At 70.1% G+C, this 54,423-nt stretch carries 56 protein-coding genes and 5 pseudogenes (1 of these 61 only partly in view); 28 read left to right on the top strand and 33 right to left on the bottom strand.

Going from position 1 to position 54,423, the window contains the following annotated elements; genetic code table 11:
• Positions 1-390: 390 nt before the first annotated feature.
• Positions 391-1,326, bottom strand: a complete 936-nt coding sequence (locus ACFY9I_RS38250; protein ID WP_391011116.1) for an RNA-binding protein — start codon at positions 1,324-1,326, stop codon at positions 391-393.
• Positions 1,327-1,488: 162 nt separating this feature from the next.
• Positions 1,489-1,680, bottom strand: a pseudogene (locus ACFY9I_RS38255) (DUF4240 domain-containing protein); the annotation flags it as partial.
• Between ACFY9I_RS38255 and ACFY9I_RS38260 the strand changes: the two are divergent.
• A complete protein-coding gene (locus ACFY9I_RS38260; protein ID WP_391011138.1) occupies positions 1,597-2,073 on the top strand; it encodes a hypothetical protein in 477 nt (158 codons plus the stop codon). The pseudogene ACFY9I_RS38255 and the gene ACFY9I_RS38260 sit on opposite strands and share 84 nt — an antisense overlap.
• A gap of 288 nt (positions 2,074-2,361) precedes the next feature.
• Here the strand turns inward: ACFY9I_RS38260 and ACFY9I_RS38265 are convergent, their stop codons facing one another.
• Complete coding sequence (locus ACFY9I_RS38265) at positions 2,362-2,577, bottom strand: hypothetical protein (protein ID WP_391010894.1); 216 nt, start codon at positions 2,575-2,577, stop codon at positions 2,362-2,364.
• A 227-nt stretch (positions 2,578-2,804) separates the two neighbouring features.
• Here ACFY9I_RS38265 and ACFY9I_RS38270 point away from each other — a divergent pair, with 227 nt between their 5' ends.
• The gene (locus tag ACFY9I_RS38270) at positions 2,805-3,053 is read left to right on the top strand and encodes a hypothetical protein (protein ID WP_391010897.1); all 249 of its coding nucleotides are present in this window, start codon (positions 2,805-2,807) and stop codon (positions 3,051-3,053) included.
• Between the two features lie 10 nt (positions 3,054-3,063).
• On the opposite strand, the gene ACFY9I_RS38275 is transcribed toward ACFY9I_RS38270, so the two are convergent.
• Both ACFY9I_RS38275 and ACFY9I_RS38280 read right to left on the bottom strand, forming a co-directional pair.
• Positions 3,064-3,897 (bottom strand): NAD(P)H-binding protein, encoded by an 834-nt coding sequence (locus tag ACFY9I_RS38275; protein WP_391010899.1) that lies wholly within the window; start codon positions 3,895-3,897, stop codon positions 3,064-3,066.
• A gap of 263 nt (positions 3,898-4,160) precedes the next feature.
• Positions 4,161-4,886: a methyltransferase domain-containing protein gene (locus ACFY9I_RS38280; RefSeq protein ID WP_391010902.1), complete on the bottom strand. Its 726-nt coding sequence runs from the start codon at positions 4,884-4,886 to the stop codon at positions 4,161-4,163.
• Positions 4,887-5,288: 402 nt separating this feature from the next.
• On the opposite strand from ACFY9I_RS38280, the pseudogene ACFY9I_RS38285 reads away from it, so the two are divergent.
• Positions 5,289-5,336 (top strand): annotated as a pseudogene (locus tag ACFY9I_RS38285) (hypothetical protein); the annotation flags it as partial.
• Positions 5,337-5,414: 78 nt separating this feature from the next.
• Here ACFY9I_RS38285 and ACFY9I_RS38290 read toward each other — a convergent pair.
• Positions 5,415-6,038 (bottom strand): TetR family transcriptional regulator, encoded by a 624-nt coding sequence (locus ACFY9I_RS38290; RefSeq protein WP_391010905.1) that lies wholly within the window; start codon positions 6,036-6,038, stop codon positions 5,415-5,417.
• Between the two features lie 70 nt (positions 6,039-6,108).
• Between ACFY9I_RS38290 and ACFY9I_RS38295 the strand changes: the two are divergent.
• Positions 6,109-6,495: pseudogene (locus tag ACFY9I_RS38295) on the top strand (hypothetical protein); the annotation flags it as partial.
• Between the two features lie 150 nt (positions 6,496-6,645).
• A complete protein-coding gene (locus ACFY9I_RS38300; RefSeq protein ID WP_391011118.1) occupies positions 6,646-7,428 on the top strand; it encodes an alpha/beta fold hydrolase in 783 nt (260 codons plus the stop codon).
• Between the two features lie 8 nt (positions 7,429-7,436).
• On the opposite strand, the pseudogene ACFY9I_RS38305 reads toward ACFY9I_RS38300, so the two are convergent.
• Positions 7,437-7,671: pseudogene (locus ACFY9I_RS38305) on the bottom strand (IS110 family transposase); the annotation flags it as partial.
• 749 nt (positions 7,672-8,420) lie between these two features.
• Positions 8,421-9,644, bottom strand: a complete 1,224-nt coding sequence (locus ACFY9I_RS38310; protein WP_391010908.1) for an MFS transporter — start codon at positions 9,642-9,644, stop codon at positions 8,421-8,423.
• Positions 9,645-9,711: 67 nt separating this feature from the next.
• Here ACFY9I_RS38310 and ACFY9I_RS38315 point away from each other — a divergent pair, with 67 nt between their 5' ends.
• Positions 9,712-10,803, top strand: a complete 1,092-nt coding sequence (locus ACFY9I_RS38315) for an ArsR/SmtB family transcription factor (RefSeq protein ID WP_391010911.1) — start codon at positions 9,712-9,714, stop codon at positions 10,801-10,803.
• A 64-nt stretch (positions 10,804-10,867) separates the two neighbouring features.
• The gene (locus ACFY9I_RS38320) at positions 10,868-11,419 is read left to right on the top strand and encodes a YciI family protein (RefSeq protein WP_391010914.1); all 552 of its coding nucleotides are present in this window, start codon (positions 10,868-10,870) and stop codon (positions 11,417-11,419) included.
• A 67-nt stretch (positions 11,420-11,486) separates the two neighbouring features.
• Here the strand turns inward: ACFY9I_RS38320 and ACFY9I_RS38325 are convergent, their stop codons facing one another.
• Both ACFY9I_RS38325 and ACFY9I_RS38330 read right to left on the bottom strand, forming a co-directional pair.
• Entirely contained in the window at positions 11,487-11,816 is a 330-nt protein-coding gene (locus ACFY9I_RS38325; RefSeq protein WP_391010916.1) for a hypothetical protein, read from the bottom strand.
• Positions 11,817-11,827: 11 nt separating this feature from the next.
• Entirely contained in the window at positions 11,828-12,187 is a 360-nt protein-coding gene (locus tag ACFY9I_RS38330; protein ID WP_391010919.1) for a hypothetical protein, read from the bottom strand.
• A gap of 131 nt (positions 12,188-12,318) precedes the next feature.
• Between ACFY9I_RS38330 and ACFY9I_RS38335 the strand changes: the two genes are divergently transcribed.
• A complete protein-coding gene (locus ACFY9I_RS38335) occupies positions 12,319-12,918 on the top strand; it encodes a DUF664 domain-containing protein (RefSeq protein WP_391010922.1) in 600 nt (199 codons plus the stop codon).
• 424 nt (positions 12,919-13,342) lie between these two features.
• Positions 13,343-14,203 carry a nitroreductase/quinone reductase family protein gene (locus tag ACFY9I_RS38340; RefSeq protein WP_391010925.1) on the top strand — a complete coding sequence of 287 codons (861 nt, stop codon included), beginning with the start codon at positions 13,343-13,345 and terminating at the stop codon, positions 14,201-14,203.
• A 170-nt stretch (positions 14,204-14,373) separates the two neighbouring features.
• Here ACFY9I_RS38340 and ACFY9I_RS38345 read toward each other — a convergent pair whose 3' ends face one another.
• From ACFY9I_RS38345 to ACFY9I_RS38365, 5 genes are all read right to left on the bottom strand, one after another.
• Entirely contained in the window at positions 14,374-16,602 is a 2,229-nt protein-coding gene (locus tag ACFY9I_RS38345; RefSeq protein ID WP_391010928.1) for a HelD family protein, read from the bottom strand.
• Positions 16,603-16,643: 41 nt separating this feature from the next.
• Entirely contained in the window at positions 16,644-17,270 is a 627-nt protein-coding gene (locus ACFY9I_RS38350; RefSeq protein ID WP_391010931.1) for a TetR family transcriptional regulator, read from the bottom strand.
• Between the two features lie 67 nt (positions 17,271-17,337).
• Entirely contained in the window at positions 17,338-19,548 is a 2,211-nt protein-coding gene (locus ACFY9I_RS38355; protein ID WP_391010936.1) for a phosphotransferase, read from the bottom strand.
• A 270-nt stretch (positions 19,549-19,818) separates the two neighbouring features.
• Entirely contained in the window at positions 19,819-20,544 is a 726-nt protein-coding gene (locus ACFY9I_RS38360; protein WP_391010939.1) for an HAD-IA family hydrolase, read from the bottom strand.
• Between the two features lie 26 nt (positions 20,545-20,570).
• Positions 20,571-21,464 (bottom strand): GntR family transcriptional regulator, encoded by an 894-nt coding sequence (locus ACFY9I_RS38365; RefSeq protein WP_391010942.1) that lies wholly within the window; start codon positions 21,462-21,464, stop codon positions 20,571-20,573.
• A 149-nt stretch (positions 21,465-21,613) separates the two neighbouring features.
• Here ACFY9I_RS38365 and ACFY9I_RS38370 point away from each other — a divergent pair, with 149 nt between their 5' ends.
• Positions 21,614-21,802, top strand: coding sequence for a hypothetical protein (locus tag ACFY9I_RS38370; protein ID WP_391010945.1), 189 nt, complete (start codon positions 21,614-21,616; stop codon positions 21,800-21,802).
• Between the two features lie 70 nt (positions 21,803-21,872).
• Here the strand turns inward: ACFY9I_RS38370 and ACFY9I_RS38375 are convergent, their stop codons facing one another.
• The 4 genes from ACFY9I_RS38375 to ACFY9I_RS38390 form a co-directional block, all read right to left on the bottom strand.
• A complete protein-coding gene (locus ACFY9I_RS38375; protein WP_391010948.1) occupies positions 21,873-22,790 on the bottom strand; it encodes a GntR family transcriptional regulator in 918 nt (305 codons plus the stop codon).
• Positions 22,791-23,124: 334 nt separating this feature from the next.
• Positions 23,125-24,414 carry a GNAT family N-acetyltransferase gene (locus tag ACFY9I_RS38380; RefSeq protein WP_391010951.1) on the bottom strand — a complete coding sequence of 430 codons (1,290 nt, stop codon included), beginning with the start codon at positions 24,412-24,414 and terminating at the stop codon, positions 23,125-23,127.
• Between the two features lie 217 nt (positions 24,415-24,631).
• Positions 24,632-25,618 carry an asparaginase gene (locus ACFY9I_RS38385; RefSeq protein ID WP_391010954.1) on the bottom strand — a complete coding sequence of 329 codons (987 nt, stop codon included), beginning with the start codon at positions 25,616-25,618 and terminating at the stop codon, positions 24,632-24,634.
• A gap of 127 nt (positions 25,619-25,745) precedes the next feature.
• On the bottom strand, positions 25,746-26,387 hold the full coding sequence (locus ACFY9I_RS38390) for an AmfC protein (protein ID WP_391010957.1): 642 nt from the start codon (positions 26,385-26,387) through the stop codon (positions 25,746-25,748).
• A gap of 217 nt (positions 26,388-26,604) precedes the next feature.
• Here ACFY9I_RS38390 and dtd point away from each other — a divergent pair, with 217 nt between their 5' ends.
• A complete protein-coding gene (gene dtd, locus ACFY9I_RS38395) occupies positions 26,605-27,030 on the top strand; it encodes a D-aminoacyl-tRNA deacylase (RefSeq protein ID WP_391010959.1) in 426 nt (141 codons plus the stop codon).
• 209 nt (positions 27,031-27,239) lie between these two features.
• On the opposite strand, the gene ACFY9I_RS38400 is transcribed toward dtd, so the two are convergent.
• The 3 genes from ACFY9I_RS38400 to ACFY9I_RS38410 are packed head-to-tail and all read right to left on the bottom strand — an operon-like array spanning position 27,240 to position 29,263.
• Positions 27,240-28,205, bottom strand: a complete 966-nt coding sequence (locus tag ACFY9I_RS38400; protein WP_391010962.1) for a YgfZ/GcvT domain-containing protein — start codon at positions 28,203-28,205, stop codon at positions 27,240-27,242.
• A 10-nt stretch (positions 28,206-28,215) separates the two neighbouring features.
• A complete protein-coding gene (locus ACFY9I_RS38405; RefSeq protein WP_391010965.1) occupies positions 28,216-28,671 on the bottom strand; it encodes a transcriptional repressor in 456 nt (151 codons plus the stop codon).
• A gap of 16 nt (positions 28,672-28,687) precedes the next feature.
• Positions 28,688-29,263 carry a heme-binding beta-barrel domain-containing protein gene (locus ACFY9I_RS38410; RefSeq protein ID WP_391010968.1) on the bottom strand — a complete coding sequence of 192 codons (576 nt, stop codon included), beginning with the start codon at positions 29,261-29,263 and terminating at the stop codon, positions 28,688-28,690.
• Between the two features lie 280 nt (positions 29,264-29,543).
• Here ACFY9I_RS38410 and ACFY9I_RS38415 point away from each other — a divergent pair, with 280 nt between their 5' ends.
• Positions 29,544-29,906 (top strand): DsrE family protein, encoded by a 363-nt coding sequence (locus tag ACFY9I_RS38415; RefSeq protein ID WP_391010971.1) that lies wholly within the window; start codon positions 29,544-29,546, stop codon positions 29,904-29,906.
• A 25-nt stretch (positions 29,907-29,931) separates the two neighbouring features.
• Here the strand turns inward: ACFY9I_RS38415 and ACFY9I_RS38420 are convergent, their stop codons facing one another.
• From ACFY9I_RS38420 to ACFY9I_RS38450, 7 genes are all read right to left on the bottom strand, one after another.
• A complete protein-coding gene (locus ACFY9I_RS38420; protein WP_391010974.1) occupies positions 29,932-30,198 on the bottom strand; it encodes a DUF3099 domain-containing protein in 267 nt (88 codons plus the stop codon).
• 113 nt (positions 30,199-30,311) lie between these two features.
• Positions 30,312-30,599, bottom strand: a complete 288-nt coding sequence (locus tag ACFY9I_RS38425; RefSeq protein ID WP_019755963.1) for a DUF1416 domain-containing protein — start codon at positions 30,597-30,599, stop codon at positions 30,312-30,314.
• Positions 30,600-30,710: 111 nt separating this feature from the next.
• Positions 30,711-31,550 (bottom strand): sulfurtransferase, encoded by an 840-nt coding sequence (locus tag ACFY9I_RS38430; RefSeq protein ID WP_217180399.1) that lies wholly within the window; start codon positions 31,548-31,550, stop codon positions 30,711-30,713.
• 407 nt (positions 31,551-31,957) lie between these two features.
• Positions 31,958-32,692 carry an LmeA family phospholipid-binding protein gene (locus ACFY9I_RS38435; protein WP_391010978.1) on the bottom strand — a complete coding sequence of 245 codons (735 nt, stop codon included), beginning with the start codon at positions 32,690-32,692 and terminating at the stop codon, positions 31,958-31,960.
• A 189-nt stretch (positions 32,693-32,881) separates the two neighbouring features.
• A complete protein-coding gene (locus ACFY9I_RS38440; RefSeq protein ID WP_391010980.1) occupies positions 32,882-34,225 on the bottom strand; it encodes a hypothetical protein in 1,344 nt (447 codons plus the stop codon).
• Between the two features lie 8 nt (positions 34,226-34,233).
• Positions 34,234-34,488 carry a MoaD/ThiS family protein gene (locus ACFY9I_RS38445; RefSeq protein WP_391010983.1) on the bottom strand — a complete coding sequence of 85 codons (255 nt, stop codon included), beginning with the start codon at positions 34,486-34,488 and terminating at the stop codon, positions 34,234-34,236.
• A 36-nt stretch (positions 34,489-34,524) separates the two neighbouring features.
• A complete protein-coding gene (locus tag ACFY9I_RS38450) occupies positions 34,525-35,439 on the bottom strand; it encodes an alpha/beta fold hydrolase (protein WP_391011120.1) in 915 nt (304 codons plus the stop codon).
• A gap of 238 nt (positions 35,440-35,677) precedes the next feature.
• Between ACFY9I_RS38450 and ACFY9I_RS38455 the strand changes: the two genes are divergently transcribed.
• From ACFY9I_RS38455 to ACFY9I_RS38480, 6 genes are all read left to right on the top strand, one after another.
• Positions 35,678-36,457: a winged helix-turn-helix domain-containing protein gene (locus ACFY9I_RS38455; RefSeq protein WP_391010986.1), complete on the top strand. Its 780-nt coding sequence runs from the start codon at positions 35,678-35,680 to the stop codon at positions 36,455-36,457.
• 94 nt (positions 36,458-36,551) lie between these two features.
• The gene (locus tag ACFY9I_RS38460) at positions 36,552-37,574 is read left to right on the top strand and encodes a substrate-binding domain-containing protein (protein ID WP_391010989.1); all 1,023 of its coding nucleotides are present in this window, start codon (positions 36,552-36,554) and stop codon (positions 37,572-37,574) included.
• 357 nt (positions 37,575-37,931) lie between these two features.
• Positions 37,932-38,984, top strand: coding sequence for a trypsin-like peptidase domain-containing protein (locus tag ACFY9I_RS38465; protein ID WP_391010992.1), 1,053 nt, complete (start codon positions 37,932-37,934; stop codon positions 38,982-38,984).
• A 79-nt stretch (positions 38,985-39,063) separates the two neighbouring features.
• Positions 39,064-39,276 (top strand): hypothetical protein, encoded by a 213-nt coding sequence (locus ACFY9I_RS38470; protein WP_391010995.1) that lies wholly within the window; start codon positions 39,064-39,066, stop codon positions 39,274-39,276.
• A 178-nt stretch (positions 39,277-39,454) separates the two neighbouring features.
• Positions 39,455-40,189 (top strand): response regulator, encoded by a 735-nt coding sequence (locus ACFY9I_RS38475; RefSeq protein WP_391010998.1) that lies wholly within the window; start codon positions 39,455-39,457, stop codon positions 40,187-40,189.
• Entirely contained in the window at positions 40,186-41,637 is a 1,452-nt protein-coding gene (locus ACFY9I_RS38480) for an ATP-binding protein (protein ID WP_391011001.1), read from the top strand. The genes ACFY9I_RS38475 and ACFY9I_RS38480 overlap by 4 nt, the downstream gene beginning before the upstream one ends.
• A gap of 155 nt (positions 41,638-41,792) precedes the next feature.
• Here the strand turns inward: ACFY9I_RS38480 and ACFY9I_RS38485 are convergent, their stop codons facing one another.
• Both ACFY9I_RS38485 and ACFY9I_RS38490 read right to left on the bottom strand, forming a co-directional pair.
• Entirely contained in the window at positions 41,793-42,002 is a 210-nt protein-coding gene (locus tag ACFY9I_RS38485) for a DUF397 domain-containing protein (protein WP_391011004.1), read from the bottom strand.
• Positions 41,999-42,217, bottom strand: a pseudogene (locus ACFY9I_RS38490) (Scr1 family TA system antitoxin-like transcriptional regulator); the annotation flags it as partial. The pseudogene ACFY9I_RS38490 and the gene ACFY9I_RS38485, both read right to left, overlap by 4 nt.
• Before the next feature lie 61 nt (positions 42,218-42,278).
• Between ACFY9I_RS38490 and ACFY9I_RS38495 the strand changes: the two are divergent.
• On the top strand, positions 42,279-42,602 hold the full coding sequence (locus tag ACFY9I_RS38495) for a hypothetical protein (protein WP_391011007.1): 324 nt from the start codon (positions 42,279-42,281) through the stop codon (positions 42,600-42,602).
• A gap of 10 nt (positions 42,603-42,612) precedes the next feature.
• Here the strand turns inward: ACFY9I_RS38495 and ACFY9I_RS38500 are convergent, their stop codons facing one another.
• Complete coding sequence (locus tag ACFY9I_RS38500) at positions 42,613-43,275, bottom strand: 1-acyl-sn-glycerol-3-phosphate acyltransferase (protein ID WP_391011010.1); 663 nt, start codon at positions 43,273-43,275, stop codon at positions 42,613-42,615.
• Positions 43,276-43,697: 422 nt separating this feature from the next.
• Between ACFY9I_RS38500 and ACFY9I_RS38505 the strand changes: the two genes are divergently transcribed.
• Positions 43,698-45,176 (top strand): cation:proton antiporter, encoded by a 1,479-nt coding sequence (locus ACFY9I_RS38505; protein WP_391011013.1) that lies wholly within the window; start codon positions 43,698-43,700, stop codon positions 45,174-45,176.
• A 418-nt stretch (positions 45,177-45,594) separates the two neighbouring features.
• The gene (locus tag ACFY9I_RS38510) at positions 45,595-45,987 is read left to right on the top strand and encodes a DUF190 domain-containing protein (RefSeq protein WP_391011016.1); all 393 of its coding nucleotides are present in this window, start codon (positions 45,595-45,597) and stop codon (positions 45,985-45,987) included.
• 221 nt (positions 45,988-46,208) lie between these two features.
• Here ACFY9I_RS38510 and ACFY9I_RS38515 read toward each other — a convergent pair whose 3' ends face one another.
• A complete protein-coding gene (locus ACFY9I_RS38515) occupies positions 46,209-48,020 on the bottom strand; it encodes a 5'-nucleotidase C-terminal domain-containing protein (protein WP_391011019.1) in 1,812 nt (603 codons plus the stop codon).
• Between the two features lie 286 nt (positions 48,021-48,306).
• Here ACFY9I_RS38515 and mshD point away from each other — a divergent pair, with 286 nt between their 5' ends.
• The 7 genes from mshD to ACFY9I_RS38550 all read left to right on the top strand — a co-directional run.
• Positions 48,307-49,248, top strand: coding sequence for a mycothiol synthase (gene mshD / locus ACFY9I_RS38520; protein WP_391011022.1), 942 nt, complete (start codon positions 48,307-48,309; stop codon positions 49,246-49,248).
• Between the two features lie 107 nt (positions 49,249-49,355).
• On the top strand, positions 49,356-49,751 hold the full coding sequence (locus tag ACFY9I_RS38525; RefSeq protein ID WP_391011123.1) for a GntR family transcriptional regulator: 396 nt from the start codon (positions 49,356-49,358) through the stop codon (positions 49,749-49,751).
• Positions 49,748-50,713: an ATP-binding cassette domain-containing protein gene (locus tag ACFY9I_RS38530; RefSeq protein ID WP_391011025.1), complete on the top strand. Its 966-nt coding sequence runs from the start codon at positions 49,748-49,750 to the stop codon at positions 50,711-50,713. The genes ACFY9I_RS38525 and ACFY9I_RS38530 overlap by 4 nt, the downstream gene beginning before the upstream one ends.
• Before the next feature lie 47 nt (positions 50,714-50,760).
• Positions 50,761-51,765: an ABC transporter permease gene (locus ACFY9I_RS38535; RefSeq protein ID WP_391011028.1), complete on the top strand. Its 1,005-nt coding sequence runs from the start codon at positions 50,761-50,763 to the stop codon at positions 51,763-51,765.
• Entirely contained in the window at positions 51,762-52,784 is a 1,023-nt protein-coding gene (locus ACFY9I_RS38540) for an ABC transporter permease (protein WP_391011031.1), read from the top strand. The genes ACFY9I_RS38535 and ACFY9I_RS38540 overlap by 4 nt, the downstream gene beginning before the upstream one ends.
• A complete protein-coding gene (locus ACFY9I_RS38545; RefSeq protein WP_391011034.1) occupies positions 52,781-53,635 on the top strand; it encodes an ABC transporter permease in 855 nt (284 codons plus the stop codon). The genes ACFY9I_RS38540 and ACFY9I_RS38545 overlap by 4 nt, the downstream gene beginning before the upstream one ends.
• Positions 53,636-54,078: 443 nt before the next feature.
• Positions 54,079-54,423: the start of an RNA degradosome polyphosphate kinase gene (locus ACFY9I_RS38550; RefSeq protein WP_391011126.1), read on the top strand. 1,890 nt of this gene lie beyond the right edge of the window; only the first 345 of its 2,235 coding nucleotides appear in the window; the start codon lies at positions 54,079-54,081; the stop codon falls past the right edge of the window.

The following is a 54,423-nucleotide window of genomic DNA, read 5'->3' on the forward strand; positions in this document are numbered from 1 at the left end:
CCGTTCTTTCATGCCCACGGCCGCACCCGTACCTCTGTCCAGATGATCACCTGCGCCGCACACCTCGAACGAAATCCGGTTTGCCACAACGCACTGAGACAGGACACGTGTTGGCGAGGTAATTGTCGTGCGACACCATCGGCGTGACTGAGCACTACAGATGGCGGATGAGCGCTCCACCTGGTGGGAATGGGCCGTGCAGTTGGCGGTCAGCGCGGTTGGCTGTCCCGTCGCATTCCAGCTGGCAGATTCTCAATGCTCTGCAGACCGACCTTGCGGATTCTCATTCGCCGCGGAGGCGGACCAGACGCAGGCCAAGATCCAGAAACAGCTCCGATGCGACGGGACACTGGCATTCGGGTTTCGTTGGGTCAGCCTTCACCGGTCGGGTCACCAGCGTGCGCGCAGCACGCCGTCGCTGTCGGGTAGGGCGGCGTGGAGGAGTGGGTGGCGTTCGTCGAGGTAGAGGGGCAGGGCGCGGGCCGCCCGCGCATCGGCCACCAGGGCGGTGAGCTCCTGGTACTCGGTCTCGTCGGCGATCACGTTTTTGATCGTTCCGTCCCGCGCCTCCCAGACGAACTCCACGTGCCATTCGGATGGCAGTGCGGTCAGGATCGCGTCGATGTCGGGTTGCAGGTCGGGCCAGACGGTCAGCAGGGCTCGCGGACCGAGACCGGCGCGGACCGCATTGAAGTTTTCCGTGGTGAGGCGGTGCCAGCGTGTGGCGACGTGGGTCTCCTCCAGCAGCAGTCCCTGTCGTGCCGCCAGCTCGGTGCGTACGGACGCCCAGAAGTCTTCGTCGGCGGCCTCCGTCACCTCCGGTTCCGCGGCGTAGGGGGAGGCCGTCAGCGGTTCCGGGAAGAGGCCGAGCGCGCGAGTACGGGCCACGGCGTCCGCGCAGGGCCGGTCGCTGCCCACGTACACGTACTGGTCCCAGCCGACGTGCACGCTGAACGCGTCTCCCGCCTCCAGCCGGCACCAGGCGCCCTGCTCCCGGAGCATGACGCGGACCAGTTCCAGGGCCACCGCCAGGGAGACCTCGGCGCCGTCGTGGTAGCCGGTGAGGTCGGCCGGGAAGAGCCCGTCGAGTCCGTGCCCCTCGACCGCGGGCCGGGCGCCGAAGTGGACGTGTCCGGTGACAGAGGGCTCACGGATCTCCAGCCGGTCGATGCCCGCGGCTTGCGCGAAGGCGGAGATCGCGGCCAGGTACGCGGCCTCGACAGGCCCGTGGTCGCTGACCGTGTCCTCCGCGCCCCGGTAGCCGCCGTGTTCATCACGGTCGGCGGGGTCGTACTTGGTGATCCGGTGAACGAAGGCTGGCGGCACGCTACTCCTAGACGGGGTCGAAGGTATCGCCAGCGTAGGACCCGGCCCGAACTCCCACTGAGGTTCCCCCGCTGCGCGGGAGCGAGGGCGACCCACCAGGCACTGAACCTCTGGGGTGTCGGCCAGAGAGTCGGGATCGATCACTGCCCGCACGAAGGCGTCCCGACCGATCCCCACCATCCACAGGCCGAAGTAGCAGAATCCGTCGTCCGAACACCAGCCGCCTAAGATCCGCTCCGCAGCAGCCCAGAGATCCCAGGTGAAGGCTTCGTGCGTCACTTCGTCCAGGCGAACCTGGAACTGCACGATCTCTGTCAGCGGCCTCCGCGACAACTCGTCACGCAACCACGTCAGCCGTTCGTCCCCGCCCCGCGTCTGCCGTCGGCACTCTTCGATGAGCTTCCAGAAGGAATCGATGTCCACGGCGGCACTGTGCCAGGCACCTCTGACACCGCAGGTTCGGCGAACTATGTTCGAGCAGTGGAGAACACGGAGATCATCATCAAGCTCACCTCTGATGAAGCGCTGGTCCTGTCGGACTGGCTGGAGCGAGTGCAGATGACGGACCTCAGCCGTCTCGTCGACGACGAGGCGGTCTGGGCGCCCATTCATAGGCTGGCCGGAACGCTCGACAAGTCCCTGCCTGGGATCTTCGCAGCAGACTATGGCGAACGCCTGGACGCGGCGCGTCGCAGGCTTCGACCCGCCTCAGACGATCTCGCCACTGATCATGAAGACTCTGACTGAGCTGGCTCGCAGCATCACTCACATGAGGGGTTTCAGCCCAAAGGTTCGAACCCGTCGTCTTCCGACCGCTGCCGCGTCCAGTGAAACCCTTCCCGCAGGAGACCGAGGCATCGTTCCTCAACCGGCTCGCAGCAGCGAACGCGACGCCCGTCCGGCGTCTTCAGCAGCCCTCCCTCTGGCTGGCCTCCCGCCTGGACCGACCGACCAGCTCAGCGTCCTCAGCGGACAGCCCCGCACCAGCATCCAGCACGCGATCCCCCGCTGGGAGAAACAGGCGTGGAACCTCCCTCAGGGCCCTCTCGCGGCGACCATCCGGTGGGCCTGCCGCCGCTGCGTCGCCCGCAGGACCGGCAACCCGGACCAGGGCGTCACGGCTGGATGTCGAAACACCACGACCAGGTCTGCGTCCCCCACCGGCTCTGGATCGGCCGGGCCGTCGAGTCCCCCGCCCTCCAGTTCGACCTCGCCGACCTCCCCGAGATCGTCGCCGCCCAACAGCGCCACTACCGGCTCCTTCGCCGCCACGGTCCCCACGTGCTCAACCCGTGCTACGCGAAGTGCTCACTGTTCTGGCACGTCCTCATGCAGTACGGCTACCGGATCAGCGAGCGCTCCCGCCGCCTCGTCCGACTCCAGCCCTGCCCTGCCCTGCCCTGCCCTGCCCTGCCCGCAGCGTCCGGCCCTGGGACCCCAAACGCTATGCCGCGGTCTATCCGGAGATCGTCACGACCATGGTCCTCTACGCCTCTCCGCACTGGCGCTGCCTGGCCATGTCCAGTGACGAGGAAGAGTTCCGGGCCTTCCATTCGGAGTTCACACGGCGGCTCCCCAACGAGAGCCCTCTGCGCACAACGCCCAAGCCCTGGTTCATCCAGCAGCTCCGCACCATCGCGCACGCCATCCAGGACGCCGCTGAGCAGAACGCCCTCGCCGGAGACGACGCACGCCACAACTCCAAGCCTGTTGGCTCAGAGCAGTGACGATGCGGTCTCAGCGGAAGGCGGCACCATTGTCCGACGCCCATTGCTGGAACGATCTGGCCGCGGACCCGGTGACCCGGGGAACGGTGTCGCGCACCTTCAGCAATTCGTCATTGACGTCCCCGCCCATCAAGTCGAGGACGGCATCCGCGGTCTCGCCTCCCATGAAGGAAGCCATCTGCCGGTGGGCTTCCTCCCGGCTGATCTCGATGAAGGCCACCTCCCGCCCCGACGCTGCAGCGATGGCCGCGACCTGCCGTCGGACCGTGATGCACTCCGGCCCGGTCAATGCATACGTCTGCCCCTGGTGGCCCGGCTCGGTCAGCGCTGCACGGGCCACCGCCGCGATGTCCGCAGGGTGGATGGTCGGGAGACCGATGTCCGCATACGGCGCTCGGACCACGCCCTGATCGCGAATCGACTGCGCCCACCACAGGGTGTTCGAGGCGAACTGCGTCGGCCGCAGTATGGTCCAGGCCATGCCGCTGTCCTTGAGTAACCGCTCAACAGCCAGGTTCTCGCCGGCCGCGGGCAGATGCGGATGAGTCTGCACGGTGATCGACGACACGAGCACCACATGCTCCACGCCTGCCTGCCGGGCAGCCGCCAGGACCTCCGCTTCCGCACCCATACCCGACAACAGGAACAGAGAGCGCACTCCCTCCAGCGCGGCTTTCAGAGAATCCGCCTGCGCGAGATCGCCCTCAACGGCTTCGATCCCTTCAGCGAACGAGGCCCGTCCCGCATCACGAGTCAGACCTCGCACAGGTGCGGCACCAGCCAGGTGCAACTCCCCCAGCAGAGCACTTCCAATGTTCCCAGTCGCGCCGGTCACAAGGATCATCGCCATCTCTTCCTGTCGTCAGCCGGTGATCACATCCACAGCACGTTAAAATCTCAACCTCACTTGGGGTCAAGGAATCAGTCCCGCTGCCTCAGGTTGATTGAGACGAGCTCGGCACCGGTGTCTCAGTCGACCTGAGCCACCGCAGGCCACCGCCTCGCGATAGCTCAGGTCAACTGAGACAGGACAGTTGCCCGCTGGATCTGCTCGGCGAAGTGATCGAGTCCCGATCAATCTGCGCGGCAAGGCTTCTGTGAGTCGGCCTACGGGCGTCGCGCGACGAAGACGAACTCCTTGCCCGGTCTGTCGGGCGCGTCGCGAACGTCCTCCACCTCATAGCCCTGTGCGATCAGCTCCGTCTCGACCTCCTGCCGCTCACGGAAGCGCAACGTGGAGTCCGACGTCAGCACCTGCCCGTCAGCAGCGAACACGTAGGTCCAGCGGAACGTCACCAGCGGCTCGCTCACCTCGATCACCTGGACCCAGCTTTCGACGGCGCCGGCATCCGGGATCTCCGTCACGCGATATGAGGCCTCGCGGTTCCACTCCTCCCAGGCGCGTCTGGCTGGATCCCTGGTCTCGAACACCAGACAGCCGCCGGGCTGTAGTGCTTGGTATGCGCCGCGCAGGGTCTCGCGCCATGCCCGCGGATTGAGGATCTGCTGGGCGGCGTTCGCGGTCATGGTTGCCAGGTCGACCCGCAACGGCGGGAGTGCCGTGGCATCGCCACAGATCCAGCGCACTCGCTCGCTGCCCGGCTTGGCTCGGGCCACGTCGATGGACGCCCGGGCGGGATCGACGCCGACGACGTCGATCCCGCGTTCAGCCAACAGAAGCGCGAACACACCTGTCCCACAGCCGATGTCCAGCACCTGACGTGCCCCGAACTCCTCCGCCATCTGGACGTACGCGTCGAGATCACTGCGATCGGGGTCGAGTGGGTCATAGATCGCGGCGAGCCGTGGATGCCCGAAACACTCGTCAGCCATGCGACCGAACGTATGGGGAAGCCGATTCACCTACCCAGCCAATTTCCGCGGCTGCCAGCGGTCGACTGTTCTTGAGTTCGCTCGGGGCGCAGTTGACCAGATCCCGCCGATCTTCATGACCGGTCGGGATCTTCGCCTCATCTGCGCATCGGTGCCGCCGGCTCGGCCTGGGTGGGTGCCGAGGCGGGGATCCGGTGTACTCACGCGTCCACGACGGCCGAGGATGCTAGAGAGCATATATATCCGCGGCGGGCTGCATGCCTGTCCCGGACCACCGGTGCGTTCCATCCCGAGACCTCCTGTCGTGGTTCGCAGGACGTCGGCCGTCATACGGGGCAGGGTCCGGCGTGCCTGCGTTGCTTCCCCGCCCTCGAACCGTTCCTCGACTCGCTGCGCTGCCCGGTGTGCCGCGCCAGTCTCCGACCCAACCGTGGCTCACTGCGCTGCCCGTCGGGCCACACCTTCGACATCGCCCGTCAGGGCTACGTCAGCCTCCTGACGGGCATCCGCGCCACCAGCGACTGCCCATCACGAAGCATCCCCATCGTGATCGATGAGGGACATCCCGGACGCCAGAGCGCGGGCAACGTCGGCGAAGTACTGCTCGTCGGCACCAGGGGCAAGGCCGAGCGGGACACCCTGGCTGAGACCGACGAACAGTGCCCTGAGCGCGGTGGTCAGGCGTTTCGCCTGTTGCGACGTCACGACGGTTCCGTTGTGCGACCTTCCGGTGAACAGCGCGATCAGATGGTTCTCCTGCGCCCGGATGGACGTGGCGAGCTGGGACCCCAGCTCTGGGTCATGCAGGACCATGTCCAGGAAGGTGATCTGGAGCGACAGACGAGACAGCGCGTCCGGGGCGTCACAACTGCGCCGGTAGTACCGCGCGAAGGCGTCGACCGCTTCCAGGAGATCAAGTCCCGCGGGAACCGCCTGCTCGATCTCCTCGTAGTACGGCCGCAGGTAGTCAGCGACCAGGGCGACCACCAGGCCGTTCTTGCTCCCGAAGAGTGAGTAGATGGCGCCGGTGGTCAGGTCGGCGCGTTCGGCGATCTCATCAAGCTTGGCCCGGTACCCGTCCCGGGCAACGACCAGGAACGCGGCGTCCAGCAAGGCCCGGCGGTTGCGTTCCTTGGCCTCCGCTCTCGTCATTCTCATAGTTTGATTATTACCGTAATCTCGTTACGGAACCAGTCGGGACGAGCTTTTGAGGAGGACGCTCATGGCCCAGGTCGTGGCACCGCGGGTGACCCGCCAGACGGTGGGTGCCATCGCCGATGGCACCTTCAAGGTGTTGCTCGCCGCTGTCTATATCGCCGGCGCTGCCCCGCTCGGCCGGTTACTCGGCACGCCGGCCTGGCTGATGGTCGTCTCAGGCGTGGCCCTGCTGATCGGCGGCGGAATCGAGATCAGATACACGCGCAGCCGGTCGATGCGCACCTACACGCAGCTCATGATTGCCTACGACAGTGGCTGGGTGTTGGCGGCGTTGATCGGCCTCCTGATGGCGCGACAGGGCAGCGCCGGGGGTGAACTCTGGATGGGGTACCAGACAGCCGCCCCCATCGTGTTCGCCGCGCTGCTGGTCGCCGCTTCCCCCCTGCAGGCAGGCCACACGGATCTCGGCACCCGGGCCATATCTCTCACTACAACGATCTATCAAGACCTGTGCGACCGAGCCAGCAGCAGTGCCTTGCCCGAGATCGAGTTGAGCGCAGGGACGATCGACTACGAGGACACGGGCGGTGACGGCCCCGTCGTGGTCCTGGCTCACGGCCTCGGCTTCGACGAGTCGGTGTGGAGCGAGGTCGTCTCCGACCTCCGGCCCGACTTCCGTGTGCTGGTCCCCGTATTGCCGATCGGGAGCCACCGGCGGCCGATGCGGCCGGACGCCGACCTGTCCGCGCACGGCATCGCGTCACTTCTGGCCGAGTTCATGGACTGCCTGGACCTCCGTGATGTCACCCTCGTCCAGAACGACACCGGAACGGCTCAACTCCTTGTCGGCGTACGAGACCATCGCATCGCCCGGCTCGTCCTCACCTCCTGCGAGGCCCTGGACAACTACCCACCTGGCATTCAGGGCAGAACACTCCACTGGGCCAGCAAGATTCCCGGCGGCCTCTTCCTCCTCCTCCAGTTCTTCCGCTTCCCGGCCCTGGCTCGCATGCAGACGTCACTCGGCGGGATGGCGAAGAAGCGGCTCCCGAAGGAGCTGATCGCCCGTTGGTACGGCCCGCTGCTGAGCAGCCGCGACATCCGGCGCGACTTCGCGAAGTTCTGCCGCAGCGCGGACCCGGACTGCTATCTGAAGGCCGCCGCGAACCTGCCTTCTTTCACTCGCCCCGCACTGGTCGCCTGGGGCGCCGAGGACCGCATGATGCCGCCCGCCACGGGGCGCCGTCTCGCGGAGCTGCTGCCGAACGCCCGCTACGTGGAGATACCCGACGCCCGCACCCTCGTCCAGTTCGACAACCCGGTCGGCCTCACCGCGGAGCTCCGCCGCTTCGTCAAGGAACACCCGCTGCCCGGGGACTCCTAATGGAGATGTCAAGCGGCGGACGTGACGGACGGTATGGGTTCGTAGCACCGTCCGTCACGCAGGCGGGCCCACAGAGCGTCGACCCGTCGGCGGGCGAGCGCGAGCACGGCTTGGACGTGACGTTTGCCTTCGGCGGCGCTTGCGGTCGTAGAAGCGGCGGGACTCGTCGCAGCAGCGGATGCTGATCAGCGCGGAGGTATGGAAAACCCGCTGGAGGCGTCGGCTGTATCGCTTGGGCCGGTGCTAGGGAGAGCTGAGCGGGGGCGTCGAGGCCGAGCCAGCCACATGTCATCCAGCGCGGGGACCTGAGATGAGCAGGTCTGGAGGAACACGGCGAGCGCGAGTGGGGATTTCAAAGAGCGCCAACAGGTTCGAGCGAGACAGCCAATCCGCCCCCGTCTCGCTCAAACTGAGGCACCCCAGGTCAGACACTCACGCTGCCTCACCTTGAGCGGGACCGGACACCCGCACACCCGCGCGGTCCCTGTCCCTGTCCCTGTCCCTGTCCCTGTCCCTGTCCCTTGTCCCTGCCCCTTGTCCCTGCCCCTGCCCCGTCTCGCGCGACCCGCTCCCATCTCACCAAAGCTGATCCGATCCGGGCCCGTGTCTCACTGGACGTCTCCGCGACCAACCACCGTGGGCCGGTTCGAGGTTGGCTTCCCTCTCAGGTCGTTCCACTTCGCCCAGGGGTCGCGGAGTCGTCCGGGTCTGTACTGGTCGGCGACGGTGCACCGGCACGTGGGGTACGAGTCATGGTTGGAGCGGGATCACCTCAGGCTGCTGGACTTCGACCGGCGGATCGGTGCGGTCTCGTCTCGGCCGCTCCGTGTGAGCCGGCTGCGGGAGGGAGTCGTGCGGCGGCACACACCGGACGCCTTCGCCCGTGATTCGACGGCACCGGGATCGTGATCGTTCGTGCGGGCCGATGACCGTATTGCGGAGAGGGACGCCGCTGCCTTCGAGGCGACCGAGCGAGCCTGCTCTGCGGCAGCTCACTGGTCTCTGGCGGATGGTTCCGACTGGAACCCTGTGCGCGTACCAGGGACGGCCGACTGTCGTTCTTCGTGCCTGTCCAGCGCCGCGAGGGTCAGGGTCACGGTGACCGATGCGGCCGCCGTCAGCGTCATCGCCGTGGCCGGGGAGGTCAGTTGGGCGAGCGTGCCCGCGAGGAGGGCGCCGATGCCTTGGAAGGCGGCCATGCCGGTGGCGTGCAGCCCGAGGGCTTGACCGGCGAGGTCGTCGGGGGTGAGCGACATCAGGCGTTCCTGGAGGACCAGGCTCGCGGCGAAGCCGACGGAGGCGACGGTGACCGCGACGGCTGACAGCGCCGCTCCTGGCCGCAGGACGAAGAACAGATAGGGAACCGCGAGCAGCAGGCGCAGCGGCGTCGCGAGGCGAGGGCGCAGGGCGGGCGGTACGAAACGGCCCACGGCCAAGTCGCCCGCGAACATCCCGAGCGCACCGAAGGCGTAGAGCATGCCTGCGGATTCGGGGGCGTAGGGGACGTACAGCGAATCGCTGCCGACGATGAGGCCGTTGGGGACCCACAGGCCCAGATACGTCAGGCGGCGGTGGCGTGAGGACCACAGGAGGGTGTTGGCGCGCCAGGTCGCCGCGAGGGACGGCCGGCCGGCGGAGCGCGGTGGGCGGGCCGTGAGGCCGAGGTGGGTGACGAGGGCGGACAGCACATACAGCGCTGCCGCGAGGAGCAGGCAAGTCCGCGGGGAGAGCAACGCAAGGAGCGCGCCGCCCGTCGCGAAGCCGGCCATCTGCGTCACGCCCCAGAGCATGTTGAACACCGAACGGCCCAGGACATAGCCGTCCTTGGTCAGGATCTCGTTCAGCAGGCCCCCGCGCACTCCACCGCCGAGCGACGCGACCAGGCCTTGCAGAAGCAGGATGGCGAAGACCCCCCAGACCGGCAGACCGGGTAGCGCGAGGACCGCCGTGGCGGCCGCGAAGGACAGAGCCAGGGCGGACAGGACCGCGCGCGGCGGCAGTCGGTCGGCGCCCGAGAGCAGGAACGCGCCGCCCAGCAACTGCGCCAGTTGCGGTCCGAACATGCTCACCGCCGCCAGGAAGGGGGAACCTGTGGTCCGGAAGACCAGCGTGGCGAGGGCCAGTCCGCCGATCGTCTGCGCCGCGGCGAAAGCGGCGAAGGAAAGCAGGAACGGGGTGAACTCCGCCGTACGGAACAGGGATCCATAGCTGCGCATGATCCGGAGTCTCCGAGCCGCCCGGCGCCGTGTGTACTGTTTCGGCGACACGCGAAAGGTCGTACGGATGGGCTTGTGGCAGATCGGTACCGACACCCTCGCCCGCAGCCGGTTCGTGCTCTCACCGTTCGCCGAGGCCTTCGCGAGCCTGAGACTGCTGCACGCGGGGACCGGCGCCCATCCGGGCGAGGATGCCTGGTTGCGCGCGCATCTGCCTGGCTACCGTGCGCGCCTCGCGGCCGACCCGACTGCCGCGCCGCTCGTACAGGCGGCCATCGGCACCTCCTGGATCGCCGACTTCTTCTGCCCCACCTCCTGTGTCGGGGAGAGCTTCGAGGACACCGTGGCCCGGGTGCGGGCGACCGATGCCGGGGAGGCACGGGCCGACCTCCGGGTGTCCCTGCAGGGGCCGCTCCCCTCCGCCTTGGAGCGGGACGACCTGCCCGAGCGGGCTACCGCACTCCTGACGTACGTCTGGGAGGAGACCGTCCGGCCGGACTGGGAGCGTCGGCGGCGTGTCATGGAGGCCGACATGGCCGCGCGGACCGCGCGGGTCAACCAGGGCGGCTGGGCGGCCGTCCTCGACTCGCTGAAGCCGGGGACACGGTGGCTCGGGGAGAGCCGCTTCCAGGTCAACCGCAACGCCTACCCACCGCGGGAACTAGCCGCCGGAGCGCAGCTGCTGTTCATGCCGGTCACGCCGAGGACCAGTTGGGTGTCGTGGGAGGGGCAGGAGCGGTACGCGGTCGTCTACCCGTGTCTCGGGGTGCTCTCCGAGGACCATGACCGGCGACCCGTCCCGGACGGGCTCGGGGCGCTCATCGGGACCGCGCGGGCCGGGTTGCTGACACTGCTCGGGACGCCCATGAGCACGACCCAGCTGGTCGCCGTGACCGGGTGGGCGCTGGGTTCGGTGGGCGGGCATCTGCGGGTGCTGCTGCAGGCGGGGATGGTGGAACGGCGGCGGGCGGGGCGGTCGGTGCTGTACGTCCGGACGGCGGCAGGGGAGGTGCTCATGGACGCATCCGGATCCGGATCCGGTACCGGTACCGGTACCGGTGTCAGGAAGCCGGAACCGGGGATCCCGGCCAGGGGGCGGACGGACCACGAACTCAGGGCGGAGAGCGCCTCGGGCCCGACGCCGGAGCAGCCTCGATGAGACGCGACGGCCCGCTCGGCTATCCGGTTGAGGCGCCGCTCCGCCATGGGGAAAGGTCTGGGCCATGGAGTTCTTCTGTTACCACCGCGATCGGCCCGGTTCTCTCGCGTTACGTGAGGAACTGCTGGAAGCCCACTGGTCCTATATGGACGGGTACGAGAAGGAGCTGATCGCTCGCGGTCCGTGCTTCGCCGCCGCGGACGGCGAGACACCCGTCGGCAGCGTGCACATCGTCGACCTGCCGGGCCCGGCCGCCGCCCGCGCGTTCGCCTTCGACGAACCCAATCATCAGGCCGGCGTGTACCGGGACGTGCTGCTGCGTCGGTGGCGCAACATGCTGGGCCGCACGATGTGGGAGTTCCCCGGCGGGCTGACCGGCGGCGACAGGTATCTGGTGCTCGGCCTCGCCCCGGACCGGGCCGCCGATCTCACGGTACCGCTCGACCAGGACGAGCTGATCGTGTTCGGGCCGCTGCTGTCCGACGACGGCGCGACCTGGCTGGGGACGGCGGCTCTGGTCCGTGCCCCGGACGCGGACGCGGCACGAGCCGTCCTCGCCCCGCACCGGTACGCCGATGTCGAGGTCCACCCCTGGGAGTGCGGAGGGCGGCGATGAGCCGAGGAGGGACCGGTGCTGGACAAGCACGTGAGGGGCAGGGGCAGCAACAGGGGCGTGGTGGTGGTCAGGGCTGGAGCGGGGGCGGGGGTGGGGGTGGGTCCTGGGCCTCCGGTTCGGCTGGCCGGCGTATGCGGACCGTGCCCCTGTCCAGGTCCACCTGGAAGGGCGGGTCCTCGGCCGGCCTGACGTTCTTGCGTACGCGCTCCTGTTCCATCCCGCGTTTGACGGCCTGGGCTCCCGGGTCGACCTCCTGGACGAGGTCGGCACCGAGGGAGGACAGCGTCTTGGTCCTGCGCCAGTAGATCCAGCCCCGGGCCTCGAGCACCAGCAGGATCCGGTCCGCGAGCAACCCCAGGACGCCCAGTGCGACGAGACCCCCCGCGATCAACAGCACGGTGTCCACGGTCAGCGCCCCGCCCGGGACCGCGAACGGTCGGCCCAGCGGCGAAGGCCTCGACGTGAGCGACGGGCACGGGACTGGGACGGGCGAGCCGCCTCCGCGTCGCGCGGCCCCGTCCCGCCGGGGCCGCGGCCCCAGTGGTCGTCGGGCGACAGAAGCGGCGCCCTGCGTTCGGCCTGGGCTCGGATCTCGACGTGGGATTCATGAGCCGTGACGCGGAACGCCTCCTCGTACGAGGCCAGCGCCGCGCTGATCGCCCCACCGGCCAGACCCCTACGGCGGATGCGCACCGCCAGCCACACGAAGAACCCCAGGACCGCGGCGAAGCCGCCCATCGACATCAGGAACGGTAAGAACGCATCCATGCCACAAGGCTACGGTCGTCGGCGCGGGGCACCGGATGCGCCGCCCTCGTGGCACAGGGCCCGGGCGAGGGCGGAGGGACGGCTTCGGGGAACGCGGTGGACGGAGATCGTGCGCACGGCAGACTTGGCGCATGAACCTCGCCGCTTCGGACGCCAAGGCCGACCTGCTCTTCTATCTGCAGTCCGCTCGCGATGCCCTGTTGTGGAAGCTCGAAGGGCTCTCGGAGTACGACGCACGCCGCCCGCTGACGCCGACCGGTACCAACCTCCTGGGGCTGGTGAAGCACGCGGCCGGCGTGGAGTCGGGGTATCTCGGGGACACGTTCGGACGGCCCTCGGGCGAGCCGTTGGCCCTGCTCGACTTCGACGCCGACCCCAACGCGGACATGTGGGCCACCGCCGACGAGTCCCGCGAGGACATCGTCGGGTACTACCGCCGGGCCTGGGCGCACTCGGACGCCACGATCGACGCGCTGGAGCTGGACACGGTGGGCAGGGTGCCTTGGTGGCCCGACGGGAAGGACGAGGTGACGCTGCGTCACGCCGTCGTACGTGTGATCGCCGACACCCACCGGCACGCCGGGCACGCCGACATCCTCCGGGAACTCATCGACGGCACGGTCGGGATGGCCAACGGCAACACCAGCCTGCCGTCCAGCGACCCGTCCTGGTGGGAGGGATACCGTGACCGCCTGGAGCGTGTGGCCAAGGAGGCCGGCGGGAGGGAGTGACCGGGCGCGACCCGGCACGGCCATCGACGTGATGTCGACGGAACTCCGTCCGAATTCGCATTGCTCATACCCGCGTTCTCCCCTTACCGTTGCCGTCATGACTGCCGGGTCGGCCTTGAGCCGTGAGCGGATTGGTTGCCCGGCCTCCGAGTGAGGCCGTGGCGGGCCAGGAGTCCGCCTGTTGAAGTTCCACGCGCCGAACACCGCTCTTCTCTTACGCGTTGCCGCGCGTTCTCGCCGTGTTCCTGTCGCGCCCCCTCTCGCACCCTGAGCTGCGGTTGAGCCGCGCCGAGCCGCGCCACGCCTTGCCGAGCACACCACAACGCACCGCATTCCTTCGAACAACGCGCTGCGGCGATCACCCCTGCCCGAATTCCGCGACGAACCCTTACCGGCCCTTGTCGCCCTCCACGGAAAGCAGAGAATGCCCAACCCCTTCAATCAGCAAGTCATCGACGAGTTCCGCGCCAACCACGGAAAGGTGGGCGGTTATTTCGAGGGCGCTCGTCTGATCCTCCTGACGACGACCGGCGCCCGCACCGGCACCCGGCACACCACTCCTCTCGGCTATCTCCCGGACGGCGACGGCACGATCCTCGTCATCGCGTCGGCCGGCGGTTCGCCCAAGCACCCCGACTGGTACCGGAACATCACGGCGGACCCCCGGGTCACGGTGGAGAGCGGGGCGTTCACGTACGACGCCGAGGCCGTCGTACTGGAGGGTGAGGAGCGGGAGCGGGCGTTCGCGCGGGCGGTGGAGTCCGAACCGGGATGGGCCGAGTACCAGGCGAAGACGGACCGTACGATCCCGGTCGTCGCCCTGCGCGAGCTGCCCGTGGCCGGGCCACCGAACATCAACGCCGGGTCCATGGGCGAGGCCATCAAGGTCGTCCATGACGCCTTTCGACGCGAACTCGCCCTGATCAAGAGCGAGTTGATCCAAAGCAACGGGAAGGCCGGTCTCGGCGCGCAGCTCCGCGTCAACTGCCTCACCTTCTGCCAGGGGCTCCACAACCACCACACCGGCGAGGACATCGGCCTGTTCCCCTTCCTCGCCGACCGCCACCCCGAGCTGGGCCCGGCCCTCACCCGCCTCCACGAGGAGCACGGGCGGATCGCCGCCCTGGTCGAGGAGCTGCGCCGGGTCGTGACGGCCGAGAACGCCGACCCCGTCGCCGTACTCCCCGAGGTGGAGCGCCTCATCAGTGAGCTGGAGGCTCATCTCGCCTACGAGGAGGATCAGTTGATCCCGGCGCTGGACGGTGTGGGCTACACCGGGGCATGAGTGGCGGGCCCGGCGGGCCGACGTGACGGTGGCGATGCCGGTGCCGGTGCCGGTGCCGGTGAGCGACGGGGCGAGCCCCCGGGGGGAGGGGGATCGGGCTCGTGTGTTCCGCCGCTCACCGGCATCCGATCACGGTAGCCGCGGGCCTGGACGGCGACGCCCGCGCCCCGTCACCACGGCAGGGCCCGCGCGTGCACCACGTCCAGCCGGGACACCGCTCGGGTGAGGACGACATACAGCCGGTGCAGTCCCCGCCCCTCCGCCGCCACGATCGCGGCCGGCTCGACGACCACGACATGGTCGTACTCAAGGCCCTTCGCCACCCCCGCACCCAACACCGCGACCCGCGCCCCGAGTTCGTCCGGGCCGCCCGTGGTGACACCGGCCTCGCCGAGAGCCTGCCGCAGCCTTACGACGTCGGGGCCGTCGGCCGTGATGACCCCGATGGAGCCCTCACGGGCGAGCGCGTCGCGCACGGCGGCGACGGTCTCGGCGATGACCCCTCCCCCCCGATCCCCGTCCCCGCCTTCGCCCCCGTCCCCGTCCCCGGTGCCGTCCCCCGCCGCGGTCCCGCCCGGCACCCGTCTGATCCGCAGCTCCCCGTCCCTCCGCAGGGATCGGGCGGCGGGCACGTCCACGCCCAGGCGCCCCAACAGTCCGTTGGCCAGCCCCATGACGGCCTGGGGCACCCGGAAACCGGTGGTCAGGGGTACGACGTGGGCGTCCGGCTTGCCCAAGTGGGTGAGGAGGCCAGGCCAGTCGCGGGCGGCCCAGGGGGTCGTGCCCTGAGCCAGGTCGCCGAGGACGGTCACCGAACCGTAGGCCGCCCGGCGGGCGATCGCCCGGCACTGCATCGGAGAGAGGTCCTGGGCCTCGTCGACGACGACATGGCCGTAGCCCTCGGGATGCGCGAGGAGTCCCGCGACCTCGTCGAGGAGGACGAGGTCGGCGGCCGACCAGCGCGCCGACCGCCACGTCCGCGGGGGCTTCGCCCAGAGGACGGCCTTCTGCTCGTCCGCGTCGAGAAGCCCCTCCGTCGCGGCGGCGAGCGCGTCCGGCTCCCCGAGGAGCCGCGCCACCACCTCCTCCGGCCGGACCCTCGGCCATACGGAGTCGACGTACGCGCCGACCGGCCGCGAGCGCGAGAGCCGGTACAGCCAAGCGTCAGGGCGCGGCCCTGCCCGTCGCTCCGCCTGTCCCTGCAGCAGCCGTACGACACGCGCCCGGACCCGCTCACGGCCGATGTCGTACGGCGGTTCCGGTTCCTCCGCCCGTACGTCCGCGACGATCCGCCGCAGCTCGTCACCGGACACCCGCCAGCGGTACGAACCGTCCGCGATGACGAGGGAGTCGCGGTACGCCTCGGAGCCGTCGCCCGCGACACCCGTGTACAGGGTTCGGCGGAGCACCTCCGCCATCCGGGCGTCGTGCTTCACGACCGCCGCGCGCTCGTCGTCCTGGGCCGTGACCGGGTGCCGGGCAATCTCGTCCGTGACCGTCGACTGCCGTACGCCCGTCTCGCCCAGCGTCGGCAGCACCTCCGCGATGTAGGAGAGGAACGTGCGGTTCGGGCCGAGGATCAGCAGGCCGCCGCGGCGGATGCGCTGGGGGTGGGTGTAGAGGAGGTACGCGGCGCGGTGCAGGCCGACGGCCGTCTTGCCGGTCCCGGGGGCGCCCTGGACACAGACGGACGTGGTGAGGTCCGCGCGGACAAGGTCGTCCTGCTCCGGCTGGATGGTGGCGGCGATGTCCCGCATGGGGCCGAGGCGGGGGCGCTCGATCTCGGCGACGAGGAGGCTGCCCGGGGAGGCGTGCCCCTGGGCGGCCGAGGGCCGGCCCTCAGGACCGGGCGTGGCGGGACGGCCGGGGGGTCCGGGGTGTCCGAGGTGTTCGTCCTCCAGTCCGGTGAGGTCGGCCGAGTCACCACGGCTGCCCGGCGCCCACCCGAAACGGCGGCGGACGGCCACGCCCCTCGGATCGCGGGGGCTCGCCTGGTAGAAGGCCCGGGACACCGGCGCCCGCCAGTCCACGACGAGCGGTGGCGCGGCCGGATCCTCGGTGATTCGCAACCGCCCGATGTGATAACTCTGCCCGGCGTGATCGGCCACGCCCTCGGCGCCGTCATCCACCCGGCCGTCATCCGTCCGCCCCGCGAAGTCGAGGCGCCCGAAGAACAAGGGTCCCTCCGGCAGTTCGCGCATCTCCTTGGCGCGGCTGCGTAGCCGGTACCCGAGAACCTCCGCGTCGGCCCCCGACGCGGAGACGTCCTCACCGACGACGACCTGCTCCCCCGCTCCCTCGACCATCGCGGCGAGGGCGGCGCGGCAGGCGTCGTGGTAGGTGCGCTCATCGGTGAGGGCGGAGTGGAGGAGGGCGGGGGCACGCTCGGGAGACGTCATTCCGCCAAGCGTACCTACATAATGTTACTGAGTTAAATTTTTTACCGAGTCTCGTCAAGGTCGAGTGGCAGAGCCTCCTCCAGCCGTCCGAACACACGCTCGGCGGCGGCCACGGCATCCCCCTCGACCTCCTCGACCTGCTCCCCCCGCTCCACCCGCCGCCAGTTCTCCTCCGCCAGCACACGCCGTACGGCCACGATCTGGCCGGCGGCGACCCGTGCGTCGAGTCCTCCCCCGAGCACCTCGGCGAGCGCGGCCTCGGCCCGCTCCAAATGGCCGTACAGGCGGGCGACCAGCGAGGGCGTGCCATAGAGCAGCCGGTGGAAGGCGAGCACCTGCGGGTGGTCGTTCAGCCCGGTCACCGGGTCGCGGCGGGCCAGCCCGTCCAGGAAGTGGGCCCGCACCGCGCCGACCACCGACTGCCCCTCGGCCCGTCCCGCGACCACCCGTGCCGTCTCGTCCTCGTGATCGGCGATCCGGTGCAGCACGAGGTCCTCCTTCGCCGGGAAGTACCGGAAGAGCGTCGGCTTCGAGATCTCGGCCGCGGCGGCCACCTCGGCCACGGACACCGCGTCGAACCCCTTCTCCAGGAACAGCCGGATCGCGACGTCCGACACCGTCTCGTACATCCGCCGCTTCTTGCGCTCCCGCAGCCCGGTCTCACTCATGGGGCGAGCCTACGCAGGGCGGGGCAAGGGCAAGGGCAAGGGCCGGGCGCGAGACGTGCGCGCGAACCTACGCGGGGGCGAGCACCACGCCCGCTCCCCGTTCGCCCCGGGGCAGGGCGCGGGCCAGGTAGGGGTTCTCCGTGGAGCGGGTGGGCAGGCCCAGCGCGGCCAGGGCGGCGGCGAGGGTCATGGCGTACGAGTCCACGGCCCGGCGCACGTTGGGCGCGTCGAGGCCCGCTCCGGTGACCAGGCGGTCGAGGTCGACGTAGGCGGAACGGACGATCTCGACGCGCCGGTAGACGAGCCAGTCGCGTTCCCAGTCCTTGGTGTGGTCGGCGGAGAGGCCGCTCACCCAGCGGCGGAACATACGGTCGCGGATCTCCGGCCGGGTCGGGGTGAGGTGCATGTGCCGGACCAGGTCGTACAGCGGATCGCCGACCATCGCCATCTCCCAGTCGATGACGGTGAGGGCGAACCGGTCGGCACGGCGTACGAGGTTCCAGGGGTTCAGGTCACCGTGGAGCAGGGACAGCCGCCGCTCGGTCAGCCGGATCCTGCCGAGGATCTGGCGCAGCCGGTCGGCGTCGGGCAGACCCAGCACGCGGGCGAGCTCCTGGGACTTCTGCGGCAACTCCGCGACGAGGTGGACCAGTTGGCGGCTGAGCCAGCTGTAGAAGTCGGGCTCGGGCGGCTGGCCCAGCGACTCGTGGTCGACGTGGGTCAGGGCGCAGAGCTGGTCCACCAGGCCGTCCGCCTCGTGCGGGCGCAGGCCGTTCACCGGGTGGCTGGGGGGCTGGTCGCCGTCCGGCGGGCCGGCGTAGGTGTGGATGGTGAAGGCGTCGTCGAGATAGCTCTCGCCGAGCGCCAGGACCCTTGGCGCCGCCACCTCCGCCCCGGACCGCTCGATGGCGCCGAGGACGGCGTGCTCGTTGAGGAAGCTGGGCTCGCGGCGGCAGAAGGAGCGCGCTCTGCGGCGTACGACCACGGGGTGGTCGACGCCGGGGACCCGCACGACCGTGTTGAGGTGGGCCGTGCCCTTGAAGACGCGGCCGGCGGGTGCCGTGCCCTCCGCGGCGAGGGCCGCGAGCACGGCCGTGTGCGGGAAGTCGGGGTGTTCGTCGAACCTCTTGTCCGGCCGCCAGCTCATCACGGGGCCTTCGCCCTCGTGCCGTCCGCGCCAGGATGCCTGCCAGCGGTAGAGGACGCGTTCGACCTCGGCCGTGTCGGGGACGTCGGCCAGACCGAGCGGCCGCGCGGCCGCCTCCAGGGCGCGGTGCACCCGGGCCGTCGCGTCGTCCAGGCTCTTCTGGTCCCGGGAGGTCTCCAGGGTTCGCGCGGCGCGCATGACGTCCGGGAACACCGACTGGGCACGCTCGAAGTCGAGGTAGTGCCGCAGGTCCTTGCCCAGGCCGTTGAGCGCGGCCGGCCGGGCCTTCTGCATGGCGTGCGCCCAGGCGTCGACCACCTCGTCCCACTGGTGCTCGGGGTAGCGCATACGGACGAGGTGGGTGGCCAGGTCGTGCAGCGGGTCGCCGTAGGTCGCCAGTTCCCAGTCGACGCACATCAGCGGTGGGTCGCCGAGGTAGCTGACGATCACGTTGTCCCGGTGGAGGTCGGTGTGGAGCAGGCTGTACGGGCGCCGGGCCATGGCCGGTACGCGTTCGGCCAGCCGGGTCAGCGCGTCCTCGGGGATGCCGAGGGCGGCGAACAGCCCGCCGAACGCCTCCCAGTTGCGCCGCCGGATCCGGTCGTCCGCCAACCGGACGAGCGTGCGCAGGAACCCCCGGCTGTCCTTGTCGTCGCGGGGCCAGTGTGCGGGCAGCGGTGGCAGGGCTTCCCGGCGTACGTGCGTCATCCGGGCCAGCAGGTCCGCCAGGCCCTGGACGACCAGGCTGTCCACAGGCTTGCCGTTCCCGCAGATACTGGAGAGCGTCACCCCTTCCACATAGCTGTGGATGGCGAAACCCGGGCGGGAGACCAGGCATTCGGGGACGTGGGGCAGGGTCCCTCGCAGGGCTCTCAGCAGCTCGGCCTCGTCGTCCCAGGTCCGGATGACGACCGGCAGCGCGTCGGCCCGCCGGATCCGCACGATCACCGAGGTGTTGGGCGCCAGGGAGGTGCCGGTCTCACGGCCGATGAAGCGGGCCATGTCCCGGGTCAGCGAGTGGACGTAGTTCTGGTTGTGGTGGCCGCAGTTCGCCTGACCGTGCTCTCTCGCACTGCTGACGAAGCGGTGGAGCAGGTCGCCCGGAGGACGGGGAACAGGAGGTGTGCCCACTGGTCGCTCCTGGGGCTTGCGCGAGGGCTGGGAAAAGTGAGGTAAAGGTAAATCCGCGAGGCACGCCCTGGAGGGCGGAGGCCGAAATCCACAGGCCATTCGGAGCGGTTTGCCACTCTTTCTGCCGTCTTCGGCCGCCGGGGATCACGGCCGGTTCGCCGTCACTCGCAACACCGGAAGCGGTGGCTCCCATAGGCGGTTCGCGCATGCTACCCGAGTTTCACCCCCTTGAAAGTCACTGGCATATTCAATTGGCAAGTCGAGTGGCCATCATGGCGAAGTGGACGATCGCCGCAGCTCCCTCACCAATTCCAGAACCGGCTCCAGAGAACTCACTATCCGGTGAGGCGCGACGCCCGCGCTCTCCAGTTGGCTCCGTTTGTCCTCGTGACGCGCGTAGCCCAGGAACGCGACGCCCGCCCCCCGGGCCGCCTCGAAGTCCGTCGGGGCGTCGCCGATCATCAGGGTGAGCGAGGGGTCGGCACCCATCGCGCTCAGCGCCTGGCGCAGGGTGTGGGGATGCGGCTTCATCAGGTCGAGGTTCCGGGTGCGGCCGTACACGAAGGGGAAGCAGTCGGTGAGGCCGCGGTCGGCGAGGTAACGGGCGGCGGCCGCCGCGGAGTTGTTGGTGGTGACGGCGAAGCGGGCCCGCCCCGCCCAGGTTCTGATGAGCGGGTCGGCGTACGCGGTGGGCCATGCGCTGGGGGCTACCGCGAGTTCCTGCTGGGTGAGCCATTCCTCGAGGTCGGCTATCAGATCGCTGCTGGGGTGCCGGGCGCCGAGGCTGCGCAGTACGGCGAGCGGGTCCGGGTCCCGGCGCTCCTCGTCGGTGAGCATCCCGAGCAGCCCGCGCCTCTCGATCTGCTCCACCAGCTCCACCGCGACCTGGTGCGCCGGATGCCCCGCGAACAGCCGGCAGACGGGACCGTCCAGATCCCAGAGCACGAAGCGGACAGGGTCGATCAGTTCTCGCAGGGTCTTTGTCTCTGCCGTCACCGGTTCAGTCTGCGCCGAAGAAGTCACTAGGTGAGTGTGAGGTCAGTGGTGATTGTTTCCCAGAGGGCGTCGAACCACTGCTGGGACTGCTCGACGAAAGCGGCGTCACGAGGACCGGTCTCCTTCTCGAAGGAGAAGAGGAGCGACTGGGTGCCGAAGGCGTCGTACATCTGCAGGGGGCCGTCCTCCATCTGCTCCTCGCGCTGCATCAGCATGTAGTACGCGATGAGGGCTTCCCGGCCGTTGAGGAGGTAGAGCTTGACGGGCGGGGTGAAGGGGAGCGCGCGGAAGGTCACGCGGACGTCGAGCTTGTGGGAGGTGCGCAGGGCCAGGAGGTTGTGGCGCAGTACGCGGATCTGGGCGTTGCGCTGGTCGAGCCAGCGCTTGTGGACGGGGTCCTCCTCGTCGTCCTCGCCCCGCGCCTCCACCGGGACCGGGAACGCCAGGTTGATCTTCCGGGAGGGCAGGAGGATGCGGACGTCCACGGACTCGGGGCGGATCGTTTTCTCATGGATGAGGCGGACCGGTTCGCCGAGCGCCAGCATCAGGGTCTCAGCGGTGAGGCAGGCCGCGTCGATACGGACGTGCGGCGCGGAGAACGCCTCGGCCAGACGAGGTGCGAGGCCCACCATCGTCGGCTGCGGCTCCTCGCCCCGCGGGGCCTGGGGGGCCTCGGCGACCCGGGGCGGGCTGCCCTTGCTCACGTTGCTCAGCAGCCCGGCCTCCTGCAGCACACGCAGGGCCTGACGGACCGTGCCGCGCTCCACGCCGAACTCCTCCGCGAGCTCGGCCTGGGTGGGCAGGCGCTCGCCGCGTCTGAGGACGCCGCTGTGGATGCGCTCCCTCAGGGTGTCGGCGATCTCCTGGGACGAGAGCTTTCTGCTGCCGTTCACTGCAACGTTCTCCTGGGTCACGACCAAACGCTACAACTCTCATCCATCTTTGGGGAGTTCAAGGCAAGGTGGTTATGAACATCGACCAAGTGGGAACCATTTAAACAAAGTTGGTTGCCAACTTGGTCGAGTTGGCAGACTTTTTACCCCTCGCCCGCCCCGAAGGAGGTACTACCATGCCCGCCATCGCCCTCATCTCCGCCATCGCCGTCGTCGCCTTCCAGCGCTTCGTCGAGTGGCGCTTCGGCACGATGGGAATCGTCGGCCTGCTGTTCCTCACGATCGGGCTGAAGGCGAGGAACCACACGTGCAGCTCGATCGGTGCGGTCATCCTGACACTGGTGTTCGCCGGGCCCGCCCTGTGACGGCGGAGGGCGACCCCTGCGCGCCGGCGCCCCCTGCGCACCGGCGGCCATCAACTCGCCCTGTCGGCCATCAGCTCGTGAGCAGCAGGTCCGAGCTGATGGTCTGCCACAGGGCGTCGAACCAGAGGCGTGACTGTTCGACGAAGCTCGTGTCCCGCTGGGCGGCGGCCGGGCCCCGCTCGAAGGCGAAGAGCGTGGACTGGATGCCCTCGGCGTCGTACATCTCCAGGTGTTCGCTGTCCACTTCGGCCTCCTTCCGCTGGACCGTGTAGTACGCGAAGAGCGCCTCCCGGCCGTTCAGGAGGTACAGCTTCACGGGCGGGGTGAAGGGCAGCGCGCGGAAGGAGACATGGACGTCCACACCGTGCGTGGACCGTAACGCCAGCAGGTTGTGCTTGAGGACCTGACCCTGGGCGTTGCGCTGGGCGAGCCAGCGGCGCTGGAGCCGGCCGTCGACCGAGGCGTCGACCGGGGTCGGGAAGGCGAGCGGAATGTCCCGGCTGGGCAGCATCACCCGGACGTCGACCCTGGCCGGTTTTGTGCGTCCCGCGTGAATCTCGCGCAACGGCTCACCCACGGCGAGCGTGAGGGACACGGAGGTCAGACAGAGGGCGTCGATCCTCACGTGCGGGGCCGCGAAGGCGGCGGATATGCGGGGGGCGAGCTCCACCATCGTCGGCCTCGGCGCCGCTCCCGGTCCGCCGAGCGCGTCCGGCCCCCGGCGTGGGGCGACCGTCGCGGGGCTGCCCTTGGAAACGTTGGTGAGCAGGTGCTCCGACTGCAGGATGCGCAAGGCCTGCCGTACGGCCCCGCGCTCCACGCCGAACTCGTCGGCCAGCTTCGCCTGTGTGGGCATGCGCTGTCCCGGTCGCAGCTCGCCGGACCTGATCCGGCCGCGCAACACGTCGGCCACCTCGTGATGTGACCTCTGGGGCCGCTGTGACGACTTCCGCCCATCGACGGCCGTGCGTTCCCGCTCCACGCACAAACACTACAACTTCGCGCCATCTTTAGGCAGTTCATGGGAAGGTGGTTATGAGACGACTCCAAGCGGAGATAAGTAAGATGGAGTTGGTCGCCAACTTTCACAACATGGTCAAACTTTCCGATGGTTGGTGACACTGGCAACTGCCACACAGACCGACCGATCGACCTCCCTTCCGGAGGGGAGCCGGGAGTTCGACCGGTCCGCACAGCCACAACTGAATGGTTCAGCCACAACTGAATGCGCAGCCACAACCACAACCGAACAGCTACGGATACCGGCACCGTCGAAGGAAAGGCCCCAGCACACCCGTACAGGTCAGAAGCAGAACACCACGTCAGAAGAGGTCCGGGCACCATGGGCGCCTGGACGTCCGCAGCAGGGCGTCGGCCACGGAGGCGGCGCCCTTCCGCTGTTCCCGCACCCGGCCGAGCGCGGCGAGCCGTACGGCCGACTCGTCGCCCAGCCACAGCGCCGCCAGGTCCGCGGCCTCCAGGACGAGGTCCCCGTCCTCGCTCGTCGGCACACAACTCGCCCCGTCCGGGCCCGCGTCCAGCCGATAGCGCCCGTCCGCGAAGCCTCCCGGGTCGACGATCTCCAGCACCAGGGTCCCGGTCCCCGCGTACGTCCGCACCTCCAGCGCCCGTACGACATCCAGGATCCGTACCCAGAGCCAGTCCGCGTGGGTGGTGACGCTCACGGCGCGCGGGTCGGGGAAGAAGTGCGGCAGGAGGTCGTCGGGGGCCCGCCAGCCACACTTGACCTTGGTGATCCAGTCGATCGAGCAGAGGTAGTGCCACAGGGCGCGCTCGGCGGCCGGAGTCGTCGCGATCAGCCAGTTGACGTCGGCGGTGTTCTGCGGCTGCTTCATCTGCCAGGAGTCGTCCGCCTCGTACGAGACCAGGCCCTCGACCTCGCCGGCCGCCGAGCGGTACACCGCGTAGAACGGTTCGGTCCAGCTGCCGTGGACCCGCAGGTCGCCCGTGTTGATCCGCCACCAGCGCTCGTCGCGGCTCACCGCGCCGTGCTGGGCGGGGCGCAGCCGGTCGTGGAGGGCGGGGCCGAGGACGCGTACGGCCGCGCCGTCGACGAGGTCGACCCGGCCGCCGTCCGCCGGGCCGGACCAGCGGGGGTCCAGGCCGGTGCGGGGGACGTCGACGGTCCACTCGGTGGTCCAGGTGGCGGGGCCGAAGCCATAGCGGCCGTAGATGGGGTACTCGGCGGCGATCAGGGTGGCGACGACGTCGCCGCGGTCCTTCGCGGCGGTGAGGTCGTGGGCCATCATCCGGGTGAGGATCCCCCGGCGGCGGTGGGTGGGACTGACCGTGACGTTCGAGATGGCGTCGGCGGGGACGGTCCGGCCGCCGACCGCCGTCAGCTCCTGGGGAAAGGAGCGGAAGGTCGCCACGGGACGCGGAGTCTCGCCGGTGCGCAGGTCGGTGCGGGCGGGGGACTCGTCGAACGCGGCGAGGGTGCGGGAGGGGTCGATGTGGGACGAGCGGTCCTTGAGCTCCTGGTCGGAGACGGAGGTCGGGGCTCGGAGGAAGCCGGTGTCCAAGGCGTGCAGCCAGGCCGGGATCTCATCATCGGTTATCGGGCGTACGGCGATGTCCTGGGAGGAGCTCATGGGGTCACGCTAGGGCGGGGCCTGAATCGTGTCGCGGGGTTTTTCGCCCCGCCACCCCTACCCGCTCCGTCCCGCTCCGTGCCGTCTCATCCCGTCCCGTCCCGTCCCCGGGCGCTCCCCTTCGACCCCGGCCTGCTTCCAGGGGCTGCCACCCCCAAACCCCCGCTGGAGGCGGGAAGGCCCGGTGGCAGGCAGGGGCCCCTCTCGCACGCCGGGCCTAGAACGTCGGGCGGACCTCCCCCACTTCCCTTCCCCCTCCCAGCAGCGGGGTGCGGCCGATGCCGTGCGCGACCTTCTCCTCCACTCCCGCGAGGGCCAGCGCTCGGCCCAGGACGGGGGCCAGGGCCCTGGCGGCACCGTCGTCGATCTTGAAGGCCAGGGCTCGGCCGTCGGGGAGGGCGACCGCCTGGACGGACTCGGCGCCCATCTTGGCGAGGGCGCCGGGGAGGGCGCGCATGAGGCGGGTGTCGTGGCGGCGGGTGCCGGCGACGTACTCGGGGTGGGCGCGCATGGCGTCGGCGACCCGGCGTTCGGCGGAGCCGGACGGGGCCAGGACGAAGGAGCGGAAGGCGCGGGCCAGGCCGGTGAGGCTGATCGCCATCAGCGGGGCTCCGCAGCCGTCCACACCCACCGCCGCGACCGGCTCGCCCGCTGCCTCCTCGACCACGTCGTGGACGAGGCGCTGCAGGGGGTGGTCCGGCTCCAGGTACCGCTCCGTCGGCCATCCCCGCAGGGCCGTGGCCGCGAGCATCGCCGTGTGCTTGCCGGAGCAGTTCATGGCCACCCGGTCGCGTACGCCACCGGCCGCGAGATACGCCTCCGCCTCCACCCGGTCCAGCGGCAGGTCCGGCGGGCACTGCAGCTGTCCGGCACTCAGCCCGTGCTCGGTCAGCATGGTGCGGACGAGGTCCCGGTGGAAGTCCTCTCCCGAGTGACTGGCGGCTGCCAACGCCAGCCGCTCCCCGGTGAGTTGCAGTCCGGCCCGCAGCACGCCCGCCGCCTGCATCGGCTTGTTCGCCGACCGGGGGAAGACGGGAGTCGTCACGTCGCCCAACGTCCTCTCCGGCGAGCCGTCCGCCGCCAGCAGCACCAGGCTGCCCCGGTGCCGCCCCTCGACGAACCCGGAGCGTACGACCTCGGCCAGCACGGGAGGGGCCGTGGGCGGCCCGGAGGACTCGAGCGGTATGGCGGGGTTCTCGGACATCGGCGGTCGCCTTCCGGTACGGGTACGGGTACGGGTACGCGTCGCGTCGTGGGCACACGCATCGGCTCCGGGGACGCCGGAGCCGATGCGTGTGCTGTGTTGTGGGCTGTGCCGGGTTCCCGGCGGGTCAGGTGAGCAGGTCGTCCACCTGGGCCTCGCCCTCACGGTAACGGCGGGCGATCTCGGCGCTGCAGTCGTCGGCGGTGCGCTGGAGGAGCTGGCGGCGGCCGGAGATCTGTTGCTCGTGGTGGACGAGGCGGGCGAGGCCGGCGGTGAGTTCGTCGTCGGTGCGGGCTTCGAGGTCGGAGAGTTCGACCTCGTCCAGCATCTCGGCGGCGAGCCGGCGGTACTCCTCGCCGTGCGGCGTACCCACGGTGACGTGGCGGGCCGAGGAACGGTGCTGGGCCGGAGCGTCCGTGAGGATCGCCGACAGCCGGTCGACGAGCGCCGAGGGCTCTGCCGAGCCCGCGGTCCCGGGGTCCGCCGCGCCGCCCCTGCGGGCCAGTTCGGCGCGCAGGATGTCGATACGGCCCTGGAGCAGCCGCCGCAGATAGCTGAGGTCGGCCTCGTCCCGCTGGGCGTCCCGGCGCAGGGTGCGCAGTTCGGGCAGCCGCAACCGGGACAGCTCGTGCTCGGCCGGGTCCGGCGGCGGCAGTGGTCCGCTGTCCGTGCGCTGGACCGGTGGCCGACGGATACCGGGGCCGGGCCCCGGGCTCGTACGGGTAAACGTCGCAGTCTCCGGGGGCTGCCCGGTACTCGATGTGCTCATGCGCCTCAACCGTCCCCTCGACCGGTGTGTGTGAGCATGGTGCCACTCCCGGTAGCCGCTTTGTGACCGAGTCCCCGCGATCCTCCCCGGATGGACGGTAATGGATCAATGAGAAAGACCGGGCAAAGTGCTCTTCAAACCGCTGTGAGCACGAACCCCCCGCAAGGGGGACCCCCTGGCGCCACGGCTGGTGGACGCCGGCGGCATGATGGTCGGCATGCGTGCGGTGGTGCAGAGGGTCGACGGTGCGAGTGTCGTCGTGGACGGTGAGACGGTCGGGGCGATCGAGGGTGAGGGGTTGTGCGTCCTCGTGGGGGTGACGCACGACGACACCAAGGAGAAGGCGGCGCAGCTCGCGCGCAAGCTGTGGTCCGTGCGGATGCTGCACGACGAGAGGTCGTGCAGCGATGTGGACGCGCCGTTGCTGGTCATCAGCCAGTTCACGCTGTACGGGGACGCGCGCAAGGGGCGGCGGCCGACCTGGAACGCTGCGGCGCCCGGGGATGTCGCCGAGCCGCTGGTGGAGGAGGTCGTCGCACAGCTCCGGGCGTTGGGGGCGACGGTGGCGACGGGGCGGTTCGGGGCGCGGATGCGGGTGTCACTGACGAACGACGGGCCGTTCACGGTGCTGCTGGAGATGTGAGGCACCGCGAGCTGTCGCGGGCCGGGTCGAGGGGGCGCGACCCGGCGCGGACGGGGTGCCGCCGCGCCCACCCGTGCCGCCCTGGCGGCACGACGGCCGGCCGCCACTGGCGAGGCACTCGGCGGCACGACTGGCGGGAGCCGGGCCACCGGCCCGCACCCGGCGGCACGCTGCGCGGCCGGGTGCTCCGGCGTTCGCGGGCCCCGGTCCTACGGCTGGACCACGACCTCCTGGGCCGCTGCCGTCGTGTCGGCGACCAGTCTCGCGTCGACCGGGATGTTGCGCTTGACCAACGCCAGGGCCACGGGGCCGAGTTCGTGGTGGCGTACGGACGTCGTGATGAAGCCGATCTTGCGGCCGTCGGGGCCGTCGTCCGCCACGCGGATCTCCGCGCCGCGCGGCGGCAGATGGACCTCGCTGCCGTCGAGGTGGAGGAAGACGAGGCGGCGCGGGGGCTTGCCGAGGTTCTGGACGCGGGCGACGGTCTCCTGGCCGCGGTAGCAGCCCTTCTGGAGGTGGACGGCGCTGCCGATCCAGCCCAGCTCGTGCGGGATGGTGCGGTGGTCGGTCTCGAAGCCGAGCCGGGGCCGGTGCTGCTCGACGCGCAGGGCCTCGTACGCGAGGAGACCGGCCGCGGGGCCCGTCTTCTCCGCGTACGACTCCAGGTCCGTTCGGGGGAGGAACAGATCACGGCCGTACGGGGTCTCGCGGGCGACCACGCCCTCCGGGACCTCGGCGATCGAACCGGCCGGCAGGTGCACGACCGCGAACTCGGCCGTGCTGTCGGCGACCTCCACCCGGTAGAAGAACTTCATCGACTCCAGGTACGCGAGCAGCGCCTCCTGGGTGTCCGGCTCGACGTGGGCCCAGACCTTGGTGCCGTCGTCGACCAGGTACAGCGCGTGTTCGATGTGGCCGTTGGCGGAGAGGATCAGCGCCTCGGTGGCCTCGCCGGTGGGGAGTTCGCTGACGTGCTGGGTGAGCAGCAGATGCAGCCAGCTCAGCCGGTCCTGGCCGGAGACGGTGACCACGCCCCGGTGGGAGAGGTCGACGAATCCGGTGCCGTCGGCGAGGGCGCGCTGTTCACGGAACAGGTCGCCGTAGTGCGCGGCGACACCTTCGTCCACACCCTCGGCGGGGACGGCTCCGGGCAGGGACAGCAGAGGGCTTTTCATACGACCAAGCCTACGACTCGGTATTTGAAGCCTTCAGGGCCCGCTGGTCCTTCTGGGAGCAGTCCTCACAACGGCCGAAGATCGCGAAATGCTTCATGTCCGTGTCGAACCCGAACGTCTCGCGCAGCTTGGCCGTGAACTCCGCCGCCACCGACACATCCGCCTCGATCACGTTCGAGCAGTCGCGGCAGACGAGGTGGATGTGGTGGTGCCGGTCGGCGAGGTGGTACGTCGGCGCGCCGTGTCCGAGGTGGGCGTGGCTGACCAGCCCGAGCTCCTCCAGGAGCTCAAGGGTCCGGTAGACCGTGGAGATGTTGACCCCCGACGCGGTCTTCCTCACTTCCACGAGGATGTCGTCGGGAGTCGCGTGTTCAAGGGTGTCCACGGCTTCGAGCACGAGTTGCCGCTGCGGCGTCAGCCGGTAGCCGCGCTGCCTGAGGTCGCTCTTCCAGTCGGTGCTCACCACACCTCAGAGTCTAGGACTACTTGAAGAAGGCGATGCCGTCGTCCGGCATGTCGTCCGGGAGGGCCTTGGCCCAGCGCTCGACGTCCTCGGGGGTGACGACCTTCTTCAGGTGCGCGGACATGTAGGGGCGCAGCTCGACCTCGGGGGTCGCCTTCTCACCGACCCACATCAGGTCGCTGTTCACATAGCCGTAGAGCCGCTTGCCGCCGCTGTAGGGGCCGGAGGCCGCCGTCCGCGCGACCGCGTCCGTGACCAGGTCGATCTGCGGCTTCTGCTTGGCCAGCTCGCCGTACCAGATCTCGACGACGCCGTCGTCGCGGGTCATGACGATCTCGACCTTGCGGTCGGCGTCCACGCGCCAGAACCCGGACTCGGTCTCCAGCGGACGGACCTTGTTGCCGTCCTTGTCCAGCACCCAGGTGTGGGAGCGGTACTCCAGGAAGTCCCGGCCGTCGTGGGTGAAGGTGACCTCCTGGCCGAAGTTGCACTTCTCGGCGCCGGGGAAGTCATGGACGCCCGCGCCGGCCCAGTCGCCGAGCAGGAAGGCGAGGGGGACGAGGTCCTTGTGCAGGTCGGACGGGATCTCGATCATGAGTGGCGGTTCCTGGATGTCTTGACGAGGGTCAGCGCTGGCCCTGGTACAGCTTCTTCACGGCCAGCCCGGTGAAGGCGAGAACGCCGACACAGACCAGGACCAGCAGTGCTTCGAAGAAGAGTTCCACGGGGTGCTCCTCGGATGAGCGGAGGTTCGGTACTACACAAGGCCGGGCCCTAGCTTACGCGGCTGGGGTACGGGGCCGTTCGCCAGGTTCCGGGTACGGCCGCGGGCGGCACCCCGAGCAGCGTCGGACCCGCCGGACTAGCATGCGGGCATGGCGAAGAAGCTCGTGATCAAGGTGACGGCGGGGGCCGACGCCCCCGAACGCTGCTCTCAGGCCTTCACGGTGGCCGCCGTGGCCGTGGCCAGCGGAGTCGACGTCTCCCTCTGGCTGACCGGCGAGTCCGCGTGGTTCGCGCTGCCGGGCCGCGCCGCCGAGTTCGAGCTTCCGCACGCCGCCCCGCTCCCCGACCTGATCGACTCGGTCCTGGCCGGTGGCCGTCTCACCCTGTGCACCCAGTGCGCCGCCCGCCGCGACATCACCGAGCAGGACGTCATCAAGGGCGTACGGATCGCGGGCGCACAGGTGTTCGTACAGGAGGCGCTGGCGGACGACACCCAGGCACTCGTCTACTGATACCGGGAGCCTTCGGGAGAGGGCCCTAGGGGGACCTGGGCCGTTTCTTGCCGTCGAGTTCGTCCCACCACTCGTCCGACGTGGGGTCGCCGGAGGGGTCGTCCCACCAGCGGTCGTCGGGTTCGCGCCGGTTGGCGACCACGGCGGCGAACGGCGGGATGAGCATGGCGACCACGCACATGCCGACCGCGACCGGGACCGACCAGAGGCGGACGACGCCCCAGGCCAGGACGAAGAGCACGAGGCACGTGCCCATCAGGACGAAGTAGCGGTGGCGCCGTCGGGCGTACATACCTCCAGCGTAGGTCCGTGCGCCCCCCAAGGCCGTGCGTCCGACGACCGAGGGCCGCACGCCACGGGTCGGACACCCGGGTCGTGCGGCCCTCAGCCGTTTCGACGACTGCCTCAGACGGCGATCGCGACCTCCGCGAGGCCGCCCTTCTCGGCGACGACCGTGCGGTCGGCGGTGCCGCCGGGGACCAGGGCGCGGACGGTCCAGGTGCCCTCGGCCGCGTAGAAGCGGAACTGGCCCGTCGCGGAGGTCGGGACCTCCGCCGTGAACTCGCCGGTCGAGTCCAGCAGACGGACGTAGCCCGTCACCGGCTCGCCGTCGCGGGTCACCTGACCCTGGATCGTGGTCTCACCGGGCTTGATCGTCGAGGCGTCCGGGCCGCCGGCCTTCGCTCCACACATGTCTTTCTCCAAGAGGGGTCTGACCGGAAGGAAGGCCGGTCGGGATTGAACGGAGTGTTCGCTTACCGCTGGTACCGCTCGTACAACTCGTACCGCTGGTACCGCTGGTGCTTACTTGTTGGCGCCGAGCTCGATCGGGACGCCGACCAGGGAGCCGTACTCGGTCCAGGAGCCGTCGTAGTTCTTGACGTTCTCCACGCCCAGCAGCTCGTGCAGGACGAACCAGGTCAGCGCGGAGCGCTCACCGATGCGGCAGTAGGCGATGGTGTCCTTGGCCAGGTCCACCTGCTCCTCGGCGTAGAGCTCCTTGAGCTCGTCGTCCGACTTGAAGGTGCCGTCGTCGTTGGCGTTCTTCGACCACGGGATGTTGCGCGCGGACGGGACGTGGCCCGGACGCTGCGACTGCTCCTGCGGCAGGTGGGCCGGGGCGAGCAGCTTGCCGGAGAACTCGTCGGGCGAGCGCACGTCGACCAGGTTCTGCGAGCCGATCGCGGCGACCACGTCGTCACGGAAGGCGCGGATCGCGGTGTTCTGCGGCTTGGCCTTGTACTCGGTGGCGGGGCGCACCGGCACCTCGTCGACCAGCTCGCGGGCGTCCAGCTCCCACTTCTTGCGACCACCGTCGAGAAGCTTGACGTTCTCGTGGCCGTACAGCTTGAAGTACCAGTAGGCGTACGACGCGAACCAGTTGTTGTTGCCGCCGTAGAGGACGACGAGGGTGTCGTTGCCGATGCCCTTCTCCGACAGGAGCTTCTCGAAGCCCTCCTGGTCGACGAAGTCACGGCGGACCGGGTCCTGAAGGTCCTTCGTCCAGTCGATCCGGATCGCGTTCTTGATGTGGTTCTTCTCGTACGCGGTGGTGTCCTCGTCGACCTCGACGATGGCGATGTTCGGGTCGTCGAGGTTGGCCTCGACCCAGTCGGCGTCGACCAGGACGTCGCTGCGGCTCATGCTCTTTCTCCTCCGGGGCAGTTGCGGCGGGGTGCGGGTGCCTCCGGCGGTTCGGCCGGGGGCGCGCAGGGGCGGGCCCTGGCTGGAACAGGGCGGGCATCGGGGAACGCGGCGGCAGATTCCGCCGCTCAGAAGGTGCGACAGAGCATGGCGGCGACGCGGCACAGGTCTACTGCCCGCCGCTTCGTGAGATCCGCCTGTCGCTTCATAGTCGTCGATCGTAGGGACGGACCGGCGGGCGTGTCACCGGCATGTCGTATTCTGAGACGCGATCGTCCGGAATGTGGGATACGAAAGCCGTCAGGGCTACGGCGAAAGGGCTCCCGGGCCCTGTAGTCGTCGTCACATCTACGCTTCGGACAGCGGCGTCTCGTCTTTCGGACGCCCTCGCTCCGCCGAACGGGGTCCTACCCGGCCAGTTTGACGTTCGAACCCTTCACCGTGATCTCCACGCCGTTCGGCGCCGCCTCGACCTTGTCGAGCTTGATGCCGCCGGGGAGGTCGTCGATGGCCTGCTGGAAGTCGGTGATCGAGCGGACGGCGTTCTCGGCGAGGTCGAAGCCGCCGGTGGAGGGCAGGGAGTCGGCCTGCACCTCCACCTTGTCGCCCTTGACGCTGACGGTGCTGAGGACCGAGACGGTCTGGGGGTCGAGGGCCGGGGGGTCGATCTCGACGGCGACCTTGATCTTGCCCTTGCCGCCGTCGGAGAGGCCGACGACGCGGGCGGTGATGCCGAGGCCGACATCGGTCGGCTCGGACTTGGCGGCCTTGAGGAGTTCGTCGTACGCGATGCTCGCGGAGCCGGTGGCGCTGGCGGCGGTGGCGGAGCTGTAGTCGCTGGAGAAGGCGACGCCGCGCATGTTCGCCTTCAGGTCGGCGATACGGATGCTCTCGCCGGACCGGCCGGTGCTGGCCTCGTAGTTCTCGATGCCGACCTCGACGTCGTCGAGTTCGCCGCTCGCTACCTGGGTGAGGAACGGGAAGCCCTTGATGGACACGTCGGGGGTCGTCGCCAGGCCTTCGCTGGTCTTGAGCTGTTCGGCCGCCTCGTCCTCGGCGAAGCCGACGGCCACGCGGTCCACGACGACGAAGAGGCCGCCCAGGATCACGGCGACGATGACAAGTATTCGCAGTGCGCGCATGTCTCGGTGTTCCCCACGTAGTCCGCTCGGCGGCCGGTGGCCGTTCTACGCGAGAGTAATCGGTGTGGCGGTCGGGGTGGGGTGGGTTCGTGTGCCTTGTTGATCACCTGTGACAGGAAGCGCCGTCGCGCCTCCCCGGTTCTCGCTCCCGCCGCCCCTGCCTTCCCCGCGCCCCTTGAGGAAAGGGGGTCAGGCGAGCGCGCGGCCCAGAAGGTAGACCGCCGGGGCCGCTGCCGTGAGGGGAAGGGCCACGCCTGCGGTGAAGTGGACGAAGCGGGAGGGGTAGTCGTAGCTGGCGACCCGGTGGCCGATGAGGGCGCAGAGCGCGGCGGCGGCGCCGAGGAGGGCCCCGGAGGTGCCGAGACCGGTCGCGCCGCCGACGGCGATCCCCGCACCGGTGGCCGCCAGCAGGGACACGATCACCGAGGCGGGCGTGGGCAGCGGCAACGCCCGCGCCAGGACGGCGACCGCGACGGCGACCCCGCCGACCGTCACCGCGTCCGCAACCGCCGCCAGATAACCGGTCGCGATGATCGCCAGCGCCGAGGAGGCCACCGTCGCCATCAGGCCGTACATCCGCTCGTCCGGGTCGGCGTGGCTGCGCAGCCCGAGCACGATCCCGAGCAGCACCCACACGCCGAGCGTCCCGAGGATCGCGGCCGGCGCGTGCTCCTGGCCGGCCCCGAAGAGGGCCGCGTCCGCCGCGAGCGCGCCCGCGAAGGCCAGCACGATGCCCTGCCGGGCCGGCCACATGCCGTTCAGCCGGAACCAGCCCGCCGCCGTCACCGCCTGCAAGATCACCAGGGGGGCGGCGAGGGCGTACTCCCCGATCGCCGCCGCGCCGGCCAGCAGCAGGCCGAGCACCGCCGTGATCAGCGCCGGCTGCATCCCGGGCTCGATGATCGGCGACCGCCCCTCGGCCCGTGCCCGCTGGGCGTCCGTGACCCGGGAGTTGCCGGTGAGCGTGGGCGGACCGTAGCCGGGCTCGGGCTGAGCGGCGGGACCGGTCGAGGGCTGAGCCTGCGCCTGGGAGTGCGCCTGGGGCGGCGCCTGCTGCGGCTGGGCCTGGGGCGGGTGGGCGTGGGGCGGGTACCCGTACTGCGCGTGTTGCGGGTGCTGCTGCTCTGCCTGCTGCGGGTACTGCGCGTGCTGCTGGTGCTGTGCGTGCTGCTGGTGCTGTGCGTGCTGCGGGTACTGCGCGTGCTGCTGCTCTGCGTGCTGTGCGTGCTGTGGGTGCTGTCCGGGCTGGGAGTGCCGCTCGTCCGTCAACGGCGACAGGTACGCCGTCTCCGTCAGGTCGGTCGCGGCCGGGGTCCGGGCGTGGAGCTGGGTGTCCCAGGTCTGGCCCTCCCACTGCTGCGTGTACTGCTGGGCGTGGGCGGCCTGGCTCTCGTCATAGCCCTGCCACTGCGGCTGCGCCTGGGGCTGCGGCTGGGCCCCGTACTGCTGCGCCTGGGGCTGCGGCTCCTGGTACGGGTCGTAGCCCTGGTGCTGTCCCTGGTGGCCCTCGTACCCGTACGGCTGGTCGGTCATGATGTGGGTCACCCTCCTGCGAACGGCGGGAGCACCTCGACCGTGCCGCCCTCGGCCAGACGTACCGTCTCATGCTCGCGGGTACCCACCGGGTCTCCGTCGACCAGGAACGAGCAGCGGAGCAGGACGCGGGGGAGTTCCCCGGGATGGCGTTCCCGGGCCGCGTTGAGGGCGTCCGCGAGGGTGGCCGCGTCGTAGGGCTCCTCGGCGACGCCGGCCGCGGCCTTGGCCGCGGCCCAGTAGCGGACGGTGCCCTTTGGCATCTGCGTTCCTCTTTGTTGGTCGTGAGGGGGTTCAGGCTACGGGGGAGTCGGTGCCGTGGGGAAACCGCGGGTGGACAGGGGCTCCGCCAGCCACCGCCCGATCCGCCGCAGCAGTTCCTCCCCCGCCGCGTTCTCCGCGTGCCCCATCCCCCGCTCCAGCCACAGTTCGGCGTTGTCCCCCGCCGCTGCCGCCAGCATCTCGGGGTGGTCGACCGGGAAGTAGCCGTCGCTGTCGCCGTGGACGATCAGCAAGGGGGTCGGGGCGATCAGGGGGACCGACTCCACCGGGGAGAGGGGGACCGGGTTCCAGTCGCGGTGGTTGATGCGGGTGCGGAAGCCGTAGCGGCCGACCAGACGGCCGGTGGGGCGGGTGATGAGCCAGTGGACACGGCGCATGGGGGCAGTGCCCCGGTAGTACCAGCGGGCCGGGGCGCTGACCGAGACGACCGCGTCGGGGCCCTCGGGGAGCGCCGCGTGGCGCAGGACGACCGAGCCGCCCATGGAGAAGCCGACCGTGGCGACGCGGTCGTGGCCGAGTTCGCGGGCCCAGCGGACCGCCGCCGCGAGGTCGAGCACCTCGCGGTCGCCGACCGTGGAGTGACCGCCGGATCTTCCGTGACCCCGGAAGGAGAAGGTCACGACGGACCCGTAGCGGGCGAGCACCTCCGCCACCCTTCGAACATGAGGACGGTCGGCTGCCCCCGTGAAGCCATGGGCGACCACGACGGCGAGATGGCCGACGTCGTCGGCGCCGCCGGAGGCGCCGGGGGCGCGTCCGGTGGCGTCGTCCACAACGGATCCCGGGTTGTATACGACCGACTTCGGGTTGTATACGGCCTCGATGTTCACCCCGTCGTCAGTGCGCAGAAACCTGCGCAAAGAGGTCCGGGGCGGCCGGAAATCGGTTCGACCGGCCGTCTCAGAGTTCGGGATGTCGAAAGATCGCCTCATATGACCTGCCGGACCAGCGCTCATGTGGGCTATTCTGCTGGACAGAGGACTCGGGCAATGTCGCCCCCGGGTCCTTTTGTGCTTTCGGAAGCGTTGTATACGAGCGGGAAAACGCCAGGTGACCGCAGGTGTACGGGCCCCGGGAACGCAGAGCAGAACGCTGTGAAGCGCCGCAGCCGCAATCGCGGTGCCGCAGTGCCGCAAACGTCCTCGCAGGGACCGAGGAGGAACCAGACGTATGAGTTCTCTGCTGCTCCTGACCAACGCTCTCCAGCCTTCCACGGAGGTACTTCCGGCCCTCGGCCTGCTGCTGCACAACGTGCGCGTGGCTCCGGCTGAAGGCCCCGCTCTTGTCGACACCCCCGGCGCGGACGTCATCCTGATCGACGGACGCCGTGACCTGCCGCAGGTCCGCAGCCTGTGTCAGCTGCTGCGCTCCACCGGGCCCGGCTGCCCCCTCATCCTCGTCGTGACCGAGGGCGGTCTCGCCGCCGTCACCGCCGACTGGGGCATCGACGACGTCCTCCTCGACACCGCCGGCCCCGCGGAGGTCGAGGCGCGTTTGCGGCTGGCCATGGGCAGGCAGCAGATCGTCAACGACGACTCCCCGATGGAGATCCGCAACGGCGATCTCTCGGTGGACGAGGCGACCTACAGCGCCAAGCTCAAGGGCCGCGTCCTCGACCTCACCTTCAAGGAGTTCGAACTCCTGAAGTACCTCGCCCAGCACCCGGGCCGCGTCTTCACCCGCGCCCAGCTCCTCCAGGAGGTCTGGGGCTATGACTACTTCGGCGGTACGCGGACGGTCGACGTCCACGTACGACGGCTGCGCGCCAAGCTCGGCCCCGAGCACGAGTCGCTGATCGGGACCGTCCGGAACGTCGGTTATCGATTCGTTACGCCGGAGAAGGCGGAGCGCACGGGCGACGAGGCGAAGGGCAAGGCGGGCGCGTCAAAGGCGGCGGATACGGACGAGACGGCGTCCCTGGGCGCCGCCGAGATCACGGCCGAGGCGTAGTGGCGATCCCCCTGCCCGGCGTACGCACAGGTAACCCACAGGTGGGCCGTCGTCCGCCCTGCCCAGGGGCGTTCCATCCGCGTAGACTCCGCGCGTGGCCAAGGTGACTCGGGATGACGTGGCAAGACTGGCGGGTACGTCGACCGCCGTCGTCAGCTACGTCATCAACAACGGACCCCGGCCGGTCGCCCCGGCCACGCGCGAGCGTGTCCTCGCCGCCATCAAGGAACTGGGGTACCGGCCCGACCGGGTCGCCCAGGCGATGGCCTCCCGGCGCACCGACCTCATAGGCATGATCGTGCCGGACGCGCGCCAGCCCTTCTTCGGCGAGATGACCCACGCCGTCGAGCAGGCCGCCGCCGAGCGCGGAAAGATGGTGCTCGTCGGCAACACCGACTACGTCGCCGAGCGCGAGGTCCACTATCTGCGGGCGTTCCTCGGAATGCGCGTCTCCGGGCTGATCCTCGTCAGCCACGCCCTCAACGACAACGCCGCCGCCGAGATAGAGGCGTGGGACGCGCGGGTGGTGCTGCTGCACGAGCGGCCCGAGGCGATCGACGACGTGGCCGTGGTGACCGACGACCTCGGCGGCGCGAAGCTCGCCGTGGAGCATCTGCTGTCGCACGGCCACGAGTACGTCGCCTGTATGGGCGGTATCGCGGAGACCCCACTGGTCGGCGACCCGGTCTCCGACCACGTCGAGGGCTGGCGGCGTGCGATGGACGAGGCCGGGATCTCCACGGAGGGGCGGCTCTTCGAGGCGCCGTACAACCGGTACGACGCGTACCAGGTGGCGCTGGAGTTGTTGTCGAAGGCGGACCGGCCGCCGGCGATCTTCTGCTCCACGGACGACCAGGCGATCGGTGTGCTGCGGGCCGCCCGTGAGCTGCGGATCGAGGTGCCGAGCGAGCTGGCCGTGGCCGGGTTCGACGACGTCAAGGAGGCGGCGCTGACGGACCCGCCGCTGACGACGATCGCGACGGACCGTACGGCGATGGCGCGGGCCGCGGTGGATCTGGTCCTCGACGACGGGATCCGGGTCGCCGGGTCGCGTCGTGAGCGGGTGAAGCTGTTTCCGTCGAAGCTGGTCGCGCGGCGGTCGTGCGGGTGCGAGTAGGTTGCGGGTTGCGCCGTAGGGGCTTGGGTGTCGTGCTGACTGCGGGTGCGTCGTGGCTTGTCGCGCAGTTCCCCGCGCCCCTGAAAAGCACGCGGTCGCCCTCGCGTTTTCAGCGCACCGAAGCCCCGCGCCCCTGAGAAGCACGCGATCCCCCTCGACTTCTCAGCGCGCCGAGATTCCGCGCCCCTGACAAGCACGCCGTCCCCCTCGGCTTCTCAGCGGGCCGAGATCCCGTGCTCCTGGTAGGCGGGGGCGGTTCTCGGTGGCCCTCGCCTTTATATGGGGCGAACGAGCTTCTGGTGCGGTTCTCAGGGAGCACTCAGGAACGTCTCATGGTCGGGCGACAGGCTCTGAGTCATGACCGAGAGCTTCCGCCGCAGCGGCGAGTACGAGAACCCCTACCAGGGGGACCAGCAGCAGTCCGGGTACGTCCAGGGCGAGCCCCAGCAGCAGCCGTACCTCCAGCAGCAGCACGCCTCCGCCCCGGTGAACCCGGAGTGGCCGCCTCCGCCGGCATACGAGCCGGCCTCCGCCTCCAAGAAGCGCGCCCGGGGTCCGCTCGCTCTGCTGGCGGCCGTGGCGATCGTCGCGGCGGCGATCGGCGGCGGTACGGCGTACGGCATCCAGGAGCTGACCGGTACGAGCACCACCGCCTCCAGCTCGACCAGCACGAGCGTGGTGCCCACCAGCCAGAAGGGCACGGTCTCCGGGGTCGCCAAGGCCGTCAGCCCGAGCATCGTGGAGATCAACGCCAGTTCGAACGCGGGCGAGTCCACCGGTTCCGGTGTGATCATCACCAGCGAAGGCGAGATCATCACCAACAACCACGTGATCTCCGGCGCCTCCCAGATCAAGGTGAGGACCAGCGACGGCAAGTCCTACACCGCCGAGGTCGTCGGCACCGACAGCAAGAAGGACCTCGCCCTCATCAAGCTGCGGGACGCCTCCGGGCTGAAGGCCGCCACCCTCGGAGACTCCGGCGGCGTCAAGGTCGGCGACCAGGTCGTGGCGATCGGCTCCCCCGAAGGCCTGACCGGCACGGTGACCAGCGGTATCGTCTCCGCGCTCGACCGCGATGTGACGGTCTCGACGGGTGAGGACCAGGGGCAGCAGCAACAGCAGGGCGACGGCCGGTGGCCGTTCGAGTTCGGCGGCCAGGAGTTCAACGGCGACACCGGCTCCTCCACGACCACGTACAAGGCGCTCCAGACGGACGCGTCCCTGAACCCGGGCAACTCCGGCGGCGCCCTCATCGACATGAACGGCAACATCATCGGCATCAACTCGGCGATGTACTCGGCCGCGGACGCCACCTCCTCCAGCGCCGGCAGCGTCGGCCTCGGCTTCGCGATCCCGATCAACACCGTCAAGGCCGACCTGAGCACGCTGCGGGCGGGCGGCTCGGACTGAGGTCCGGTTCACCGAACAGGTGTTTCCTGCTCACCCTCCGCGCCCCCGCTGAGTCCCCGCTGAGCCAAAGGAGTTCGACATGATCACGCAGATCAGGAACGACGCGCAGATCAAGCAGGTCTCGCACGACGTCGAGACCGCCGACGACCCGGCCGGGTTGGGCCTCGCCCTCGCCGTGGCGGCCGAACTGCACCCGCCGGTGACGCGCGCCCCCGAGGTGGCGTCCACCATCCGGGCTGGAGCCCGCAGGACCACGGAAGCGCGACCGCACCGCCGTACGGTTCGCGGCTGATCGCGCGGGCTACTGCGCGGCCAGGGGACGTGCAAGGCTAGGGCGGTACCGCGCCGGCCCCTTCAGGGGCGCGGGGAACTGCGCGACCAGCCACGACGCGCCCGCACCAGGCAACGCACAAGAACCCCTACGGCGCCCCGGCCTTGTCCACCACCGCCCCCAAGGAACGAAGACCACCATGAGCCCCGCCGAAGGCGCCCCCGAACCCCAGCGCATCCTCATCGTCGACGACGAGCCGGCGGTGCGTGACGCCCTCAAACGCAGCCTCGCCTTCGAGGGCTACGGCACCGAGGTCGCCGTCGACGGCGCGGACGCGCTGGAGAAGGCGACGGCGTACAGGCCGGACCTGGTGATCCTCGACATTCAGATGCCCCGCATGGACGGTCTGACCGCCGCCCGCCGGATCCGTGGCGCGGGCGACACCACTCCCATCCTGATGCTCACCGCCCGTGACACGGTCGGCGACCGTGTCACCGGCCTCGACGCCGGCGCGGACGACTACCTGGTCAAGCCCTTCGAGCTGGACGAACTCTTCGCCCGGGTCCGCGCCTTGCTGCGCCGCAGCTCCTACACGGCCACCCTCGCCGAGACGACCGAGCCTGACGAGGCGCTCACCTTCGCGGACCTGCGGATGGATCTGGCGACGCGGGAGGTCAGGCGGGGCGGCCGCCCGGTGGAGCTGACCCGCACGGAGTTCACCCTCCTTGAGATGTTCATGGCCCACCCGCGCCAGGTCCTCACCCGCGAACAGATCCTGAAGGCCGTCTGGGGCTTCGACTTCGAGCCCACCTCCAACTCCCTGGACGTCTACGTCATGTACCTGCGCCGCAAGACGGAGGCGGGCGGCGAGCCGCGCCTCGTCCACACCGTGCGCGGCGTCGGGTACGTCCTGCGGCAAGGCGGAGCGGAGTGAACAAGGTGCTGCGCCGCTACCGTGCCCTGCCGATCCGGGCCCGGCTGTCGATGCTGGTGGCGGCGGCGGTGGCGTTCGCGGTGGCGGCGGTGTCGGTGACGTGCTGGTTCATCGTGCAGGGGAAGCTGTACGAGGAGTTGCAGGAGCAGCTGCAGAAGTCGATGCGCATGGCTCGTGACCAGGCCTGGGTCGCCGTCAGCGACTGTGCGCAGACCCCCCAGGAGGACAACTCCCGCTTCGGCCCCCGGAACACCTACTTCCAGGCGGTGCTGGAGGACGGAACGGCATGCGTCCTCAACTTCTCCGCCGGTACGGTCGAGGTCACCGAGACCGACAAGGAGATCGCCAAGGAAACGGACGGTCCGCAGGGCGTCTTCCGCAACGGGACGGACGCGGACGGCAACGACGTACGGGCCATGGTCGTGCCCGTGAGCTTCGTCAGCCAGAGCACGGGGGAGATCTCCAATGCGGCCCTCGTCGTCGCCGTCCCCCTGCAAGGCACCCAGTCCACCCTCAACGACCTCGCACTGATCCTCCTCCTCGTCTCCGGTATCGGCGTGGTCGGCGCCGGGGCGGCCGGGCTCGCCGTGGCCCGCGCGGGCCTGCGCCCGGTCGACAAGCTCACGGAGGCGGTCGAGCACGTGGCCCGCACGGAGGACCTGAGCATCCGTATCCCCGTGGAGGACGAGAGCGAGGACGAGGTGGCCCGGTTGTCCCGGTCCTTCAACTCGATGACCAGCGCGCTGGCGAACTCCCGGGACCTGCAACAGCAGTTGATCGCGGATGCCGGCCACGAACTCCGTACGCCGCTCACGTCCCTGCGCACGAACATCGAGCTCCTCACCCGCAGCGAGGAGACGGGCCGCCCGATCCCCGCGGAGGACCGCAAGGCCCTGCTCGCCTCGGTGAAGGCCCAGATGACGGAACTGGCCTCGCTGATAGGCGACCTACAGGAGCTGTCACGCTCGGACTCGGGCCAGCAGTCAGGCCGCGACCTCCAGGTCGTGGACTTCCAGGAGACGGTAGAGGCTGCCCTGCGCCGGGCCCGGCTGCGCGGCCCCGAGCTGACGATCACGGCGGATCTGCAACCGTGGTACGTCCGCTCCGAGCCCTCCGCACTGGAGCGGGCCATCGTCAACATCCTCGACAACGCGGTGAAGTTCAGCCCCGAGGGCGGCACGATCGAGGTTGCTCTGCACGCGGGTGTCCTCACGGTCCGCGACCACGGCCCCGGTATCCCCGCCGACGAACTCCCCCACGTCTTCGACCGCTTCTGGCGCTCCCCTTCGGCACGGGCGTTGCCGGGCTCGGGCCTGGGCCTGTCGATCGTGGCCCGCACGGTCCAGCAGGCGGGCGGCGAGGTGACGCTGACCCGCGCGGAGGGGGGCGGCACGCTGGCGACGGTACGGCTGCCGGGTGCGGCTACGCCTCCGCCGGAGGGGCTCTGAGCGGGGGCCGGCCTCGACGTGCTGGGGGTCAGTGGAAGCCGAGCATGCCGGGTGCCCTGGATACCCGGCAAGGCAAGCAGCGCCGCTCCGACGTACGCCAGAGCCCACCGGGTGGTCCACGAATGAAGAATTCCGGACGTGATCAGTTCGCGTGATCAGCTCTCCGCAGGTGTCCTGACGGCCGGGAGGAAGGCCGCCCAGGAGGCAGCACCGAAGACGACCACCGGGCCGTCCGGAATCTTGCTGTCCCGGACAGGGACTATGCCGTGGTAGCCGTCGGCGACTTCGAGGCAGTTCGACGCTCCCCCGTCGCTGTACGACGACTTGCGCCACACAGCGGTGCTGAGGTCGAAAGTCCGGTTCATGATCTGCACTCCTCCAGAAGGCGCTTGATGAACGCCGTCGACTCCACCGGAGTCAGCGCTGTGTCCCTTACAAGATCGTAGGACTGCCGGAAGGCCAGCACCCTGTCAGGATCGGCGATCAACCCGCCGATCCCGTTGCCTTCCGCATAGGCAACGGGATCGCCGGTGCGCTGCCGGAAACGCCACAGATGGCTGTCCATGAGGTCGTGCACACCAGCGGACCAGGGTGCTCAGCGCGGAAGAGCTGTACGTCCACGGGATGGGGGTGCCCTCGTGATGAGCGGTCTGCGGCTCTTGCCCTGGACGACACCGGACGGCAGACCCTGTTACCTGGACCCCGATACCGCACACCCCGGCACGCTCTCCCAGCTCGCCGACAGCGTGGAGGTCATGCAACTGGGGTCGGCCGAGGAGGTGTTGGCGGGCGGCAGGGCCGTGCTCGGGGACGCGGCGGCCGGGGAGCGGGCGGTGCGGTTCGCGCTCACACGGGCGGTGGAGTCGCTGGAGGACGTGCTGCGGATCGCGCTCAGTCGGGGGCGGCGGATCGGTGCCGACGATGAAGGCGGCGGGGACGGCTGTGCCGATGGCGGTGGGCCGTAGGCGATTCCCGCTACGCCGCGAGCGCCGCCGGCTCCCCCAGTTGGGCGGCCGCCGTTCGCCAGGCCGCCGTCACCGCGCGGTGGGCCCGCTGGGTGTTCGCGGGGTGGCCGCCGGTGAGGGCGAGCGGTAGCCCCACGTGGACGTGCAGGTCAGGGCGGCGCAGCGGTGCGGTGAGCAGGCCCGCGAGCTGCTTGGCGGTGCTGCCGGAGGTGACCCGGCGGGCTCCGGCCTGGCCGACGGGGACAACGGGCGCGCCGGTGCGTTCGGCGAGCCGGGCCAGGCCGCTGCGGAACGGTTCGGGCGCGGCCTCGGCGGCGTCCCTGCGGAGCGGGATCCCGCCCTCGGCGTAGATGAGGACCAGTCGGCCCTCGTCCAGCGCGGCGGCGGCTAGGTCGAGGGCGCGGGCGGCGCGCGGGTCCCTCCGGTGCACCGGAATGTGTCCCTCGCGGGTGAGCGCCCGGCCGAGCAGGGGGGCGCGCCACAGGCCGGCGGCGGCCATGACGACCGGTTGGACACCGAGACGGTGCAGCGCGGCGAGCACGACGGCGGGGTCGGCGAGCGAGGTGTGGTTCGCGGCGAGGATGCTGCCCGGCGACAGGACGGGGTCCGCGTCGGCGGTCACGGTGAGACGTCCGACGGCGGGCACCAGGACGTCGGCGAGGCGGCTGAGCATGGTGGGCCTCCGGTCTGGACGATGACGATCCTCATCGTCTACGGGCCCACCGCGGCCTGCCTTGAGTGCTCGTACTCAACTTCGCGGGTGCCGGATACCCGGATCGTCGAACGGCGCCGGGGCTCTTCTGATGGATCTCTGATATCGAGCTGGACGATCGTCTCCGGCCCGGCGGGCCGGGCCAGGCCCGCCGTAACCGTGCAGCGGGTCGTGGCGTCGAGCCCCTGGACGCTGGACGCAGCGTTCGGAGGGCCATTCGAGCCAGGCAAACGGAGAAGCTACCGGCATCCGGCATGATACCGCCGAATGATCATCAAATAGTGCGAACCCGATTTATCTATCCATACGCTCCGTTTCGCTGGAAACGGCCATGCGCGCCCCCAGCACTCGATGCGTGTCCCCCATGAGGCGGAGGCAAGTTCATGTCCCTGTCAGTGGCCGAAGTCGCCAGAATCCTCGTCGTGCTGACCGTCTTTCTGATAGCGGCGCACCTCGGCGCCTACGTCTTCGCGCGGTTGCGCCAGCCTCCGGTGATCGGCGAGATAGCGGGAGGAGTGCTGCTAGGGGGAAGCGCCCTGGGCCTTGTCGCCCCATCGGTGAGCACATGGCTGGCGCCCTCCGGCACTCCCACCGCTCATGTGCTGGGAGCGGTCTACCAGCTGGGCACGATCCTGATGGTTTTCCTCGCCGGGCTGGAAATGCGCCGGGGCGGTCTCGGCGCCGAGCGCAGGACCGTCCTGTTCACCACCGTCGCCGGCCTGGTGATCCCGTTCGCGGCAGGCATGGCCATCGCTCAGGTGGTGGACTCCGGCGACCTGGCCGGCCCGCATGGATCCGGCCTGAGCATCTCCCTGGTGCTGGGCCTGGCCATCGCGGTCACCAGCATTCCCGTCATCTCCCGGATCATGATCGATCTCGGTATCATGGGTGGTCTCTTCGCCCGGACGGTCCTCACCGTCGCCGTCATCGAGGATGTCCTCCTCTACGTCGTACTGGCGGTGATCCTCGGTCTGGCCCATGTCCAGGCGGACACCTCCTACGGCCTGCACGCCCTGTTCCACACCGCTTCGATCGGCTGGAACGTGGCCTACTACGTGGCCGCGTCGGTGCTGTTCTTCGCACTGTGTCTTGCCGGAGGGCGGGCGGCGTTCCGTCGGTTGGTCTCAGGACCGGTCGGAGCGTTGGAACGCCGCAGTCCGGCGGCGTTCCGGATGGTGTTCATGTTCGCCCTCTGCCTGTGTTGCATCGGCTTGGGCATCGATCCGATCTTCGGCGCGCTCATGGCGGGTATCTCCATGGCCGATGACGTGGACGAGGAGAACGGTTCCCCCGGGCTCAGCGCGATACGGGGATTCTCGCTCGCCTTCTTCGTGCCGATCTACTTCGCGCTCGTCGGCTACCGGCTCGACCTCGTGCACGACCTGGATCCAGTCTTCTTCGGCTGGCTGTTCGCCGTGGCCTGCGTGATCAAGTTCGGCAGTGTGTGGGCGGGTGCGCGTCTGGCGGGCAAGAGCCGGTCGTGGTCGACGCACTTCGCGGTGGCGATGAACGCCCGCGGTGGCCCCGGCATCATCCTGGCGTCAGTGGCCTTCGCGGCAGGGATCATCAATGGCAAATTTCTCGTCGCGCTTGTACTGCTGTCCATCCTCACCTCGCAACTCGCCGGGGCGTGGCTGACCCAGGCTCTGGCACGCGACCCCGCGTTCGTCTCGGAGGACCCACCGTCCGTCTCGACGGGCGGGTCGCCCGCACGGGCAGAGGCCATGCCGGGACAGCGGCCCAGCGGGTGTCCGGAGCCAGGGACCGATGCCGGGGACGGGGGCGAAGACGTGGCTGAGGGCGACATCGACCGTATGGCGTTCCCAGCCGCTGGCGAGGGCGAGCGCCCGAAGGTGGAGTAAGCGCCCGAAGACCTGGCTTCCCTCGGCACCGGCATGTAGCCGTCGTCACATGCTGTGGCCGACCAGCCGTCCCCTGAACGAGTTCCGCCACCAGGCGCAGGCTCCAGCCGTCCCGGCACACACCACGGGGCGCCGAGCCGGGGGGCGTGGCACCGCACAAAATCATTCAGGGGGCGGCGGACAACCGGACTCGAGTGGGCAGGGGGCGCTCGGTGAAGCCGTGTGCGGCCCCGAAGGCGTCCCCATCTGGGTGTATTGAGATGTTTCGCCACGGCTTCCGCCTATGCTGTCGTCAATTCGAGGCCGCGTGGACACACTGCGGGTCTGGGTGGGACCGGTGTCCATGAGGCCGGCGCTGGTGGTGGCGGTGTGGAGTGCGGTGGCGGACACACGTCACCCCGGTCTGCTGGAGGCAGGCATGACGGACTCGACGATGCGCTCGACGGGCAGAGGGCTGCGGGTGATGGTCTTCACCGGGGAGGGCGACCTGTGGCACCGAAAGCCGGTGTTCAGTGAGATCGTCCACCGGGCTCGCAAAGCAGGGCTGGCAGGGGCCAGTGTGTTCCGAGGGATCGAGGGTTTCGGGGCCTCCTCACTGATCCACACCACTCGGTTCCTGTCGCTGAGTGACGGCCTGCCGGTTGTGGTGGTGATCGTCGATGATGAGAGCCGCATCCGCGCGTTCCTGCCGCAGTTGGGCGAAGTCGTGGGTGGCGGTCTGGTCGTCCTGGATGAGGTCAAGGTCATGTGCCGGACCGACAGGGGACCGCAAGAGATGAATGACGCACCGACGCCACGGCCTTGCACGTAGCCGGTATCGCTGATCCACCGGTGCGGCGCGGTGCGACTCGGCCCGCACCGGCCGCGGCAGCACCCTGGCCGGTGCCGATCAGGACCGGGTCCGAATCAGTGGCGAGGTGGAAAAGGCGGTCCCCCGCGCCAGGAAGGGGGCGTGGGGGACCGCTCGTTCGGCACCGTTCAGCCTCGACGTGCCGCAGTGCAGCAAACGCGGCCCGAAGCTGCCCGCAGCCGTTAGTTGATGATCGTGATCCGGTTGGCCGTCGGCGGCGCGATCGGCTTGGTCGCCGAGGAGTTGGCCAGCAGGTACTGCTCCAGGGCGGCGAGGTCATCGGCGCCGACCAGGTCGTTCGTGCCCTGGCCCAGCGTCGGGTAGCCGTCGCCGCCGCCCGCGAGGAAGCTGTTGGTCGCGACGCGGTAGGTGGCCGCCGGGTCGATGGCGGCACCGTTGAGCTTGATGGTGTCGACGACGACACGGTCCGCGCCGGACTTCCTCAGGTCGAGCGTGTACGTCAGACCGGACGACGGCAGCAGCACCTTCGGCGAGGCGGCGTTCGTCCCGCTCACCTGCTCCTGGAGGACCTTGACGAGCTGAGCGCCCGTGAAGTCCTGCAGGTTGACCGTGTTGGAGAACGGCTGGACGGTGAAGCCCTCGGCGTAGGTCACCACGCCGTCGCCCTCGGTGCCCGTGGCCGCGTAGGTGAGCGGCGCGCGCACACCACCGGGGTTCATCAGCGCGAGGTCGACCTCGGGGTCCAGCGTCTTGCCGTACCAGAACTGCGCGTCGGCGATGAGGTCGCCCATCGGGGACTCGGTGCCGACGTTCGGCACGTCGGCGGATATGTGGCCGATGGCGCGGTTGCCGATGGGGGCGGCGAGGGTGTTCCACCTGCTGATGAGGGCCGTCATGTCGGCGGCCTTCGCCACGTCACGCGTGACCACGTGGTTCGCGGACGAGACGGCCGTACGGGCGATGTCACCGGTGCGGCGGTCGTACGTCAGCGTGGTGTCGGTGTAGAGGCGGCCGAAGGACGCGGCCGAGGTGACCGTGCGCGGCTTGCCCGCCGGGTCGTTGATCGTGCAGGCGTACGCCGCGTGCGTGTGGCCGGTGACGAGGGCGTCGACCTTCGGCGTGATGTTCTTGGCGATGTCGACGATCGGACCGGAGATGCCGTCACCGGCGCCGGGCGAGTCGCAGTCGTAGTTGTACGCGGTGGAGGCGGGGGCTCCGCCCTCGTGGATCAGCGCGACGACGGACTTCACGCCCTGGCGCTCCAGCTCCTTGGCGTACTTGTTGATCGTCTGGACCTCGTCCTTGAACTTGAGGCCCTTGACGCCCTCGGCGGAGACGACGCCCGGGGTGTCCTCCAGCGTCACACCGATGAAGCCGATCTTGACGCCGTTCTTCTTCCACACCCAGTACGGCTTCAGGAGCGGCTTGCCGGTCTTCTTCTCGATGACGTTCGCCGCGAGGTAGGGGAAGTCGGCGCCCTTGAACTTCTTGCCCTTGACGTAGCAGCCGTCGGTGGGGTGGCAGCCGCCCTTCTGCAGGCGGGCCAGTTCCTTGGCGCCCTCGTCGAACTCGTGGTTGCCGACGCTCGTGACGTCCAGGTCGAGGCCGTTCAGCGCCTCGATGGTGGGCTCGTCATGGAACAGGCCCGAGATCAACGGAGAGGCACCGACCATGTCACCGGCGGCGGCCGTGACCGAGTAGTCGTCGGCCCGGCGGGCGTCGCGCAGATGCGTGGCCAGGTACTCGACACCACCGGCGTTGATCGTCTCGGTGTGACCGTCCTCGTGGACGTGCGTGACCCGGCCCGAGGAACCGGCCGGCGGCTCCAGGTTGCCGTGCAGGTCGTTGAAGGACAGCAGCTGCACGTCCTGGTACCGGCTCGGCTTCTCCTTGCCGGGCTTGGACGGCTTCGCCTCACCGGCGCTCGCCGGGATCGCGGCGGCCAGCGCCCCGACGGTCGCCAGACCGGCCGCGACGGCGAGGATCCGGTTACGGCGGCTTCGGCGGCGTGACGCTTGGGGTGTGGCTGACATGTGCCCCCCTGGTTCGTATGAGAAGTAAGAAAAACGTGAGACAGGCCCCGTCCGGCCGAAGCCTAGGGTCAACGCGCGTAGCGCGGCAGGGGGTTCATGGTTACGACCTGGTTGCCGTCAGGGAGAACTGATGGCAAAGGGGGGCAATCCTAGGGGCGCGGCGCTGTGCCATCGGCGGCTCCGCCGCGGGGCGCGATCAGCCACGGACAACCCGCGACCGCAAGACCACAGAACCGGCCGAGCTCTTCCGCGCTCTCCGCGGAGCAGCCCGGTTAACCTCGAACCCATGACCAGCGACGACACCGCCCGGCCCGGCGCAGCCGCAAGCGCAGCCGCCCGCAGTATCGAAACCCGCCTGGAACTGACTCCCGGCCAAAAGGCCGCCGTACTGGCCCTCCTCGAAGAGTCCGCCCAGGTCGACGGCCAGCAGGCGGTGTCCGAGCAGGGCCGCCTCCAACTCCGCGGCGCGGCTCGCGAGGGCGTGCGCCACCTCCTCCTGACCGTCGGCGACACCCTCGTCGGCTACGCCCAACTGGAGGACACCGACCCGGTGGAGGCCCCCGCCGCCGAACTGGTCGTCCACCCCTCCCACCGGGGCCACGGCCATGGCCGCGCCCTCGGCTCCGCCCTCCTCGCCGAGTCCGGCAAACGCCTGCGCGTCTGGGCCCACGGAGGCCACTCCGCCGCCCGCCACCTCGCCCAGGTCCTCGGCCTCACCCTCTTCCGCGAACTCCGGCAGATGCGCCGCCCCCTGGCCGATTTCGATCCCCCGGAGCCGGTGCTCCCCGACGGTGTCACCGTCCGCGCCTTCGTCCCCGGCGAGGACGACGCGGCCTGGCTCGCCGCCAACGCGGAGGCCTTCGCCCACCACCCCGAACAGGGCGCCCTCGTCCAGCGGGACCTCGACGACCGCAAGGCGGAACCCTGGTTCGACCCGGCCGGCTTCTTCCTCGCCTTCCGGGACGGTGAACTCATCGGCTTCCACTGGACCAAGGTGCACGCCGCCGAACAGCTCGGCGAGGTCTACGTCGTGGGCGTGCGCCCCGGCGCCCAGGGCGGCGGCCTCGGCAAGGCCCTCACCACGATCGGCCTGCGCCATCTGGCCGCACAGGGCCTGCCCACCGCGATGCTCTACGTCGACGCCGACAACAAGGCGGCGGTCACGGTGTACGAGCGGCTGGGCTTCGTGACGTACGAGACGGACCTGATGTACCGCTCGGAGACGTAACCACCCCAAACCGAAGTTATCCACAGGCAGGGGACGGTGGCATTGACACCGTCCCCTCTCTTGCACCACCCTTTCACTACTCAATTAGTGAAAGGGTGGTTGTTCGAGTGGTCGAGTACCGCATCGACCGGCGCAGCGGTGTCGCCACCTATGTGCAGATCGTCCAGCAGACCAAACAGGCCCTGCGGCTCGGCCTGTTGGAACCCGGCGACAAGCTCCCCACGGCCCGCGAGGTCGTGGAAGCCACCGCGATCAACCCGAACACGGTGCTGAAGGCCTACCGCGAGCTGGAGCGCGAAGGCCTGGTCGAGGCCCGCCGCGGCCTCGGCACGTTCGTACGGAAGTCACTGGGCACCACACCGGTCGACTCGCCGCTGCGGGCCGAACTGGACGCGTGGACCGTGAAGGCCCGGGACACCGGGCTCGAACGGGACGACGTGGAGGCGCTGTTCACCTCCGTACTGGAAGAACACTTCAAGAAGGATCAGGGGGACGAGGCATGACCGGGACCGCGATGGAGGCGGCCGCGCTCGGCAAGAAGTTCGGGTGGCGGCGAGGGGGCTGGGCGCTGCGCGAGTGCACGCTGCGGCTGCCGGTGGGGCGGGTGTGCGCGGTCGTCGGACCGAACGGCGCCGGCAAGTCGACGCTGCTGGCCCACGCGGCCGGCCTGCTCGTGCCCACGGAGGGCAGCGTCCGGGTGCTGGGGACGACCCCGGCGGCGGCCCGCGAACGCATCGCGTACGTCGCCCAGGACAAGCCCCTGTACCCGCAGTTGACCGTCGCCGAGACCCTGCGCCTCGGCCGGGAGCTCAACCCCCGGCGCTGGGACGCGGCCGTCGCCGAGCGGGTCGTCGACGAGGGCGGTCTCGACCGGGGCGCCAAGGTCCGCTCCCTCTCCGGGGGCCAGCGCACCCGGGTCGCGCTCGCCCTCGCCCTCGGCAAGCGGCCCGAACTGCTGCTCCTGGACGAGCCGATGGCCGACCTCGACCCGCTCGCCCGCCACCAGCTGATGGGCACCCTGCTCGCGGACTCCGCCGAACACGGCACCACGGTTGTCATGTCCTCGCACGTGGTGGCCGAGTTGGAGGGTTCCTGCGACCACTTGTTCCTGCTGGGCGCCGGGCGCGTGCGGCTCGCGGGCCCGCTGGACGAGATCCTCGCCGCGCACACCCTGGTCACCGGGCAGACCGGCGAGCTCTCCCCGCACACCGTCGTCGAGTCCCGTACGACGGGCCGTCAGCTCACCGCCCTCATCCGCCCGCAGGGCCCCGTCGGCCCCGGCTGGCAGACCGCCGAGCCGACCCTGGAGGAGCTGGTCCTGGCCCATCTGCGGGCACCCCAGGCCCCGGCCCTCACCCTCGACGCGGCGAACGACACGGGTGGCGCCTCCGACTCCGACGACTCCGACGACTCCGACGACTCCGACGAGACGAACGGGGCCGAGGCACGGGAGGCCGCCGTATGAGCGCCGCGACGGAAACCGGAACCCGAACCGGAACCGGAGGCAACCGTATGACCGCCGCGACCGGCCCGAACGCCGAGACCCTGGCCGCCCGCTCCGAGAAGCCGGACCCGGCCGTGACCCCGGCCCGGGGGCTGGTCCGGGCCGTGCTCCGCCTGCACCAGTCGGCCCTGTGGTTCTGGGGGCTGTTCGTGGGGCTGGCCGTCGTCGGGCTCCTGTGGGCCGCCGGACCGGGAGTGAACGAGGCCTGGGCGGAGTACCGGGCCGGCGACTGCGCCGAGGCCGACTACTGCGAGATCGGCGCCGCGTACAACCGGTACGAGCTGGCGGTCTCCTTCGCCACCGCCGTCCTCGCCGTCGCCCCGGTCATGATCGGTGCCTGGGCCGGCGGCGCCCTGATCGCCCGCGAGCTGGAGAGCGGCACCGCCCGGCTGGCCTGGACCCAGTCGGTCACCCCGGCCCGCTGGCTCGCCGCCAAGCTCGCCGTCCCGGCCGCCGTGATCGCCTCGGGGACCATCCTGGTGACCCTGCTGCACCGCCTGCTGTGGGGGTCGGACGAGGAACTGCGGCACGCGCTCGGCAACCGTGACTGGTTCCAGTCCGAGACCTTCGCGGCCAACGGCACCGTCGCCACCGCCTACGCCCTGTTCGCCCTGGCCCTCGGCGCCGTCGCGGGCCTGCTGATCCGCCGCTCCCTGCCCGCGCTCGCCGCCGGTCTGCTCGGCACGGCCGCCCTCGCGGTCACGCTCCAGTCCAACCGTCACCTGCTGTGGCCGGTCGAGACCCTCGTCTCCAGGACCAAAGAGCCGGACTGGACGGGCGAGATGGTCGACCGCGGCTTCATCAGCACCACGGGTGAGCGCGTCTCGGACATCGGCTGCACGGACATCTCCTGCGACCGGACCGACGTCGCCGGCTACTACGCCGACTTCCACCCCTCCTCCCACTTCTGGCCCCTCCAGCTCGTCGAGACCGGCATCGTCCTCGCCGTCACCGCCCTGCTGGTCCTGGCCGCGTTCCGCCTGCTGCGGCGGAGTGCGGGGGGACTCGGATGAGCGCCACGACCACCGCGTCACGCGCCGAGGCGCCCGTCACCGGGGGCGGCCGGCGGACGAAGCCGGGACCCCACGGTCTGACCTGGGCACTGCTCCGCCTGCACGGCTGGGCGGCGGTCTGCTGGGCCGTACTGGTCCTCGTCACCGCCGGGGCGCTGCTCTGGGCGGCGGGGCCGGGTGTGGACGCCGCCTGGGCCGACTACCACACGGAGACCTGCCGGGACGACGGGCAGGTGAGCGTGAACTGCGACTTCGCGGCGCCCGCGCTCGACCGGTACGACGCGGTCGTGGGCTTCAGTTCCTCGCTCATCACCGGCATGCCCCTCCTCGTCGCCCTCTGGGCCGGAGCCGCGCTGATCGGCCGGGAACTGGAGAACGGCACGGCCCAGTTGACCTGGACCCAGTCCGTCACCCCGGCCCGCTGGCTGGCCGCCAAGCTCGCGCTCCCGGCCGCCGTGCTCGGCGCCGGCACCCTGCTGCTCGTCCTGGCGCACCGGCTGATGTGGTCGGCACACATCGAGCAGGGCGGCGGGGCGTGGCACTGGCAGGGGTACGAGGAAGAGCTCTTCGTGGGCAACGGCCCCCTCGCCGTCGCCCGCGTCCTCCTCGGTCTCGTGGTCGGCGCCCTGATCGGCCTGCTCACCCGACGCTCCATGGCCTCCCTCGGCTACGGCTTCTTCGCGCTGGTGGGTCTGATCCGCCTGCTCGACCTCGTGCGGCCGTACCTGTGGCCGGCCGAGACCGTGACGAACCCGGCGAACGAGGGCACCCCGCACCGCGTCGGCCTGGTCGCCGACAGTGGCGTCGTCACCGCCGACGGCACCCATGTGGCGACCGGCTGGTGCAGTTCCTCCGACTGCGGCCGGACCGACGTCGTCGGCCACTACCTCGACTACCACCCCACCTCCCACTTCTGGCCCCTCCACCTCGTCGAGACCGGCATCGTCCTCGCCGTCACCGCCCTGCTGGTCCTGGCCGCGTTCCGCCTGCTGCGACGCCGTACAGGAGGTGCCGTATGACCGCCACGACGACTTCCGCCGTCCCGGCGGCCCCCGTGCCCCGCGGTGGTCTCCGCCCGCGCGGGCCGGTCTGGGCCGTGTGGCGCGTGCACCGCTGGGCGCTGCTGGTGTGGTGCGCGTACGTACTGCTCATGGTCGGGTGGATGCTCTGGCTGCACTTCGTCGACGGCGCGCAGGTGCGCGCGGAGGCGGCCGCCTGCCGGATGCGGTCAGGCGGCTGCATCGACATCGGGTCGGTGTTCGGCTACTCCAGCGGCCTGAGCTGGGCCGGCACCTTCATCGCCTACTTCTCCTACGGCGTGGCCGCCTGGGCCGGTGCCTCACTCATCGGCCGCGAGCTGGAGAACGGAACGGCCCAGCTGGCCTGGACCCAGTCCGTCACCCCGGTCCGCTGGCTGACCGCCAAGCTCGCGGTGCCCGCCGTCGCGCTGACCCTGGGCACGGCCGTCCTCGTGCTGGTCTACCGCTGGGCCTGGTCGTCGAACCGGGACCTGCTGGGCGACGAGTGGCACTACAACGACCCCTTCGTGAACCGAGGCCCGGCCCTCCTGGCCTACGCCCTGTGCGCGCTGGCCGTCGGCGCCCTGGCGGGCCTCGCCCTGAAGCGCTCCCTGGCCGCACTGACCGTCGCCTTCGGCTTCATCCTCGGGTTCCACCTGTACCTCGACGACCACTGGCCCGACCTGTGGCCCGCCAGGACGCTCAGAGGCACCGGCGACGGCCGGTACCCCGATGATCACCCGGCGTCCCAGTTCTGGCCCCCGCACCTCATGACCACCGGCGTCATCCTCGCCGTCGCCGCCCTCGCCACGGCAGCCGCCTTCTGGCTGCTGCGCCGCCGCACCCGCTGATGGCTCACGGACCCGGCACGCCCCTCCTACGGGGGGAGGGGCGTGCCGAAGGCATACCGCAGGGGAACGGCAGGGGATCCGGGCACGCCGGTACCGGCCGTCGCCCGGCGAAACCGGCGGTCCTCCCCGCGCTATCCCGCACGTAAGGTCTCCGTAACCGGCGATTCAGACAAGCTTGCGACGCTTCCGCAATGAACCCCGTCGTGCCCGAGCCCTCGCCTCCCCCACGCAACGGCCCAAGCAGCGGGAAGAGCGCGGGGAGCGGCCTCCAGGAGGCCACGGTCGTCCGGGACGTCACCGCGGACGTCACCGCGGACGTCGTCGCGCGCATCGACGCGGACATCGCCCACAACGACGCCGCGAACGCCGACGCACACGTTTCGTCGCTCCCACCGGCCCTGTCCGACGCGCCTGTGATGCTCGCGGCGCGGAAGAATGGTGCCATGAGCCAGTCCAACGCCCAGGCAGCCCAGGTCCAGCACGCGCAGCCGTCCGTCGGCTCCATAGCCGCCCATCGCCCGCACACGGTGTCGGCGGTCGTCTCCGATCTCGAACCCGACATGGACGCCGACCTCGACGCCTACGAAGAGGCCCCGTACGACGGCGAACAACTGCCGCAGGGCCGTTTCCTGGACCGGGAGCGCAGCTGGCTCGCGTTCAACGAGCGCGTCCTTGAGCTCGCCGAGGACCCCAACACGCCCCTGCTCGAACGAGCCAAGTTCCTGGCGATCTTCGCCAGCAACCTGGACGAGTTCTTCATGGTCCGGGTGGCCGGTCTCAAGCGCCGT

This window comes from Streptomyces sp. NPDC012510 (assembly GCF_042955065.1).
GTDB lineage: Bacteria > Actinomycetota > Actinomycetes > Streptomycetales > Streptomycetaceae > Streptomyces.

What these genes read in the sequence shown, in the direction of transcription:
- ACFY9I_RS38270 (WP_391010897.1), top strand. Translation starts at nt 2,805, where the DNA reads ATGGTCCTCTACGCCTCTCCGCACTGGCGCTGCCTGGCCATGTCCAGT.
- ACFY9I_RS38275 (WP_391010899.1), bottom strand. Translation starts at nt 3,897, where the DNA reads ATGATCCTTGTGACCGGCGCGACTGGGAACATTGGAAGTGCTCTGCTG.
- ACFY9I_RS38280 (WP_391010902.1), bottom strand. Translation starts at nt 4,886, where the DNA reads ATGGCTGACGAGTGTTTCGGGCATCCACGGCTCGCCGCGATCTATGAC.
- ACFY9I_RS38290 (WP_391010905.1), bottom strand. Translation starts at nt 6,038, where the DNA reads ATGACGAGAGCGGAGGCCAAGGAACGCAACCGCCGGGCCTTGCTGGAC.
- ACFY9I_RS38310 (WP_391010908.1), bottom strand. Translation starts at nt 9,644, where the DNA reads ATGCGCAGCTATGGATCCCTGTTCCGTACGGCGGAGTTCACCCCGTTC.
- ACFY9I_RS38315 (WP_391010911.1), top strand. Translation starts at nt 9,712, where the DNA reads ATGGGCTTGTGGCAGATCGGTACCGACACCCTCGCCCGCAGCCGGTTC.
- ACFY9I_RS38320 (WP_391010914.1), top strand. Translation starts at nt 10,868, where the DNA reads ATGGAGTTCTTCTGTTACCACCGCGATCGGCCCGGTTCTCTCGCGTTA.
- ACFY9I_RS38330 (WP_391010919.1), bottom strand. Translation starts at nt 12,187, where the DNA reads ATGGATGCGTTCTTACCGTTCCTGATGTCGATGGGCGGCTTCGCCGCG.
- ACFY9I_RS38335 (WP_391010922.1), top strand. Translation starts at nt 12,319, where the DNA reads ATGAACCTCGCCGCTTCGGACGCCAAGGCCGACCTGCTCTTCTATCTG.
- ACFY9I_RS38340 (WP_391010925.1), top strand. Translation starts at nt 13,343, where the DNA reads ATGCCCAACCCCTTCAATCAGCAAGTCATCGACGAGTTCCGCGCCAAC.
- ACFY9I_RS38345 (WP_391010928.1), bottom strand. Translation starts at nt 16,602, where the DNA reads ATGACGTCTCCCGAGCGTGCCCCCGCCCTCCTCCACTCCGCCCTCACC.
- ACFY9I_RS38350 (WP_391010931.1), bottom strand. Translation starts at nt 17,270, where the DNA reads ATGAGTGAGACCGGGCTGCGGGAGCGCAAGAAGCGGCGGATGTACGAG.
- ACFY9I_RS38370 (WP_391010945.1), top strand. Translation starts at nt 21,614, where the DNA reads ATGCCCGCCATCGCCCTCATCTCCGCCATCGCCGTCGTCGCCTTCCAG.
- ACFY9I_RS38380 (WP_391010951.1), bottom strand. Translation starts at nt 24,414, where the DNA reads ATGAGCTCCTCCCAGGACATCGCCGTACGCCCGATAACCGATGATGAG.
- ACFY9I_RS38385 (WP_391010954.1), bottom strand. Translation starts at nt 25,618, where the DNA reads ATGTCCGAGAACCCCGCCATACCGCTCGAGTCCTCCGGGCCGCCCACG.
- ACFY9I_RS38390 (WP_391010957.1), bottom strand. Translation starts at nt 26,387, where the DNA reads ATGAGCACATCGAGTACCGGGCAGCCCCCGGAGACTGCGACGTTTACC.
- dtd (WP_391010959.1), top strand. Translation starts at nt 26,605, where the DNA reads ATGCGTGCGGTGGTGCAGAGGGTCGACGGTGCGAGTGTCGTCGTGGAC.
- ACFY9I_RS38400 (WP_391010962.1), bottom strand. Translation starts at nt 28,205, where the DNA reads ATGAAAAGCCCTCTGCTGTCCCTGCCCGGAGCCGTCCCCGCCGAGGGT.
- ACFY9I_RS38410 (WP_391010968.1), bottom strand. Translation starts at nt 29,263, where the DNA reads ATGATCGAGATCCCGTCCGACCTGCACAAGGACCTCGTCCCCCTCGCC.
- ACFY9I_RS38415 (WP_391010971.1), top strand. Translation starts at nt 29,544, where the DNA reads ATGGCGAAGAAGCTCGTGATCAAGGTGACGGCGGGGGCCGACGCCCCC.
- ACFY9I_RS38420 (WP_391010974.1), bottom strand. Translation starts at nt 30,198, where the DNA reads ATGTACGCCCGACGGCGCCACCGCTACTTCGTCCTGATGGGCACGTGC.
- ACFY9I_RS38425 (WP_019755963.1), bottom strand. Translation starts at nt 30,599, where the DNA reads ATGTGTGGAGCGAAGGCCGGCGGCCCGGACGCCTCGACGATCAAGCCC.
- ACFY9I_RS38430 (WP_217180399.1), bottom strand. Translation starts at nt 31,550, where the DNA reads ATGAGCCGCAGCGACGTCCTGGTCGACGCCGACTGGGTCGAGGCCAAC.
- ACFY9I_RS38435 (WP_391010978.1), bottom strand. Translation starts at nt 32,692, where the DNA reads ATGCGCGCACTGCGAATACTTGTCATCGTCGCCGTGATCCTGGGCGGC.
- ACFY9I_RS38440 (WP_391010980.1), bottom strand. Translation starts at nt 34,225, where the DNA reads ATGACCGACCAGCCGTACGGGTACGAGGGCCACCAGGGACAGCACCAG.
- ACFY9I_RS38445 (WP_391010983.1), bottom strand. Translation starts at nt 34,488, where the DNA reads ATGCCAAAGGGCACCGTCCGCTACTGGGCCGCGGCCAAGGCCGCGGCC.
- ACFY9I_RS38450 (WP_391011120.1), bottom strand. Translation starts at nt 35,439, where the DNA reads ATGAGGCGATCTTTCGACATCCCGAACTCTGAGACGGCCGGTCGAACC.
- ACFY9I_RS38455 (WP_391010986.1), top strand. Translation starts at nt 35,678, where the DNA reads ATGAGTTCTCTGCTGCTCCTGACCAACGCTCTCCAGCCTTCCACGGAG.
- ACFY9I_RS38465 (WP_391010992.1), top strand. Translation starts at nt 37,932, where the DNA reads ATGACCGAGAGCTTCCGCCGCAGCGGCGAGTACGAGAACCCCTACCAG.
- ACFY9I_RS38470 (WP_391010995.1), top strand. Translation starts at nt 39,064, where the DNA reads ATGATCACGCAGATCAGGAACGACGCGCAGATCAAGCAGGTCTCGCAC.
- ACFY9I_RS38475 (WP_391010998.1), top strand. Translation starts at nt 39,455, where the DNA reads ATGAGCCCCGCCGAAGGCGCCCCCGAACCCCAGCGCATCCTCATCGTC.
- ACFY9I_RS38485 (WP_391011004.1), bottom strand. Translation starts at nt 42,002, where the DNA reads ATGAACCGGACTTTCGACCTCAGCACCGCTGTGTGGCGCAAGTCGTCG.
- ACFY9I_RS38495 (WP_391011007.1), top strand. Translation starts at nt 42,279, where the DNA reads ATGAGCGGTCTGCGGCTCTTGCCCTGGACGACACCGGACGGCAGACCC.
- ACFY9I_RS38500 (WP_391011010.1), bottom strand. Translation starts at nt 43,275, where the DNA reads ATGCTCAGCCGCCTCGCCGACGTCCTGGTGCCCGCCGTCGGACGTCTC.
- ACFY9I_RS38505 (WP_391011013.1), top strand. Translation starts at nt 43,698, where the DNA reads ATGTCCCTGTCAGTGGCCGAAGTCGCCAGAATCCTCGTCGTGCTGACC.
- ACFY9I_RS38510 (WP_391011016.1), top strand. Translation starts at nt 45,595, where the DNA reads ATGACGGACTCGACGATGCGCTCGACGGGCAGAGGGCTGCGGGTGATG.
- ACFY9I_RS38515 (WP_391011019.1), bottom strand. Translation starts at nt 48,020, where the DNA reads ATGTCAGCCACACCCCAAGCGTCACGCCGCCGAAGCCGCCGTAACCGG.
- mshD (WP_391011022.1), top strand. Translation starts at nt 48,307, where the DNA reads ATGACCAGCGACGACACCGCCCGGCCCGGCGCAGCCGCAAGCGCAGCC.
- ACFY9I_RS38530 (WP_391011025.1), top strand. Translation starts at nt 49,748, where the DNA reads ATGACCGGGACCGCGATGGAGGCGGCCGCGCTCGGCAAGAAGTTCGGG.
- ACFY9I_RS38535 (WP_391011028.1), top strand. Translation starts at nt 50,761, where the DNA reads ATGACCGCCGCGACCGGCCCGAACGCCGAGACCCTGGCCGCCCGCTCC.
- ACFY9I_RS38540 (WP_391011031.1), top strand. Translation starts at nt 51,762, where the DNA reads ATGAGCGCCACGACCACCGCGTCACGCGCCGAGGCGCCCGTCACCGGG.
- ACFY9I_RS38545 (WP_391011034.1), top strand. Translation starts at nt 52,781, where the DNA reads ATGACCGCCACGACGACTTCCGCCGTCCCGGCGGCCCCCGTGCCCCGC.